This is a genomic window from Arthrobacter sp. GW460-12-1-14-TSB2 (assembly GCF_059423525.1).
The window spans coordinates 117,869-174,971 of record NZ_JBWKYC010000006.1 but is presented as its reverse complement, the minus strand read 5'-3'; the positions used below and the strand labels follow the sequence as shown (position 1 = coordinate 174,971).

At 65.8% G+C, this 57,103-nt stretch carries 54 protein-coding genes (2 of these 54 cut by a window edge); 46 read left to right on the top strand and 8 right to left on the bottom strand.

Going from position 1 to position 57,103, the window contains the following annotated elements:
* From argS to AC07YR_RS10460, 10 genes are all read left to right on the top strand, one after another.
* Nucleotides 1-960 carry the 3' portion of an arginine--tRNA ligase gene (argS, locus tag AC07YR_RS10505; protein WP_055796266.1) on the top strand. Its footprint begins 705 nt before the window's first position, so 960 of the gene's 1,665 nt are visible here — the last part of the coding sequence; its start codon lies off the left edge, out of view; the stop codon is at nt 958-960.
* Between the two features lie 4 nt (nt 961-964).
* Entirely contained in the window at nt 965-2,440 is a 1,476-nt protein-coding gene (gene lysA, locus AC07YR_RS10500) for a diaminopimelate decarboxylase (RefSeq protein ID WP_436058001.1), read from the top strand.
* Complete coding sequence (locus AC07YR_RS10495) at nt 2,441-3,757, top strand: homoserine dehydrogenase (RefSeq protein WP_494733903.1); 1,317 nt, start codon at nt 2,441-2,443, stop codon at nt 3,755-3,757. It begins immediately after the preceding gene.
* Complete coding sequence (gene thrC, locus AC07YR_RS10490) at nt 3,758-4,864, top strand: threonine synthase (protein ID WP_055796255.1); 1,107 nt, start codon at nt 3,758-3,760, stop codon at nt 4,862-4,864.
* A gap of 2 nt (nt 4,865-4,866) precedes the next feature.
* Nucleotides 4,867-5,853: a homoserine kinase gene (gene thrB / locus AC07YR_RS10485; RefSeq protein ID WP_436057999.1), complete on the top strand. Its 987-nt coding sequence runs from the start codon at nt 4,867-4,869 to the stop codon at nt 5,851-5,853.
* A gap of 324 nt (nt 5,854-6,177) precedes the next feature.
* The gene (rho, locus tag AC07YR_RS10480) at nt 6,178-8,349 is read left to right on the top strand and encodes a transcription termination factor Rho (RefSeq protein ID WP_436057998.1); all 2,172 of its coding nucleotides are present in this window, start codon (nt 6,178-6,180) and stop codon (nt 8,347-8,349) included.
* Nucleotides 8,350-8,606: 257 nt separating this feature from the next.
* Entirely contained in the window at nt 8,607-9,680 is a 1,074-nt protein-coding gene (gene prfA, locus AC07YR_RS10475) for a peptide chain release factor 1 (RefSeq protein WP_055796247.1), read from the top strand.
* Nucleotides 9,681-9,698: 18 nt separating this feature from the next.
* Nucleotides 9,699-10,583 (top strand): peptide chain release factor N(5)-glutamine methyltransferase, encoded by an 885-nt coding sequence (prmC, locus tag AC07YR_RS10470; RefSeq protein WP_494733902.1) that lies wholly within the window; start codon nt 9,699-9,701, stop codon nt 10,581-10,583.
* Nucleotides 10,584-10,619: 36 nt separating this feature from the next.
* The gene (locus AC07YR_RS10465; RefSeq protein ID WP_494733901.1) at nt 10,620-11,432 is read left to right on the top strand and encodes an L-threonylcarbamoyladenylate synthase; all 813 of its coding nucleotides are present in this window, start codon (nt 10,620-10,622) and stop codon (nt 11,430-11,432) included.
* A complete protein-coding gene (locus tag AC07YR_RS10460) occupies nt 11,429-12,187 on the top strand; it encodes a WecB/TagA/CpsF family glycosyltransferase (protein WP_436057995.1) in 759 nt (252 codons plus the stop codon). The genes AC07YR_RS10465 and AC07YR_RS10460 overlap by 4 nt, the downstream gene beginning before the upstream one ends.
* A gap of 18 nt (nt 12,188-12,205) precedes the next feature.
* Here the strand turns inward: AC07YR_RS10460 and AC07YR_RS10455 are convergent, their stop codons facing one another.
* Nucleotides 12,206-13,102 (bottom strand): glycosyltransferase, encoded by an 897-nt coding sequence (locus tag AC07YR_RS10455; RefSeq protein WP_494733900.1) that lies wholly within the window; start codon nt 13,100-13,102, stop codon nt 12,206-12,208.
* A gap of 296 nt (nt 13,103-13,398) precedes the next feature.
* On the opposite strand from AC07YR_RS10455, the gene AC07YR_RS10450 reads away from it, so the two are divergent.
* From AC07YR_RS10450 to AC07YR_RS10385, 14 genes are all read left to right on the top strand, one after another.
* A complete protein-coding gene (locus tag AC07YR_RS10450; RefSeq protein WP_494733899.1) occupies nt 13,399-14,559 on the top strand; it encodes an MraY family glycosyltransferase in 1,161 nt (386 codons plus the stop codon).
* A gap of 107 nt (nt 14,560-14,666) precedes the next feature.
* Nucleotides 14,667-15,158 carry a hypothetical protein gene (locus AC07YR_RS10445; protein ID WP_436057993.1) on the top strand — a complete coding sequence of 164 codons (492 nt, stop codon included), beginning with the start codon at nt 14,667-14,669 and terminating at the stop codon, nt 15,156-15,158.
* A 16-nt stretch (nt 15,159-15,174) separates the two neighbouring features.
* Nucleotides 15,175-15,474, top strand: coding sequence for a hypothetical protein (locus AC07YR_RS10440; RefSeq protein ID WP_082506659.1), 300 nt, complete (start codon nt 15,175-15,177; stop codon nt 15,472-15,474).
* A 91-nt stretch (nt 15,475-15,565) separates the two neighbouring features.
* Nucleotides 15,566-16,366: a F0F1 ATP synthase subunit A gene (atpB, locus tag AC07YR_RS10435; RefSeq protein WP_028270094.1), complete on the top strand. Its 801-nt coding sequence runs from the start codon at nt 15,566-15,568 to the stop codon at nt 16,364-16,366.
* Between the two features lie 80 nt (nt 16,367-16,446).
* Nucleotides 16,447-16,665 carry an ATP synthase F0 subunit C gene (gene atpE, locus AC07YR_RS10430; protein ID WP_011692451.1) on the top strand — a complete coding sequence of 73 codons (219 nt, stop codon included), beginning with the start codon at nt 16,447-16,449 and terminating at the stop codon, nt 16,663-16,665.
* A gap of 53 nt (nt 16,666-16,718) precedes the next feature.
* The gene (locus AC07YR_RS10425; protein WP_011692450.1) at nt 16,719-17,267 is read left to right on the top strand and encodes a F0F1 ATP synthase subunit B; all 549 of its coding nucleotides are present in this window, start codon (nt 16,719-16,721) and stop codon (nt 17,265-17,267) included.
* Complete coding sequence (locus tag AC07YR_RS10420) at nt 17,267-18,094, top strand: F0F1 ATP synthase subunit delta (RefSeq protein ID WP_055796227.1); 828 nt, start codon at nt 17,267-17,269, stop codon at nt 18,092-18,094. The genes AC07YR_RS10425 and AC07YR_RS10420 overlap by 1 nt, the downstream gene beginning before the upstream one ends.
* Nucleotides 18,095-18,176: 82 nt before the next feature.
* Nucleotides 18,177-19,814, top strand: coding sequence for a F0F1 ATP synthase subunit alpha (gene atpA, locus AC07YR_RS10415; protein WP_055797222.1), 1,638 nt, complete (start codon nt 18,177-18,179; stop codon nt 19,812-19,814).
* A gap of 76 nt (nt 19,815-19,890) precedes the next feature.
* Entirely contained in the window at nt 19,891-20,784 is an 894-nt protein-coding gene (locus AC07YR_RS10410) for a F0F1 ATP synthase subunit gamma (protein ID WP_028270091.1), read from the top strand.
* A gap of 82 nt (nt 20,785-20,866) precedes the next feature.
* Entirely contained in the window at nt 20,867-22,321 is a 1,455-nt protein-coding gene (atpD, locus tag AC07YR_RS10405) for a F0F1 ATP synthase subunit beta (protein ID WP_011692446.1), read from the top strand.
* A gap of 1 nt (nt 22,322) precedes the next feature.
* A complete protein-coding gene (locus AC07YR_RS10400; protein ID WP_011692445.1) occupies nt 22,323-22,607 on the top strand; it encodes a F0F1 ATP synthase subunit epsilon in 285 nt (94 codons plus the stop codon).
* Nucleotides 22,608-22,617: 10 nt separating this feature from the next.
* Nucleotides 22,618-23,049 carry a DUF2550 domain-containing protein gene (locus tag AC07YR_RS10395; RefSeq protein ID WP_028270090.1) on the top strand — a complete coding sequence of 144 codons (432 nt, stop codon included), beginning with the start codon at nt 22,618-22,620 and terminating at the stop codon, nt 23,047-23,049.
* Between the two features lie 5 nt (nt 23,050-23,054).
* Nucleotides 23,055-24,383 carry an alpha/beta hydrolase gene (locus tag AC07YR_RS10390; protein WP_436057991.1) on the top strand — a complete coding sequence of 443 codons (1,329 nt, stop codon included), beginning with the start codon at nt 23,055-23,057 and terminating at the stop codon, nt 24,381-24,383.
* Nucleotides 24,380-27,001, top strand: a complete 2,622-nt coding sequence (locus tag AC07YR_RS10385) for a bifunctional lysylphosphatidylglycerol flippase/synthetase MprF (RefSeq protein ID WP_494733898.1) — start codon at nt 24,380-24,382, stop codon at nt 26,999-27,001. Before AC07YR_RS10390 ends, AC07YR_RS10385 begins: the two co-directional genes overlap by 4 nt.
* Before the next feature lie 178 nt (nt 27,002-27,179).
* Here AC07YR_RS10385 and AC07YR_RS10380 read toward each other — a convergent pair whose 3' ends face one another.
* Together AC07YR_RS10380 and nucS are read right to left on the bottom strand one after the other, a co-directional pair.
* Complete coding sequence (locus AC07YR_RS10380; RefSeq protein ID WP_011692441.1) at nt 27,180-27,383, bottom strand: cold-shock protein; 204 nt, start codon at nt 27,381-27,383, stop codon at nt 27,180-27,182.
* A gap of 309 nt (nt 27,384-27,692) precedes the next feature.
* A complete protein-coding gene (nucS, locus tag AC07YR_RS10375) occupies nt 27,693-28,388 on the bottom strand; it encodes an endonuclease NucS (protein ID WP_028270087.1) in 696 nt (231 codons plus the stop codon).
* 70 nt (nt 28,389-28,458) lie between these two features.
* Between nucS and AC07YR_RS10370 the strand changes: the two genes are divergently transcribed.
* Both AC07YR_RS10370 and AC07YR_RS10365 read left to right on the top strand, forming a co-directional pair.
* Entirely contained in the window at nt 28,459-28,803 is a 345-nt protein-coding gene (locus AC07YR_RS10370; RefSeq protein ID WP_028270086.1) for an Rv1322 family protein, read from the top strand.
* 10 nt (nt 28,804-28,813) lie between these two features.
* Complete coding sequence (locus AC07YR_RS10365; protein ID WP_436057989.1) at nt 28,814-29,614, top strand: alpha/beta hydrolase; 801 nt, start codon at nt 28,814-28,816, stop codon at nt 29,612-29,614.
* A 29-nt stretch (nt 29,615-29,643) separates the two neighbouring features.
* Here the strand turns inward: AC07YR_RS10365 and AC07YR_RS10360 are convergent, their stop codons facing one another.
* On the bottom strand, nt 29,644-30,942 hold the full coding sequence (locus AC07YR_RS10360) for an AI-2E family transporter (protein ID WP_055797219.1): 1,299 nt from the start codon (nt 30,940-30,942) through the stop codon (nt 29,644-29,646).
* Between the two features lie 192 nt (nt 30,943-31,134).
* Here AC07YR_RS10360 and AC07YR_RS10355 point away from each other — a divergent pair, with 192 nt between their 5' ends.
* The 8 genes from AC07YR_RS10355 to AC07YR_RS10320 all read left to right on the top strand — a co-directional run bounded on the left by AC07YR_RS10355 (nt 31,135) and on the right by AC07YR_RS10320 (nt 40,741).
* Complete coding sequence (locus AC07YR_RS10355) at nt 31,135-32,949, top strand: hypothetical protein (protein ID WP_494733897.1); 1,815 nt, start codon at nt 31,135-31,137, stop codon at nt 32,947-32,949.
* Between the two features lie 49 nt (nt 32,950-32,998).
* A complete protein-coding gene (locus AC07YR_RS10350) occupies nt 32,999-34,021 on the top strand; it encodes a tetratricopeptide repeat protein (RefSeq protein ID WP_436057987.1) in 1,023 nt (340 codons plus the stop codon).
* On the top strand, nt 34,021-35,121 hold the full coding sequence (locus AC07YR_RS10345; RefSeq protein ID WP_436057986.1) for an NADH:flavin oxidoreductase/NADH oxidase: 1,101 nt from the start codon (nt 34,021-34,023) through the stop codon (nt 35,119-35,121). The genes AC07YR_RS10350 and AC07YR_RS10345 overlap by 1 nt, the downstream gene beginning before the upstream one ends.
* 55 nt (nt 35,122-35,176) lie before the next feature.
* Nucleotides 35,177-35,983, top strand: a complete 807-nt coding sequence (locus tag AC07YR_RS10340; RefSeq protein WP_494733896.1) for an ABC transporter ATP-binding protein — start codon at nt 35,177-35,179, stop codon at nt 35,981-35,983.
* Complete coding sequence (locus AC07YR_RS10335) at nt 35,965-37,536, top strand: transporter (protein ID WP_494733895.1); 1,572 nt, start codon at nt 35,965-35,967, stop codon at nt 37,534-37,536. The genes AC07YR_RS10340 and AC07YR_RS10335 overlap by 19 nt, the downstream gene beginning before the upstream one ends.
* Before the next feature lie 49 nt (nt 37,537-37,585).
* Nucleotides 37,586-38,368, top strand: a complete 783-nt coding sequence (nagB, locus tag AC07YR_RS10330; RefSeq protein WP_494733894.1) for a glucosamine-6-phosphate deaminase — start codon at nt 37,586-37,588, stop codon at nt 38,366-38,368.
* Nucleotides 38,369-38,406: 38 nt separating this feature from the next.
* Nucleotides 38,407-38,742 carry a DUF3039 domain-containing protein gene (locus AC07YR_RS10325; protein ID WP_055796197.1) on the top strand — a complete coding sequence of 112 codons (336 nt, stop codon included), beginning with the start codon at nt 38,407-38,409 and terminating at the stop codon, nt 38,740-38,742.
* A 214-nt stretch (nt 38,743-38,956) separates the two neighbouring features.
* Nucleotides 38,957-40,741, top strand: coding sequence for a DEAD/DEAH box helicase (locus tag AC07YR_RS10320; protein ID WP_055796194.1), 1,785 nt, complete (start codon nt 38,957-38,959; stop codon nt 40,739-40,741).
* Nucleotides 40,742-40,819: 78 nt separating this feature from the next.
* On the opposite strand, the gene AC07YR_RS10315 is transcribed toward AC07YR_RS10320, so the two are convergent.
* Nucleotides 40,820-41,470, bottom strand: a complete 651-nt coding sequence (locus tag AC07YR_RS10315) for an isochorismatase family protein (protein ID WP_436057983.1) — start codon at nt 41,468-41,470, stop codon at nt 40,820-40,822.
* Entirely contained in the window at nt 41,470-42,798 is a 1,329-nt protein-coding gene (locus AC07YR_RS10310; protein ID WP_436057982.1) for a nicotinate phosphoribosyltransferase, read from the bottom strand. Before AC07YR_RS10310 ends, AC07YR_RS10315 begins: the two co-directional genes overlap by 1 nt.
* A gap of 37 nt (nt 42,799-42,835) precedes the next feature.
* Here AC07YR_RS10310 and clpS point away from each other — a divergent pair, with 37 nt between their 5' ends.
* The 6 genes from clpS (at nt 42,836) to rdgB (ending at nt 47,190) form a co-directional block, all read left to right on the top strand.
* Nucleotides 42,836-43,204 carry an ATP-dependent Clp protease adapter ClpS gene (gene clpS / locus AC07YR_RS10305; RefSeq protein ID WP_028270073.1) on the top strand — a complete coding sequence of 123 codons (369 nt, stop codon included), beginning with the start codon at nt 42,836-42,838 and terminating at the stop codon, nt 43,202-43,204.
* The gene (locus AC07YR_RS10300; RefSeq protein ID WP_436057981.1) at nt 43,197-43,763 is read left to right on the top strand and encodes a DUF2017 domain-containing protein; all 567 of its coding nucleotides are present in this window, start codon (nt 43,197-43,199) and stop codon (nt 43,761-43,763) included. The genes clpS and AC07YR_RS10300 overlap by 8 nt, the downstream gene beginning before the upstream one ends.
* A gap of 78 nt (nt 43,764-43,841) precedes the next feature.
* Entirely contained in the window at nt 43,842-44,897 is a 1,056-nt protein-coding gene (gene murI, locus AC07YR_RS10295; protein ID WP_494733893.1) for a glutamate racemase, read from the top strand.
* Entirely contained in the window at nt 44,894-45,691 is a 798-nt protein-coding gene (locus AC07YR_RS10290) for an MBL fold metallo-hydrolase (RefSeq protein WP_494733892.1), read from the top strand. Before murI ends, AC07YR_RS10290 begins: the two co-directional genes overlap by 4 nt.
* A 78-nt stretch (nt 45,692-45,769) precedes the next feature.
* A complete protein-coding gene (gene rph / locus AC07YR_RS10285; RefSeq protein ID WP_494733891.1) occupies nt 45,770-46,528 on the top strand; it encodes a ribonuclease PH in 759 nt (252 codons plus the stop codon).
* The gene (rdgB, locus tag AC07YR_RS10280) at nt 46,525-47,190 is read left to right on the top strand and encodes an RdgB/HAM1 family non-canonical purine NTP pyrophosphatase (protein WP_436057979.1); all 666 of its coding nucleotides are present in this window, start codon (nt 46,525-46,527) and stop codon (nt 47,188-47,190) included. The genes rph and rdgB overlap by 4 nt, the downstream gene beginning before the upstream one ends.
* 59 nt (nt 47,191-47,249) lie before the next feature.
* Here the strand turns inward: rdgB and AC07YR_RS10275 are convergent, their stop codons facing one another.
* The gene (locus AC07YR_RS10275; RefSeq protein WP_494733890.1) at nt 47,250-48,020 is read right to left on the bottom strand and encodes a VTT domain-containing protein; all 771 of its coding nucleotides are present in this window, start codon (nt 48,018-48,020) and stop codon (nt 47,250-47,252) included.
* Between the two features lie 139 nt (nt 48,021-48,159).
* On the opposite strand from AC07YR_RS10275, the gene AC07YR_RS10270 reads away from it, so the two are divergent.
* On the top strand, nt 48,160-49,176 hold the full coding sequence (locus AC07YR_RS10270; protein ID WP_494733889.1) for a 3'-5' exonuclease: 1,017 nt from the start codon (nt 48,160-48,162) through the stop codon (nt 49,174-49,176).
* 61 nt (nt 49,177-49,237) lie between these two features.
* Nucleotides 49,238-49,798, top strand: coding sequence for a DUF4395 domain-containing protein (locus AC07YR_RS10265; RefSeq protein ID WP_494733888.1), 561 nt, complete (start codon nt 49,238-49,240; stop codon nt 49,796-49,798).
* Between the two features lies 1 nt (nt 49,799).
* On the opposite strand, the gene AC07YR_RS10260 is transcribed toward AC07YR_RS10265, so the two are convergent.
* The gene (locus tag AC07YR_RS10260; RefSeq protein WP_494733887.1) at nt 49,800-50,945 is read right to left on the bottom strand and encodes an ADP-ribosylglycohydrolase family protein; all 1,146 of its coding nucleotides are present in this window, start codon (nt 50,943-50,945) and stop codon (nt 49,800-49,802) included.
* Nucleotides 50,946-51,155: 210 nt separating this feature from the next.
* On the opposite strand from AC07YR_RS10260, the gene AC07YR_RS10255 reads away from it, so the two are divergent.
* The 4 genes from AC07YR_RS10255 to AC07YR_RS10240 all read left to right on the top strand — a co-directional run.
* Nucleotides 51,156-52,094: an MIP/aquaporin family protein gene (locus tag AC07YR_RS10255; RefSeq protein ID WP_494733886.1), complete on the top strand. Its 939-nt coding sequence runs from the start codon at nt 51,156-51,158 to the stop codon at nt 52,092-52,094.
* A 61-nt stretch (nt 52,095-52,155) separates the two neighbouring features.
* A complete protein-coding gene (locus AC07YR_RS10250; RefSeq protein ID WP_494733885.1) occupies nt 52,156-53,328 on the top strand; it encodes an exonuclease SbcCD subunit D in 1,173 nt (390 codons plus the stop codon).
* Nucleotides 53,325-56,411 carry an AAA family ATPase gene (locus AC07YR_RS10245; protein ID WP_494733884.1) on the top strand — a complete coding sequence of 1,029 codons (3,087 nt, stop codon included), beginning with the start codon at nt 53,325-53,327 and terminating at the stop codon, nt 56,409-56,411. The genes AC07YR_RS10250 and AC07YR_RS10245 overlap by 4 nt, the downstream gene beginning before the upstream one ends.
* Nucleotides 56,412-56,548: 137 nt before the next feature.
* On the top strand, nt 56,549-57,103 hold the beginning of the coding sequence (locus AC07YR_RS10240) for an MFS transporter (protein ID WP_494733883.1). It continues 969 nt past the right edge of the window; 555 of the gene's 1,524 nt are visible here — the first part of the coding sequence; the start codon lies at nt 56,549-56,551; its stop codon lies beyond the right edge, outside the window.

Below are 57,103 nucleotides of genomic sequence, written 5' to 3'. Positions count from 1 at the left end.
CAGATGAAGGACATCAAGGACACCCTTGCCGACTTCGGCGTCGCCTTCGACGTCTACTTTTCCGAGCAGGAACTGCACGACGCCGGCGCCATCGAAAGTGCCGTCGCGCGCCTTCGCGAGCAGGGCCACGTGTTCGACGACGGCGGCGCCGTCTGGCTGCGCACCACGGACTTCGGGGACGACAAGGACCGCGTGATGATCCGCGCGAACGGCGAACCGACCTACTTCGCCGCCGACGCCGCCTACTACCTGTCCAAGAAGGACCGTGGCTTCGACCAGAAGATCTACCTGCTGGGAGCGGACCACCACGGCTACATCCACCGGCTCAAGGCCATCGCGGCAGCGGCCGGCGACGACCCCGAGGCCAACATCGAGGTGCTGATCGGCCAGCTCGTGTCGGTGAACGGTGCCAAGCTGTCCAAGCGCGCGGGCAACATCATCGAGCTCAAGGACCTTATTTCCTGGCTGGGCAAGGATGCCGTCCGTTATTCGCTGGCGCGTTTCCCGGCGGACTCCCCGCTCACTCTGGACCCCGATCTCCTGAAGAAGCACAGCAACGAGAATCCGGTCTTCTACGTCCAGTACGCGCACGCACGGTCCCGCGGCACTGCCCGCAACGCCGTGGCAGCCGGAGTGGAGCGCAGTGTTGACGGGAAGGACGTGTTCGACGCCGCCCTCCTGGACCACGCCACCGAGAACGAACTGCTGTCCTACCTGGGCAGCTACCCCTCCATCGTGGCCAAGGCCGCCGAGTTGCGCGAACCGCACCGCGTGGCCCGCCACCTGGAAGTTATCGCCGGCGCCTACCACCGCTGGTATGACGCCTGCCGCGTGGCGCCGCAGGGCGATGAGCCCATCACGGACGTCAACCGCACCCGCCTGTGGCTCAACGACGCCACCAGCCAGGTGTTGGCCAACGGACTGGAACTGCTTGGCGTTTCGGCGCCGGAACGGATGTGACGCAATGACAGGGAATTCTTTGAACCACGCATCCCCCCTGGCACCGGAGTGGCTTGCCGTCCCGGCAGACCTCAATAGGCTCCACGAGCCCCTCTGGGCGGCCGGCGTTGCCCGGAACGACGCCGGTGAACTCGCCATTGACGGCATTCCGGTCAGTGAGCTCCAGCGCCAGTTCGGCACGCCGCTGTTCGTGATGAGCGAAAACGACTTCAGGGCACGTGCCCGGGCCTTCAGCGACGCCTTCAACGACGCTTTCGCCGACATCTGCGGGGGAGTGGATGTCTACTACGCCGGCAAGTCGTTCCTGTGCACCGCCGTGGTCCGGTGGGTGGAGGAAGAAGGGCTGCGCCTGGACACCGCTTCCGGCGGGGAACTTGCCGTCGCGGACCGCGCCGGCATACCGGGCGCCGATGTCGCCCTGCACGGCAACAACAAGTCCGACGCCGAGATCCACCGTGCGCTGGACATGAAGCTGGGCCGGATTGTGGTGGACAGCCTTGTCGAGCTGGAGCGCGTCGCCAAAATCGCGTCCGAACGCGGCGAAACCGCCAAGGTGATGCTGCGGCTGACACCCGGAGTGCATGCGCACACCCACGAGTTCATTGCCACCGCCCATGAGGACCAGAAGTTCGGCCTGTCCATGGCGGAGGACACCACGGACCAGGCAGGCCTGTCCGCGGCCGAGGAAGCCGTGGCCGCCGCCACGAGTTACCACAGCATTGAGCTCCTTGGCCTGCACTGCCACATCGGCTCGCAGATCTTCGAACCGGACGGCTTCGCGCTGGCCGCAGTGAAACTGCTCAATTTCCTTGCGGCCATGCAGGAGAAATACTCCATCGTCCTGCCCGAACTGGACCTCGGCGGCGGATACGGCATCGCCTATACGCCAGTGGACACACCGCGCCCGCCGGCAGAGATCGCGCAGGCGATGGCCGCCGTCGTGCGTTCCACCTGCGCCGAGCTGGGCATCACGTCTCCCCGAATCTCGATTGAGCCGGGACGCGCCATCGTAGGCAGCACCACGTTCACCCTTTACGAGGTGGGAACCCTCAAGACCGTCCGCGTGGACGCTGCCGCCGCTGAAAATGCAGGGAATGCCGGGGAAAACGTTACGTACCCGCGCCGCTATGTGTCGGTGGACGGCGGCATGAGCGACAACGCCCGCCCGGTGCTCTACGACGCGGATTATTCGGCGATCGTGGCGTCGCGGATCTCCGAGGCCGTACCGCAGCTGTCCCGCGTAGTGGGCAAACATTGCGAGAGCGGCGACATAGTTGTTAGAGATGTATATCTGCCCGAGGACGTGGCAGCCGGTGATCTGCTCGCTGTACCGGGGACCGGCGCCTACTGCTGGGCCCTCTCCAGCAACTACAACTATCTGGCCCGGCCGGGCGTTGTCGCTGTGCGCGACGGATCAGCCCGGCTGATTGTCCGCGGGGAAACCGAACAAGATCTGCTGAACCGCGACATGGGAGTCTGAATGACTGAATTGCGAACCCTGAAAGTAGCCCTGTTGGGCTGTGGCAACGTTGGGGCTCAGGTGGCGCGGATTCTGATTGATGACGCCGAAGCACTGGCCGCCCGCGCCGGAGCCCGCCTGGAGCTGACCGGCATCGCCGTGCGCACCATCGATGCGCCGCGTGACGTCGAGCTGCCGCGGGAACTGTTCACCACGGATGCCGACACCCTCGTCAAGGACGCCGACCTCGTCATCGAACTGATGGGCGGCATCGAACCTGCCCGTACCCTGATTCTCGCCGCCATCCAGAACGGCGCCTCTGTGGTCACCGGAAACAAGGCGCTCCTGGCCCAGGATGGCCCCACCCTCTACGAAGCAGCGGACAAGGCCGGCGTCCAGCTGTCCTACGAGGCAGCCGTGGCCGGCGCGATCCCCATCCTGCGCCCCATCCGCGACAGCCTTTCCGGCGACCGCATCACCCGGGTGCTGGGCATCGTGAACGGCACCACCAACTTCATCCTCGACCAGATGGATACCACGGGTGCTCAGTTTGAGGACGCCCTCGCCGAGGCGCAGCGCCTTGGTTACGCAGAGGCTGACCCCACTGCCGACGTCGGAGGCCTTGATGCCGCGGCCAAGGCGACCATCCTCGCCTCGCTGTCCTTCCACACGCGCTTCGACCTGGAGAACGTCCACTGCGAAGGCATCACCGGAGTCAGTGCTGCGGACATCGCCGCAGCGAAGGACGCCGGGTTCGTCATCAAGCTGCTGGCCATCGCCGAGAAACTGACCGCCGCAGACGGCAGCGAGGGCGTGTCCGTCCGCGTACACCCCACTCTGCTGCCCCGCGAGCACCCGCTGGCCGCCGTCCACGGCGCCTTCAACGCCGTGTTCATCGAAGCCGAGAACGCCGGCGAGCTGATGTTCTACGGCCAGGGCGCCGGCGGAACCCCCACGGCCTCGGCCGTCCTGGGCGACCTCGTCTCCGCCGCACGCCGGATCGTCCTGGGTGGCCCCGCGCAGACCGAGACCACCAACGGCCAGGTGCCCGCGCTGCCCATCGACGCCGTCAACACCAGCTACTACATCGGCCTCGACGTTGCCGACCAGCCCGGCGTGCTTGCCAAGATCGCCCAGCTGTTCGCTGAGCACGGCGTGTCCATCGAGATCATGCGCCAGACTATCCACCGTGACGCCGACTCCAACGTGGAATCTGCCGAACTGCGGATCGTCACCCACCGCGCAACCGAAGCTGCACTGGCAGCGACCGTCCGGGCCGTGAAGGGCCTGGACGTCATCAATTCAGTTACATCCGTACTGCGGGTAGAAGGAGTCTAAGTGGCTCACCAATGGCGCGGTGTCATCCGCGAATACGCTGATCGTTTGCCCGTAACGGAAAGCACGAAGGTCATTACCCTCGGTGAGGGCGGTACGCCGCTGGTCCACGCGCAGAAGCTCTCCGAGCTGACCGGGTCCACCGTGTACCTGAAGGTCGAAGGCATGAACCCCACCGGCTCCTTCAAGGACCGGGGCATGACTATGGCCATGACGGCCGCAGTGGCCTCGGGTGCCAAGGCAGTGGTGTGCGCCTCCACCGGCAACACGTCAGCGTCCGCAGCGGCCTACGCCACGGCAGCCGGCCTCCAGTGCGCCGTGCTGGTGCCGGAGGGCAAGATCTCCATGGGCAAGCTGAGCCAGGCGATCGCCCACGGCGCCACCCTCCTGCAGGTGGACGGGAACTTCGACAACTGCCTCGACATCGCCCGGAAGCTGGGGGAGTCCTACCCCGTGTTCCTGGTGAACTCTGTCAACCCGGCCAGGATCCAGGGGCAGAAAACCGGTGCCTTCGAAGTTGTGGATGCGCTCGGCGACGCCCCGGACATCCACGTCCTCCCGGTAGGCAATGCCGGTAACATCACCGCGTACTGGAAGGGCTACAAGGAGTACTCCGCCCCGTTCGAGTCCGAGACCGCCGGCACGCTGCCCGCCGTGTCCACCAGGACCCCGCAGATGTGGGGCTTCCAGGCCGCCGGCGCTGCGCCGTTCGTCGCGGGCCACCCCATCACGGAGCCGGACACCATCGCCACGGCAATCCGGATCGGAAACCCGGCCTCCTGGGACGGTGCCATCGCCGCCCGTGACGAGTCCGGCGGATTCATCGACGCCGTGACGGACGATGAGATCCTCGCGGCGCACCGCTGGCTTTCCGCCAAGGAGGGCGTCTTCGTGGAACCCGGTTCCGCCGCAGGCGTCGCGGGCCTGATCAAGAAGCACGCCGCGGGGCAGGTTCCCACTGGCAAGATTATCGTGATCACCGTTACCGGCCATGGCCTGAAGGACCCGCAGTGGGCGCTGCGCACCGAAGACGGCAGCGAAGTGCAGCCCGTCAAGGTGTCCAACGACGTGGTCACCGTGGCTGCCGAACTTGGCCTGGAAGAAAAATAGCCTTGGAAACCACCCTCACCGTCCCGGCCGAGTCAGCTGCCGGCGCGCCGGCGGTCCCGACCGGGCAGCTGGTGACCGTCCGCGTGCCTGCCACCAGCGCCAACCTCGGCCCCGGCTATGACAGCCTGGGACTCGCACTCTCGCTGCACGACACGCTGACCGTTGAAACCCTGGGCAGCGGCGAGCTCGAGTTCGAACTGAGCGGCGAGGGTGCGGAGACGCTTCCGCGCGACGCGAGCCACCTGGTGGTCAAGGCCATCACCGAGGCCCTGCACCGGCTGGGCTTCCGGCACCAGGGCCTGAAGATCACGGCCGACAACGTCAACCCCCACGGACGCGGCCTGGGTTCTTCGGCCTCGGCCGTGGTGGCCGCGGTTACGGCCGCGAATGCGCTCGTGCCGGAGCCGTCCCGCCGCGGCAAGGACTGGATCCTGCAGCTGACCAGCGAAATGGAAGGCCATCCTGACAACGTGGCACCGGCCATATTCGGCGGTCTGGCGCTGTCATGGCAGGACAGTGACCAGTACAGCAGCACCTGCGCCACGGTGACGGATTCGGTGATTCCAGTCGTCGCCGTACCTGACTATGAGCTGTCCACCGAAGCGGCACGCGCACTCCTGCCGGCATCGGTGGGCCATCATGCTGCCGCCATGAACTCCGGCCGGGCCGCGCTGCTCATCCATGCCCTCACCAGCAAGCCGGAATTCCTGCTCGCCGGCACGGAGGACTACCTCCACCAGAGCTACCGCGCGGAGGCCATGCGCCCCAGCGCGGACCTGATCCGTGCGCTGCGCTATGCAGGACACGCTGCCGTTGTATCCGGCGCCGGGCCAACTGTCCTGGTGCTCGCCAACGGGGAAGAAGAGGCAGCCGCAGTGGTGGGTTTCATCGAGGCCTACACCCGGGCCAACACGCCGGATGTCGGATGGCGTGTGATGAAGCTGGCGGTGGACGTTGAAGGTGCTAAAGTGGGAGTGCACCGGCGGTAATCCCGCAGGCAGTCAAAACGAACCCGATGTTGGCCATGGCGCCTGTCTAATCGTTTGCTGCTCTGAACTTCAACTGCGCAATAGTCTCCGGTGCCGCCTGCTTTGGTCTGTCGCAGGAATCTGCAGAATCGCTCTGCACCCCTGAACCGTCAGTCCGCCATTCCGTTCTCTTCCTGGAATGTTCGAGGCGTATCAGTATCCGGCCCTGCTGGCCGAATTCCATCCGGCAAGGCCGAAATCCGGCTGCAGATCTGAACTGCAGCCCAGATCAAATCATCGCGTCCAGCTCCCAGTCTGGACGCCGTCGAGGGGGAAGGATCCTTCGTGACCGAAACCACTGAGCTGTCTCCAGCTGTGGACATATCTTCTGCTACCGACTTGTCGGCAGCACCCGCCAAGAGCAGCGGCCTTGCCGGCCTTAAGCTCGCCCAGCTGCAGGCTCTCGCCAGCCAGCTCGGTATCTCCGGCGGATCCCGCATGCGCAAGGGCGATCTGGTGACCGCCATTTCCGCCCACCGCGCAGGCACTTCAGCCACCAAGGCTCCGGCCAAGGGCGCTGATAAGACCGGCGAAAACATCTCGGCACGGGCAACCGCGCCGGCAGCTGCCGCCCCTGCTGCTGAAGCTGCAGAGGCTCCCGCCGCGGAAGGCACCCGTGCCCGCCGTGGTCGCAGCCGCCGTGCCGGCAGCGACGGCGTTGTCACCGCTCCCGCCACCGAGGCACCCGCCCCGGAAGCCGCACCCAGCGAAGCGCCCGCGGCTCCTGAAGCCGCTCAGGCCGCCGTGTCCGAAGGTGCTGCACCGGAAGCTGCGGAGCGCCGCCAGCCCCGCACCCGCAACCGCCGCCGCGGTGAAGCAGCCGCCCAGGCGACGGCCCCCGCCGCCGAGGGTGAGGCCCCGGCGCAGGCGCCGGCCGAGCAGCGTGTTTCTGAACAGCGCGTCTCCGAACAGCGTGTTTCCGAGCAGCGCACGGAACAGCGTGGCGGTGAGCAGCGTGAACAGCGCGGCGCAGACCAGGCCGGCGAAGCAGCCGAAGCCGGTCAGCGCAACGAGCGCCAGACAACCCGCACCCGTGGCGGCCGCGACGGCGGCGAAACCGCCGGTACGCGTGAAACAACCCGTCGGGACGACACCCGCGAAAGCGACGATGCGGACGGCGGAAGCCGCCGTAACCGCCGCAACCGCCGTGACCGCAACGACAGGACGGGCGGCCAGGACAACAGCCGGGACAACCGGGATAACTCCCGCAACGACCGCTTCCGCGACCGTAACGATCGCCGTCGTGGACGCGCCCAGGGTCCGGACGTCGACGACGTCGAGGTCACCGAGGACGATGTCCTGCTGCCCGTCGCCGGCATCCTGGACGTGCTGGAGAACTACGCGTTCATCCGCACCTCCGGCTACCTGCCGGGTCCGAACGACGTCTACGTGTCCCTCGCCCAGGTCAAGAAGTACAACCTGCGCAAGGGCGACGCCGTGGTCGGCGCCATCCGCGCACCCCGTGAAGGCGAAGACCGCAGCCAGCAGTCCGCCCGCCAGAAGTTCAACGCCCTGGTCCGCGTCACCTCCGTCAACGGCAAGACCCCCGAGGAACTCAAGGACCGGGTCGAATTCGCGAAGCTCGTCCCGCTGTATCCCTCGGAGCGCCTGCGCCTCGAGACGGACCCCAAGAAGATCGGCCCCCGCGTCATCGACCTGGTTGCCCCGATCGGCAAGGGCCAGCGCGGCCTGATCGTTTCGCCGCCGAAGGCCGGCAAGACGCTTATCCTGCAGTCCATTGCCAACGCCATCACCACCAACAATCCTGAGGTCCACCTCATGATGGTGCTCGTTGACGAACGTCCCGAAGAAGTCACGGACATGCAGCGCACCGTGAAGGGCGAGGTCATTGCCTCCACCTTCGACCGTCCCGCCGACGACCACACCACCGTGGCCGAGCTCTCCATCGAACGCGCCAAGCGCCTCGTGGAAATGGGCATGGACGTTGTGGTGCTCCTCGACTCCATGACCCGCCTGGGCCGTGCCTACAACCTGGCAGCACCGGCTTCCGGCCGTATCCTGTCCGGTGGCGTCGATTCCGCAGCGCTGTACCCGCCGAAGCGCTTCTTCGGTGCAGCACGCAACATCGAAAACGGCGGCTCACTCACCATCCTGGCCACCGCGCTCGTTGAGACCGGTTCCAAGATGGACGAGGTCATCTTCGAAGAGTTCAAGGGCACCGGCAACATGGAACTGCGCCTGTCCCGCCAGCTCGCGGACAAGCGCATCTTCCCGGCAGTGGACGTCAACGCGTCCGGCACCCGCCGCGAAGAAAACCTGCTTTCCCCCGAGGAAGTCAAGATCATGTGGAAGCTGCGCCGTGTCCTTTCCGGACTCGAAACGCAGCAGAGCCTTGAGCTGCTGACCAACAAGATCCGGGAGACCCAGAGCAACGTCGAGTTCCTCATGCAGGTTCAGAAGACGACGCTTGGTGCGAAGTCGGATAACGACAAATAGTTTCACCAGGGGCGGGGCCGACGCATTTTGCCGGCCCCGCCTTTGTCGTTCGGATTTTGCCGCCCCCGCCCCTACGCTGGGCGGCTTCGATCTTCGATCGTTCGCCGCCCAGCTCCGGCAGGCCCGATGCCACTCCCGGGGCGGCAAAATCCGAACGCCATGCAGTTATCTCACCAGATGCGGGCTAGCGCCCGGACGTGCGGTCAGTCTCCGCATGGCAGTCATTAGACTTGTAAGAGTCGAAAGAGGTTTTGAAAATGTTTGAGTCCGTACAGGGCCTGCTTGATGAGCATGATGCCATCCAGGCACAGCTGGGGGATCCCGCTGTTTATGCTGACCAGCGGCTTGCCCGGAAGCTGGGGCGGCGGTCTGCTCAGTTGAATGGCATTGTTGAGGCCTACCACCGCTGGGAGGCCATCCGTGATGACCTCGCGGCTGCCAAGGAAATGGCGGACGAGGACCCCGAGTTTGCCGCGGAGGTGCCCGAGCTGGAGGCTTCGCTGGAGACGGCGGCCGCCAAATTGCGCCGGCTCCTGATCCCGCGGGACCCGGACGATGCCCGCAACGTGATTCTCGAGGTCAAGGGCGGCGAAGGCGGCGACGAGGCCGCGCTGTTCGCTGCGGACCTGCTGCGCATGTACACCCGCTACGCGGAATCACGCGGCTGGAAGACCGAACTCATTTCGGCCACCGAATCGGACCTGGGCGGCTACAAGGACGTCCAGATGGCCGTCAAGGGCAGCTCGAACGATCCCGCCGAGGGCGTTTACGCGCGGCTTAAGTTCGAAGGCGGCGTGCACCGTGTGCAGCGTGTCCCCGTGACGGAATCCCAGGGCCGGATCCACACCTCGGCCGCCGGCGTGCTGGTGCTTCCCGAAGTGGACGAGCCCGAAGAGCTCGAGATCAACCAGAATGACCTCAAGATCGACGTCTACCGGTCCTCAGGGCCGGGCGGCCAGTCGGTCAACACCACCGACTCCGCGGTCCGCATCACCCACCTTCCCACCGGGATCGTGGTGGCCATGCAGAACGAGAAGTCCCAGCTGCAAAACCGTGAAGCCGGCATGCGCGTGCTTCGGGCCCGCATCCTGGCGCACCAGCAGGAGCAGATCGACGCCGAGAACTCGGCCCAGCGCAAGTCCCAGATCCGCACCATGGACCGTTCCGAGCGCATCCGCACCTACAACTACCCGGAAAACCGCATCGCGGACCACCGCACCGGGTACAAGGCCTACAACCTGGACCAGGTAATGAACGGCGACCTGGAGCCCGTGATCCAGTCGGCCATCGAGATGGACGAACAGGCCCGCCTGGACGCCATCGGCGAATAGGCTTCGGCGGCACGCACGATGACACTCGGAACAGGGCTGAGCCTGGCGGAAGCCGTCCGCGAGGCGACCGCCATCCTTCGCGACGCCGGGGTTCCCAGCCCGCGCGTGGATGCGGAGCTGCTGGCGGACCACCTCCTGGGCGTCGGCCTGGGCAGGCTGCGGGCCATGCTCCTGGCGGATTCGTCTCCGGAGCCGGACGGCTATGCCGAACTGGTGGCCGAGCGCGCACAGCGGGTGCCGCTGCAGCACATTACCGGTGTGGCCCATTTCCGCTACCTGCAGCTGGCCGTGGGGCCCGGAGTCTTCATTCCCCGGCCGGAGACCGAGTCCGTGGTCCAGCTGGTCATCGACCGGCTCAAGGATCCGGCCCAAGGCACGCGCCGTGCCAAGGTGGTGGACCTGGGCACGGGCTCGGGAGCCATCGCCGGCTCCATCGCCCTCGAAGTCCCCGGCGCGGACGTCTACGCCGTGGAGTTCAGCGAATTTGCCCATGCCTGGGCTGAACGCAACCTTCGGCCGCTCGGCGTCACCCTGCTCCGCGGAGACCTCCGCGACGCACTGCCGGAACTCAACGGCACGTTCGACGTCGTGGTTTCAAATCCGCCGTACATTCCCGCTGAGGCGATTCCCAACGAACCTGAAGTGGCCTTGCACGATCCGCCCGAAGCGCTGTACGGCGGGGGAGCGGACGGCATGGAACTTCCGACGGCGGCAGCGGCGTCAGCCGCCCGGCTGCTGGTTTCCGGCGGCTACTTCGTTATGGAACACGCCGAAGTCCAGGCAACATGGATCGCAGCCATGTTGAAGACCTCGGGCCTCTGGTCCGACGTGAAGACGCACCTGGACCTCAACGGCAAGGAGCGCGCCACGAGTGCAGTCCTTGCCGCACCGTCGGACCGTTAAACCGATCAGCCCCTGAAGTGATGAAAGAATAGGCCAGTGACCACAACCTACGACTGCACGGCAGCTGACCAGCGGGCTGAAGGGCTGGAGAATGCCCAGCGGGCCATCCGCCAACACAAATGCGTGGTGTTCCCGACCGACACGGTGTACGGGATCGGTGCTGACGCGTTCTCACCCCAGGCTGTCAATATGCTGCTGGCGTCCAAGGGACGCAGCCGGAAGATGCCTCCGCCGGTCCTTATTCCGCGGCTCAACGCCCTGGACGGGCTGGCAACCGACGTCCCGGCAGAGGCACGCAAGCTTGCCGAGGCCTTCTGGCCGGGCGGCCTCACCATGATCTTCCATGCGCAGCCGTCGCTCGACTGGGACCTGGGCGAGACAAAGGGCACCGTCGCGTTGCGGATGCCGGCCGACGACGTCGCCCAGGACCTGTTGACACTGACCGGACCCCTCGCTGTGTCGTCAGCAAACCGCACCGGCCAGCCGGCAGCCCGGACGGCCGCCGAGGCCTTGACCCAGCTCGCCGAATCCGTTGAGGTCTACCTCGAAGGGGGACTGCGTCCGGAGGGCGGCACGGACATGGATGCCCTGCCCTCAACCATTGTCGACGCGACTGCACTGCCCCTCAGGGTGGTGCGCCAGGGTGCCCTCGCCCTCGAAAAACTGCGCGAGGTTGTTCCCGGACTCCTGGACATTGACGGCAATGCCGCCGACGTGCCGGCTGCTGACGCCCAAACTGCCGACGTGCCGGCTGCTGACGCCCGGCCAGCCGAAGTCCCGGCCGCTGACGCCCGGCCGGCCGGGCCGGCAGCCGGCGACGGATCCGTGACGGGACCCGGCGTCGAATGATTCTCACCCGGCAGCACATCCCTGTCCTCGGTGTCGACGCGACGCCACTGACAGTTCAGGGGATGACAGCCACCCTCAACCGCTTTGTCGCCGAAGGCAGCACCCGCACGGTGGTAGGCCACAACCTGCACAGTGTGACGCTCTTCCACTCCGATCCGGAATTCCGGGCCCTTTACGAAAACAGCGATGTTGTGCTGCTCGACGGCGCCCCGGTGCTGTGGCTGTGGGGACGATCGGGGGACGCGGACGGGCCCGTCATGGACTACCGCCTGGGTTCCACCGACTGGATCCCAGCCCTCGGCAATGTGGAAGGCCTTGAGCGAATTGCCGTGCTCGGCGCCGGAGCGGAAGCCAACGCCAAGGCTGTGACGCGGCTGGCCGGGATCGTGCCGGGTGCGAAAGTGGCCGGCATGCCGGGCGAAGGCTGGAACGGCGCCCTTGAAGATGAAGCTGTCGCCTGGCTGCAGGAGCTGCGTCCGCAGCTGGTGCTGCTGGGACTCGGCATGCCACTGCAGGAAATGGTCCTCCGCCGGAGGCTGGACTCCCTTCCCCCTGCCGTGTATTGCGCGGTGGGCGGTGCCATCGAACAGATCGCCGGAATCCAGAAGCTTGCTCCGCGCTGGCTGGGACGGCTGGGCCTGGAATGGGCCTGGCGGCTCATGCTGCATCCGCGCAGGGTGGCCTATCGCGTCTTCGGTGAGCCGTGGGTGCTGCTGGCCCTCCTGGTCCGGAGACGACTCAGGCAGGACGGCTAGGACCCGCCGTCCTCCAGGCTAGAACTTCTGGTCCTTCAGGGGACCGAAGCCCTTGCCGCGGAGACCGGTGGAAAACGCCCGGAACCAATCCGCCAGGCCGCGGAAGTCGCCGCGTCGCAGGAAGTAGCCGAGATAGCCGCCAACGTCCGCCACCAGCGACTTCGCCCGGAAGTGGCGGCGGATCAGGTAGCCGCGGTTCCGGTAGTAGTAGTAGCGCTTGAACGCCGTGTCGGGAACAATCACGTGCCACCTGGCGCCGAAAACGTGCTGTGTCTCGGCAAAAGCGTGCGGATGCGTGATGGCGGTGGTGGTCACCGTGCCAAAGCGGATGCCCGCCTTCCGGAGCCTGATGGTGAAGTCCACCTCGTCGCCGCGGATGAAGAGCCGCATGTCGGGCAGGCCCACTTTGAAGAAGACGTCCGAACGGATCAGCGCTCCGTTAAAGAAGTGGCCGTCGTCGGGCAGGAAACCGAGCTTCTCCACTTCCGCACGGTCGTGCGTTACTTTGCCGTCGAGGCGGAAGAAAAAGGACAGCCGGTCCGGGTGGCCCGGCGCGGCAACCAGCGGGACCACGGCATCCAGGCCGCGTGCTTCGGCTTCCCGGAGCAGCGTGGCGAGGCATTCCGGGTCCCCGGGCTCGGCGTCGTCGTCCATCATCCAGATCCAGTCAGCGCCGCTGGCAACCGCCTTCAGGATGGCCAAGGAGAATCCGCCGGCGCCGCCAAGGTTCGCTTCGGACCGGACGTAGTCCACGTTTGCGTGCTGGTCCGCCACCTCTTTGGCGGGCACGGTGCCGCTGTCCACGAGGCAAATGGAATGGACCGGAGAGCTCTGCCGGTTGATGGCATTCAGCAGGACGGCGAGCTCGCGGGGACGGTCAAACGTCACGGCGGCAACTGCAACCGAGGGGGACATCGCTGGTTCCTTTCAACACGGCCGCCGGTGGATTTCCCGCCGGCAATGGGCCGTGTGACGCGAAGCCAGCCAGCCGTTGGCATTAGTATCTTGACTAGAGTCCACTGTAATACAGCCCTGTCAGGCACCAAGCACTGCCTGCCGCGCGCACGGCGACGGAGAAGTTTCATTTATCGAAAGTCAGTTCCACAGCAATCGAACCCTAGCTATCCCTGCCGCCGGGCACTGACCGGGCAGCAGGGATACACACTGTCGAGGGTTGGTTCCGTCAGCAGTGCGGGGAAGGTGGCTTCCCCATGATCATGTACCTGCTGATGATGCTGACGGCCGCAGGCGTATCCTTCGCCGCCACCTGGGGTGCACGGCTGATCGGCAACAGGCTTGAGCTTTTCTCGCCGATCCGCAGCCGCGACACCCACTCCCACAAAGTCTCCAGGCTGGGAGGCCTGGGTATTTACGCGGGATTCCTGGTGGCCCTGATCGTTGCGAGCCAGTCTTTCTTCGTCAAGGACATCTTCCGCGGCAACGCCTCGCCCTGGGGGGTCCTCGCCGGCGCCACGCTGATCGTCATCGTGGGTCTCGCCGATGACCTCCTGGACCTGCGGTGGTGGGTGAAACTGATCGGCCAGAGCGCTGCAGCCATGGTGGTGGCCATCTGGGGCGTGAGGATGAGCATCCTGCCGCTGATACCCGAGCCGATCCTGCTTGAGAATGAGGTCGTCCGCATCGTCCTCACCGCCGGGCTGATCGTCACCACCATGAACGCCTTCAACTTCATCGACGGGCTGGACGGGCTCGCCGCCGGCGTGGCCATCATCGGCGGCGTGGCGTTCTTCCTGACTGCCTACTGGGTGCACCGGTCGGCAGTCCTGCTCGACTATTCGGATCTCGCGACGCTGCTCACCGCGGTGGTGGTGGGAAGCTGCGCCGGCTTCCTGCCGCACAACTGGTTTCCTTCGAAGATCTTCATGGGGGACTCCGGCGCCATGCTGATCGGACTCCTCCTGGCCTCTGCCGGCATTGTCTCAACGGGCCAGATCACCTCCGGCCTCTACGACCGGGCCAACGGTATACCGACGATCATCCCCATCCTCCTGCCCTTCGCGGTGCTGTTCCTCCCGTTGCTGGACCTCTGCCTGGCGGTCGTGCGGCGCACGGCGCTGGGGCGTTCGCCCTGGTCCGCGGACCGCGGACACCTGCACCACAAGCTGATGGACATTGGCTACTCCCACCGCGCCTCCGTCATCCTGATGTACGCCTGGACCTGCGTGCTGGCCTTCGGGGGCCTGGCCTTCGCCATCTTCCCGTGGCAGCTTGTGCTGGCTGCGGACGTCGCAGCGGCCGCCGTTATGGCCGTGGTCACGGCATGGCCGTACCTTCGCGACAAGGCACCCGGACCGGGGCCACGGTCGGAAGCGGAGTACGAGGCCGAGGCGGAAGCGGCCGGGCAGGATTGAGCCTTGGACACCCTTTTCCGAATAATTTCTATCTCATGTAGAATTTCAGTGCAGCTCTTCGCCGCACCCTCCTTTGCCAGCCCGCAGTACACGACGATTGGGATCTGATGACCTCCAACGCCGAACCCGGACACAGATCCGGTAACGGACCCGTTGGTGTCTCCGGCCCCACAAAGTCACTGTGGCTGGGGCTCCTGAAGCTGAGCGCAGGTGCGGCCCTGGCCGGCCTCGTGCTCGCCGGAATACCGGCCGCGATCCTCAACGGCGGCGGGGGAGCGCTCTCAAGCACTTTCGGCGGCCTCCTTGTTATGGCGTTCTTCGGAATTAGCCTCCTTGTGGGCCATTTTGTCGGACGGAACAATCCCTCCGGCGCCATCGGGGTCTTTGTTGTCACCTACTTCGTCAAAGTTGTGGGATTCGCCGTGGTGCTTTTCGTTATCGGAGCACCTGAATGGCTCCACGCCCGCTGGTTCCTGATCGGCGCCGTCACCGCCGTCGTGTTCTGGCAGGCGGCTGAGATCTACGGATTCAGCAAGGCCCGCCTCCGTATCTATAACGACCCCGAACCCGTGAAGGACGGCAACGATGAACAGCCGTAATTCGAAGCGAAAAAACATGCGGGAAATCCCCAAATCCACCCACGGTTCCGTAGGCGTATCTTCCGACGGCGGGGACGGCGGATACAACGCCGGCATCGCCGTCTTTAGCTACATTATTGGCGGAATCATCGTCTGGAGTTTGATAGGGTGGGGTCTGGATTATCTGTGGGGAACCCGCTGGATTGTGCTCCTAGGCGCTCTGCTTGGAGCTGCGGGAGGGTTCTATCTTTCTCATATGCACGGACTCACCAGTAACAGAACGTCACCTGGTGAAGACAGTGCAGCCAGCGGCCCGTCCAAGGACGAGGAACAGTAATGCCTAACAATTTCACAAGGGGAAGGGCGGACATGAAGATCGCCGGACCCTCACCAACGCCCAATGATGGACACTGCAGAGAGGAAACGCGTTGATCGCGCTTGCGCTCCCGGCCCAAGATTCAGGAGAGTTCAACCCTCCTGGAATTGAAGAAATGCACCTGCCGGCAATCCTGCCGTGGGGTGCGGCAGACGGATTCTCCAAGCAGATGCTGCTGGTTATCCTGTCGGTCGTCATTATCGCTACATTCTTTCTGCTAGCTGCGCGGAAGCAGCAGCTTGTTCCCGGCAAACTGCAGTTTGCAGGTGAAGCTGCCTACGGCTTCGTCCGCAACAGCATCGCCAAGGACATCATTGGCGGCAAGGACTTTATTAAGTACGTCCCGCTGTTGTTCAGCCTCTTCTTCTTCATCCTGGTGAACAATATCTACGGCGCCATCCCGCTGATCCAGCTTCCGAGCTTCTCGCACGTCGGCGGCGCCTATGTGCTGGCAGCCATCGTCTACCTGACCTGGATCGGCATCGGCGTCAAGAAGAACGGTCTCAAGTACTTCAAGCTGGCCACCGTTCCCTCGGGCGTGCCGGTGTACATCCTCCCGATCGTTATCCCGATCGAGATCATTTCCAACTTCCTGGTCCGCCCTGTCACCCACAGCCTCCGTCTGTTTGCCACCATGCTGGCCGGACACTTGATTGTGATGATTGCCGGATCCGGCATCGAGTACCTGGTCATGCAGGAGAACATCCTCCTGAAGGGCACCTCGGTACTGGTTCTCGTCGGCGCCATCGCCATGTACATGCTGGAAGCGCTGATCATGGCGCTGCAGGCTTACGTTTTCACGCTGCTGACTGCCATCTACATTGAAGGCGCTCTGCACGCGGACAGCCACTAGGCACCCACATACTTCCCCTTCGCGGGGATGAAGCAACCCAAACAACCTGCCACACGGGTGGCATCTTGAAAGGAAGAAAAATGGAAGGCTCCATCAACGGCTCCCTCAACCTCATCGGCTACGGCCTCTCCGCTATCGGCGGTGGTATCGGTGTGGGTCTCGTGTTCGCGGCTTACATCAATGGTGTGGCACGTCAGCCGGAAGCCCAGCGCGTCCTGCAGCCGATCGCATTCCTCGGCCTTGCGCTGACTGAAGCACTCGCCATCCTCGGCCTGGTCTTCGCTTTCGTTCTCTCCTAAGCGTTAGAACTTAGCGAACATCCAGAAACCGAGTAGATAAGGACGGGTGAAATATGAATCAGACGATCATCTCAGCCGCCACCGAAGGCACTAATCCGCTCGTTCCCAACCCTTGGGAAATGGGCGTAGTCCTGGCCGGCTTTGCTGTCCTCTTTTACATCGTGGTCAAGTTCGTTGTCCCGATGTTCGAGAAGACGTTCGCGGAGCGTGCCGAGGCTATTGAAGGTGGCATCGCCAAGGCTGAAAAGGCCCAGGCAGAGGCTTCTGCTGCACTCGAAGAGTACAAGCAGCAGCTCACCGACGCCCGTGCAGAAGCCAACCGCATCCGCGAGGAAGCCCGTGCCGAAGGCGCCCAGATCCTCGCGGACCTGAAGGAAAAGGCAGCTGCAGAGTCTGCCCGCATCACCGCGCACGCCCACGCTCAGATCGAATCCGAGCGTCAGGCGGCCGTTGTGTCGCTGCGCGCCGAAGTCGGCACGCTGGCCACCACGCTGGCAAGCCGCATTGTCGGCGAGTCACTGAGCGATGATGCACGTGCAGCCCGCGTGGTTGACCGTTTCCTGGCAGATCTGGAGAACCAGAACGCAGGTGCAGCTAAGTAATGGCAGGTGTATCGAGCGAATCGCTGACCGCGGCGCTGGTGGCATTGGAAGCCAAGCTTCCCTTCGCTTCGCTGCAGTTGGCAAAGGAACTCTTCGGAATCCTGGGAACGGTGGACAGCTCGGCTGGCTTGCGCCGTGCCCTGACTGACCCGTCCCGCAGCGGTGACGAAAAGTCGGCACTGGTCAAGCAGCTCTTCGGTGGAAAAGTCTCCACTGATGCTGCGGAAATCGCGAGCGGACTGGCCAGTTCACGCTGGGCGTCGGCTCGGGATATCGGCGATGCACTCGAGACTCTTGCCGCTTCGGTGGTAATTGCCGTTGCTGAGAACAAGTCGGCCGTCTCTGCCTCAGGGATCAACGGACTGGAAACGCTGGAGAACGATCTGTTCTCCTTCAACCAGGCCGTCGGTTCCAGCCACGAGGTACAGCGTGCTCTGTCCGAGCCGCAGGCGAGCCCGGCTGCCAAGATTGCCCTCGCCGAGAAGCTCGTTCCCCACGCAAGCGAGGAAGCGAAAGTCCTTATCGGACAGGCAGTTTCGCAGCCGCGCGGCCTTAAGGTGACCAACCTTGTGCGCCGTTTCGCAGAGCTTGCAGCCAAGCGCCAGCAGCGTTGGATCGCAACGGTCAGCGTCACCCGTCCGCTGACGGAGACGCAGACCAGCCGGCTTCAGGCAGCGCTGAATGCGCTGTACGGGCGCGAGCTCAAGATCAACATGAACGTTGACCCGGCACTGATTGGTGGTATCCGGATCCAGGTCGGTGATGAAGTGGTAGACGCTTCTGTACTGAACCGCCTGGGCCAGCTCCAGCGTCAGCTTGCCGGCTAACCGGACAAGCACAACTTAACTGATAGAAACCCCGGTCATCGTGACAACGATGATCACGAAAACAGGAGAGCAGGGACTGCAGATGGCCGAATTGACCATCAACGCCGACGACGTCCGTATTGCGTTGAACGAGTTCGCGGCGTCCTACGAACCCGGAAACGCAGAGCGCGTAGAGGTCGGCCGTGTGACCACCGCAGGTGACGGCATCGCCCGTGTTGAGGGCCTTCCCTCGGTCATGGCGAACGAGTTGCTTCGTTTCGAAGACGGCACGCTGGGCCTGGCCCAGAACCTCGACGTCCGCGAAATCGGTGTCATTATCCTCGGTGACTTCACCGGAATCGAAGAAGGCCAGGAAGTCCACCGCACGGGACAGGTTCTGTCCGTGCCGGTTGGCGATGCCTTCCTCGGCCGCGTGGTTGACCCGCTGGGCCAGCCGATCGACGACCTCGGCGAAATCAAGGCTGAAACCACCCGTGCACTGGAACTCCAGGCGCCCGGCGTGACCCAGCGCAAGTCGGTGCACGAGCCGATGCAGACCGGTCTGAAGGCTATCGACGCCATGATCCCGATCGGCCGCGGCCAGCGTCAGCTGATCATTGGTGACCGCCAGACCGGCAAGTCGGCAATCGCCATCGACACGATCATCAACCAGAAGGCCAACTGGGCTTCCGGAGATGTCACCAAGCAGGTGCGCTGCATCTACGTGGCCATCGGCCAGAAGGCGTCCACCATCGCGGCTGTTCGCCAGACGCTCGAGGACAACGGCGCACTGGAATACACCACCATTGTGGCTTCCCCCGCGTCCGACCCCGCAGGCTTCAAGTACCTTGCTCCTTACGCCGGTTCGGCCATCGGCCAGCACTGGATGTACGGCGGCAAGCACGTCCTCATCGTGTTCGATGACCTTTCCAAGCAGGCCGAGGCCTACCGTGCAGTGTCGCTGCTGCTCCGCCGCCCGCCGGGACGCGAAGCCTACCCGGGCGACGTCTTCTACTTGCACTCCCGCCTCCTGGAGCGTTGTGCCAAGCTCTCCGACGAGCTGGGCGCCGGCTCGATGACCGGCCTGCCGCTCATCGAGACCAAGGCAAACGACGTCTCCGCCTACATCCCGACCAACGTGATCTCCATTACCGATGGCCAGATCTTCCTGCAGTCGGACCTCTTCAACGCTAACCAGCGTCCCGCCGTCGACGTGGGTGTCTCCGTTTCCCGCGTGGGTGGCGCAGCGCAGGTCAAGTCCATGAAGAAGGTCTCCGGTACCTTGAAGCTGGAATTGGCCCAGTACCGCGACATGCAGGCATTCGCAATGTTCGCGTCGGACCTCGACGCCGCATCGCGCCAGCAGCTGACCCGTGGCGCACGCCTGATGGAACTGCTCAAGCAGGGCCAGTACTCGCCGTTCCCGGTCGAGAACCAGGTTGTGTCCATCTGGGCCGGTACCAACGGCTACCTGGACGACGTTCCGGTTGAGGACATCAACCGCTTCGAGACTGAGTTCCTGGAGCACCTGAAGCACAAGTCCTCCATCCTGACGACGCTGGCACAGACCAACGTCATGGACGATGACACCGCAGAAGCACTGAAGACCTCGATCGTGGCCTTCAAGAAGGGCTTCTTCGGCGAGGGCGACAGCCTCCTGGTTGGTGCAGGGCACGAGGAGCACGCCCCCATCGACGAGGCGCAGGTCGACCAGGAAAAAATCGTCAAGCAGAAGCGCTAGTTTCGCTGGCAGGGACTGCCGGGACCCCGACGGGTTCCGGCAGTCCCGGCCACCGGGATCTTAGGAAAGGATAAGTATGGGAGCCCAGATTCGGGTCTACCGCCAGAAGATCAGCTCGACGACGTCGATGCGCAAGATCTTCAAGGCGATGGAACTGATCGCTACCTCGCGCATCGGCAAGGCCCGCGCACGCGTAGCGGCTTCACTGCCTTACGCAAACGCGATTACGCGTGCCGTTTCTGCTGTCGCTAGCCAGAGTGAAATCGACCACCCGCTGGTCACCGAGCCCGAGCAGATCCGCCGTGCCGCCGTCCTGGTCATCACCTCGGACCGTGGCCTTGCAGGTTCCTACTCGGCAAGTGTGCTCAAGCAGGCGGAAGGCCTCACGGAGCTGCTTCATGAGGAAGGTAAGGAAGTCAAGACGTACGTTGTCGGCCGCAAGGCCCAGGCGTACTTCGACTTCCGCAACCGTCCTTACGCACGGGTATGGACCGGCAACACGGATTCACCGGAGTTTGCGACCGCGCAGGAAATCGGCGCAGCGCTGCTGGAGGATTTTGCCACCGCGTACGAAGAGGATGGCGTGGACGAGATCCACGTCGTCTACACACGCTTCAAGTCCATGGTGACGCAGGAACCTACGGTCATCCGACTGCTTCCCCTCGAGGTCGTCGAAGAGCAGGCACAGTCCGAATCGGACCTCCTGCCGCTCTATGAGTTCGAGCCGGAAACGGAGCAGGTGCTTGATGCACTGCTGCCGCGCTACATCGAATCACGTATCTTCGCCGCCATGTTGCAGGCAGCAGCTTCCGAGCTTGCAGCCCGTCAGCGGGCGATGAAGTCTGCCGGTGACAACGCCACGGACCTCATCAAGAAGTACACGCGTCTGCGCAACACTGCCCGCCAGGCTGAAATTACGCAGGAGCTTTCCGAAATCGTGGCCGGTGCCGACGCCTTGAGTGCGTCCTAGCCAGCACGGTTCCGGATCCAGCTGTACCTGCACCAAAAGATAAACTTAACCCCCACGCCATCTACTGAGTGAAGTGAGAGAGATGACTGCCACCGCTACCGAACACGTAGCCGCAACGTCCGGTGCTACCGGCCGTATTGCACGTGTTATTGGCCCGGTTGTCGACGTCGAATTCCCGGCTGACGCAATCCCCTCGATTTACAACGCACTCACCACGGAGATTACTCTCAACGGTGAGACCAAGACCATCACGTTCGAGGTTGCCCTCCACCTGGGTGACAACCTCATTCGCGCCATCTCCCTGCAGGCTACTGACGGACTCGTCCGCGGTACCAACGTTGTGGATACCGGCTCGCCCATCACCGTGCCTGTCGGCGACGGCGTCAAGGGTCACATCTTCAACGTCCTCGGCAAGCCGCTTGACGTTGACGAGTCGGAGATCCAGGCTTCGGACCACTGGGCCATCCACCGCAAGGCTCCCGCCTTCGCGACCCTCGAGGGCTCCACCGAGATGCTGGAAACCGGCATCAAGGTCATCGACCTCCTCACCCCGTACATCAAGGGTGGAAAGATCGGCCTCTTCGGTGGTGCCGGTGTCGGCAAGACCGTGCTGATCCAGGAAATGATCACCCGTGTTGCCCGCAACTTCGGTGGCACCTCGGTGTTCGCCGGCGTCGGCGAGCGTACCCGTGAAGGCAACGACCTCTGGGTTGAAATGGAAGAGGCAGGCGTCCTCAAGGACACCGCCCTTGTATTCGGCCAGATGGATGAGCCGCCGGGAACGCGTCTGCGCGTTGCGCTGTCCGCACTGACCATGGCGGAGTACTTCCGCGATGTGCAGAACCAGGACGTGCTGCTCTTCATCGACAACATCTTCCGCTTCACGCAGGCAGGTTCCGAGGTTTCCACCCTTCTCGGCCGCATGCCGTCCGCCGTGGGTTACCAGCCGAACCTTGCTGACGAGATGGGTCTCCTCCAGGAGCGCATCACGTCCACCAAGGGCCACTCCATCACCTCGATGCAGGCCATCTACGTTCCCGCGGATGACTACACCGACCCGGCACCGGCCACCACGTTCGCACACCTCGACGCGACCACGGAACTTTCCCGTGAAATCGCTTCGCGTGGTCTGTACCCGGCCGTGGATCCGCTGACGTCGACTTCCCGTATCCTGGACCCCCAGTACATCGGCAAGGACCACTACAACACGGCTGTCCGTGTGAAGCAGATCCTGCAGAAGAACAAGGAACTCCAGGACATCATCGCCATCCTCGGTGTTGACGAACTGTCGGAAGAGGACAAGATCGTCGTGTCGCGTGCACGCCGCATCCAGCAGTTCCTCTCCCAGAACACCTACACCGCCAAGCAGTTCACCGGCGTCGAAGGCTCCACCGTTTCCATCAAGGACACGGTTGAAGGCTTCACCGCCATCTGCGACGGCGAGCTTGACCACGTTGCAGAGCAGGCGTTCTTCAACGTCGGTGGCCTGGACGACGTTGAGCGCCAGTGGGCCAAGATCCAGGAACAGACCAAGTAATATGGCTGAGCTTGAGGTTGAGATTGTCGCAGCGGATCACTTCGTGTGGTCCGGAGCGGCCAAGATGGTCAAGGCCCGCACCAGCGATGGTGAAATCGGAATCCTGCCCGGCCACTCGCCCCTGCTGGCGATTCTGGCCGAAGGTGAACTGGCCATTGAGCCTGTTTCCGGTGAGCGCATTGCTGTGGTTGTCGACGGCGGATTCTTCTCCGTCGACAACAACAGGGTGGTCATAGTTGCTGATAACGCCCAAATGGGTGAAGCGGCTACCGCGGGGATCCGCTAGCACGACCTTGATGAACGATCCTGGTTTTCCGTTCATCGCGTTGGCAACAGTCTTTGCGTTGCTGATTTTTGCACTGTGCCTGTCCGGGGTACGCCGCTTTAACCTGCGGCGTGCCCTGGGCACAGTGGACGCCTCCATTTGCACGGCTGGAAAAAGCTGGCAGATGGGGGTTTGTCGTTATCAGGACAACGACCTTGAGTGGTTCAAGCTGCTCTCGCTCAGTGTCCGACCCAAATACACTTTCCGGCGCAGCTCGCTGGAACTGGTGGGCCGCCGCCAGCCCACCGAGGCGGAACTCGTGAAGGTTCAGCCCGACTCCGTCATCGTGGAACTCCACTACGAAGGCCAGGAAGTCCTGCTCGCTATGAAGTTCGATGCCTACACAGGACTGTCCTCGTGGCTTGAAGCCGGGCCGGTCATCGGTGTGGGCACCTGGCGTTAACGCCGGTGGACCTTATCGCTGACGTCCGTCTGACCGATGGGCCCCTGCTCTGGGTTGCCTGGACCGCCGGCGCTGTCGGCCTCGGATGGCTGCTGTGGGCCCGCGGACGCCGCTGGGTCCTGAGTGCCGGAGCTGCCCTCCTGCTGGCCACCGGCACAGTCGCCGCGGTGCACTGGCTGCTGTTGTACACGTTTTCTACCCTGCCCGAGAGCCTCCCGCGCGAAGTGCTCGCGTGGTTTGTAGCTATGGTATTTGCCCTTTTCCTGTGGGTGCTCCGGCTGTGGAAACTCCGGCAGCCTTCCCCTTTGAAGAGCCGCGGTGCGTGGCGGGGGAGGGCCGCCGCAACGGCAGCTATGCTCGGCGTCTGCCTGCTCGGCGCTGTCCAGATCAACGCCTACTTCGGCCTCAACCATACGGTCAGTGACCTCATGGGTACCGCCGTGGCGAGGATCCAGCCACTCGAAGCCGGACTGAAGCGCCAGCCTGTGGCCGCTGCCCCCGTTGCCCTCAATGCCTGGCGTCCACCGGAGGGAATGCCGTCGGACGGCGCCGTGAGGAAAGCCGTCATCCCGGGCACCGATTCGGGTTTCAGCAGCCGCGAGGCCTATATCTACCTCCCTCCCGCCTACCAGGCCACACCCCGTCCCGCCTTACCGGTCCTCGTCCTCTTTTCCGGGCAGCCTGGCGGGCCTTCGGACTGGCTCACAGGAGGGGCCCTGCGCAGCCGGATGGACCGCTTCGCAGAGGACCACGACGGCGTGGCCCCGGTTGTCGTGGTGGTGGATCCGAACGGTACCGCGTCGGCCAATACCCTCTGCATGGACAGCCGCATTGCCAACGCCGACACTTTTCTTGCCCGGGATGTTCCCCGCTGGATCGAGCAGACCCTTGATGTTGATCCGGACCACCGGCAGTGGGCCGCCGGGGGCTTTTCCTTCGGGGCCACCTGCGCCCTGCAGATGGGCACCCGCCATCCCGACGTCTACGCCTCGGTCCTCGCCTTTTCCAGCGAACGTGAGCCCGCACTGGCCAAGGAGCGGCAGAAGACTGTTGACGCGGCGTTCGGGGGTGACGTGGCAACCTTCGACCGACTGACTCCCTTGAGCATCATGCAGAATACGCGGTTTGAGGGTCATGCCATATATTTCGGCGCAGGTTCCCGGGATCCGGAATTCCTTGCCTACATGGATGAACTTTCGGCTGCGGCCGGCCGGGCCGGCTTCACCGTGCAGGCGCAACCGGTGGTCAACACGGGCCATTCCTGGGAGGCCGCTTCCAAGGGACTTCCTGCTGCCCTCGACTTCGTGGCGGCCCGCTGGGGAATCCGGCCATGACGAACCAGCGGGAAGCCGTCCCGGAAACAGGCAGGCGCGCTTCCGCGGCGGCCGGCAGCGTCACCTGGACTGACGTCATGCTGGCGGCGCTGCGCCGCGTGCGGCAGCATTTCAAAGCCGTGCCGTTCACCTTGGTAGTCCTGGGTCTTTTCCTTGGGGCGGGTGCGGCCACCAACAGTTTCCTGTCCGGCCCGCCGGAGGCCCTCCTTGACGTGGCCTCCGTGCACGTCGGCGCGCTGAAGGACGGCCGCTGGTGGTCCATGTTCACCTCGCTGTTTTTCGCCACGAACCCTGCGGCCTATCTCACTGCCGGACTCATGATCCTGTTGTTGCTGGGGCTCGCCGAACGCAGGCTGGGCACGCTGCGGACGGCGTGGTTCTTCTTCGGCGGCCAGTTCGCGGCTGTCTCGCTGTTTCTGCTGCTCACGCAGCTCGCCCGCTACGCGGGCGACGGGTGGCTGGGGCTCATGGTGGACGCCCGGCTCATCGGGCCGTACGCCGCTGTCCTCGCCGCAGTCCTTGGGGCCAGCGGGCTCCTGCCTACCCTCTGGCAGCGGCGCCTTCGCACGGGCATTGTTTCAGCCTCCCTGCTCCTCGTCCTCTACGTAGGGCATCCGGAGACCGTGGTCGGATTCCTGGGTGCGCTGGCCGGACTTGCCGCCGGCTGGTGGATCCAGAGCGACCACGGAACCCTCCACCGGCACCGTTCCACCGGCCGCGAGACGCGCAACCTCCTGTCCCTGATCGTCGGTATTTTCGCCGTCGGGCCCATTCTGACGGCCGCCGTCCGCAGCCCCACCGGGCCGCTGGCGCTGCTGCGGGACGTCGTCCTGAACCCGTTGCCCACCCTCAGCCAGCTGGAGCAAAACTGCGGCGGCACGGTGGACGTGAACTGCCTGGAGATCGGGCGGACGGGATTCGCGGGACCGCTGGGCCTTGCCCTGGCAGTGGTGCCCGTGCTGCTCCTGCTGATCTGCGCGGACGGGCTGCGCCGCGGACGCCGGCTTGCCTGGCGGATCACGATCGGAGTCCAGCTGGCCGTCACCGCGTTGTCCGCCGTGTACCTCACCCTGTTTGCCCGCATCCCGCACTACCCGCAGCGGCCGCACACGGCCGTCATGGGCTCAGGGTTCGTCCACGTCCTCCCGCTCGTGGCAGTTCCGCTGCTGCTCGTGGTGCTGCTGTGGATCAACAGGCGGCAGTTCCGGGTGGAAACGTCGGCCGGGGCGCGGCGCAATCTGACCAGGGTGCTGGCAGGGACCTGGGCGGCACTTGCCGGCAGCTACACGGTCGCCTGGCTGGGAGCCGGCGGAATGGCGCGCGACGGCGGACTGTCCGGTCTGGCGGCCGAACTGGCACGCCAGTACCTGCCGGTGCCCATCCCCAGCCTGTACAACCGGATCTTCCAGGACCGGCAATCGGTTGAGGCCTTTCTGTTTGCCTACTCCGGCATTGTGTTCTGGGCCGTCGCACTGGCCGGCGTGTGGGTGGTGCTCCTGGGGCAGCACCACGGTGCCGGTGCCGGCGTTGAGGCGAGGGACGTGGCCCGCCGCCTGGTGCGGCGGGGCGGCGACTCCCTGTCCTGGATGGCGCTCTGGGAACCGAACAAATACTGGTTCACCCCCACCCTGGACGCCGGGGTTGCCTACCAGCAACATGGCAGCGTGGCCTTGACGCTGGGCGGGCCATTCGGTGATGCCGCGTTGCGGGAGGAAGCCGCTGCCGGCTTCATGCGGTACTGCGCCGAGCATGCGATGGTTCCCTGCTTCTATTCCTGCACTGAGGGGCTGTGGCCCCTGCTCCAGTCGCGGGGGTTCAGCCGGGTGGCTGTGGCGCAGGAGACCCGGCTGGCGGTCAGGGAGCTTGAATTCAAAGGCAAGGAGTGGCAGAACGTCCGGACTGCGCTGAACCGTGCACGGAAGACCGGCGTCACGGCGGTCTGGGGACGGTACAGCGACTTTCCTGCGGCCCTGCGGGCCCAGCTGCTGGAAGTATCCGAGGAATGGGCTGCGCAGAAATCCGTTCCCGAGATGGGCTTTACGCTCGGCGGCATGGACGAACTGATGGACGACGACGTGCTGTGCTGCGTCGCCGTCGATGCCGGCGGCCTGGTGCACGGCGTCACCAGTTGGCTCCCGGTATTTGATGAGGGGCGCGTGGTCAGCTGGACGCTCGACTTCATGCGCCGGCGGGAGGATGGATTCCCCGGTGCCATGGAGTTCCTCATTGCCTCCGCCGTGCTGGAGCTGCGGAGCTCGGTTGAGGTCATTTCCCTGTCCGGCTCGCCGCTGGCCAAGGAGCCTGCCGACGGGGCGGCGTCCGGCGCAGCGCAGGATCCGTCGGAGGACCCGGGCAGTGAAGCCGAACGGGAGCCAGCGCGGGAGCCCGACGCCCTCACGTCCATCCTTGACGTGGTGGGACGGGCACTGGAGCCGGTGTACGGATTCCGCTCCCTGGCCACCTTCAAATCACGGTTCAAACCCGATTACCGCACGCTCTACCTCTATTACCAGGACCCCCTGCAGCTGCCTGCCATTGGCCGCGCGCTGAGCCGCGCCTACCTGCCCGGCCTCTCGGTCCGCCAGAGCGCCCGGCTCCTGAGGACCTTGGTCGGCTAATTGCGCACGGCGGCGTAACTATTATCGGCGCCATGTTTTCAGATTCAGAAAACATTTGTGACAAGCAACAATGCGTCGTCGGATGAATGGATAAAAAGCAAAAAAATGATCCCCGGCACTAATGCCGGGGATCATTGATTCGCAGGACGCCGCCTGCAGGCGGCGATCCGAAGCGGGACTAGACCAGAGTTACGCCGGTAGCCTGGGGGCCCTTGGCGCCCTGGCCGATCTCGAACTGAACGCGCTGGTTCTCGTCGAGGGTCTTGAACCCACCGGTCTGGATCTCCGAGTAGTGAACGAAGACATCGCCATCGGAGTCGTCCGGGGTGATGAAGCCGAAGCCCTTTTCAGCGTTGAACCACTTGACGGTTCCCTGTGCCATGTATATCTCCTCATTGTGGAACTTGCTTAAGCCCGGCACACTTCGTGCCGCACTTGGTCACTCCGCGAGAAGAATCCTGGCTTGCCGCCCGGTGGAACCGGACACTAGCTGACGAAGCTTCGCGCTCGCAACATGTCTTGCGAGCATGAAAAACACCTACACAAAGACTTAGATAAGAATTTCATGTGGGGTGCGTCAGGTCAACGGGTAAAAGGGGGAATTCGATAAATTTTGCGTAAAGCCGACGTGAACCGCTTCGTTATGGCCGTGCACCCGGCTATTGACGGACTGCTTATTTGGAAGGGCCCGTCAGAAGAGGCGTGATTCGCTGTCGTCAACGCCGCGCATGGCGTCGTAGTCCAGGGTGACGCAGTCGATTCCGCGGTCGTTGGCCAGGACCTTGGCCTGCGGCTTGATCTGCTGGGCGGCAAAGATGCCCCGGACGGGTGCCAGCAGGGGATCCCGGTTGAGCAGCTCCAGGTAGCGGGTCAGCTGTTCGACGCCGTCGATGTCGCCCCGCCTTTTGAGCTCGATGGCCACCGTGGCGCCGTCGGCATCCCTGGCCAGGATATCCACCGGACCGATGGCGGTGAAGTACTCGCGCCGGATCAGGGAAAAGCCGGTGCCGAGGCGTTCGATCTGATCGGCCAGCAGCCGTTGCAGGTCAGCTTCCACACCGTCCTTGATGAGGCCGGGATCCTGGCCGAGCTCATGGGAAGTGTCGTGCAGCTGCTCGTGGATATTGATGATGAGCCGGTCATCGGTCTTGGCGGACTGGACGGTCCACTGCTCGGTGACACCGAGCTCCAGGTCCACTTCATCCGGCAGGGAAACACGAAGGCTGGCCGGCGGGCTCATCCAGTTCAACGGCTTGTAGGAGCCGCCGTCGGAGTGCACCAGGACGGACCCGTCAGCCTTGACCAGCAGGAGCCTGGTGGCAAGGGGGAGATGGGCCTTGAGACGGCCTACATAATCAACAGAACATCGGGCTATGACTAAACGCACCCGGTAAACACTACCGTCTGGGCCCAAGGCAGGAACAGCGCGGCGCCTGAGCCTGGGGCAGAATGGAGGCATGCCCCGTTCCAACCGCCCCCGCCGTGCCGCCTCCGGAAAACTGGGACAGGCCAGCCGCAAGCACGCCGGCGGTCCCGTGCCGGAACTGGACCTGGAGCGGGCGAGGTCGGGGATCTCACGGCGGGAGAGCGCCCCCGACGGCGAGTGGATGGTGCGCACCATGACGGCCAAGCGCGCCGAAAAGTCCTACATCTGCCCGGGCTGCTCGACGGCGGTCCTGCCCGGTGTCGAACACCTGGTGGTCTGGTCCGAGGACCACCTGTTCGGTGCGGCCGCGGGACTTTCGGAGCGGAGGCACTGGCACTCCAACTGCTGGACGTCACGCACGTACCGCTATCGCTAAGCTGTTAGTCATGACTTTTGACCCGGCGTCGTTCGTTTTCAGCCAGTCTTCCGAAGCCACCGCTATCCGGGCTTCAACAGTCCTGCCGGCGCGCCGGGAGAACGTGGAAATACAAACGGAGGACGGCTGCGTCCTCGTCGGCGAACTCGCCGTGCCGGAATCGGGGGAGATCACCGCCACACTGATCACGCTCCACCCGCTGCCCACCCACGGCGGTTTCATGGATTCGCATGTTTACCGCAAGGCTTCCTTCCGATTGCCCGCACTCGCCGGCGTGGCCGTCCTCAGGTTCAACACCAGGGGGACCACCTCGCCCCGCGGCACCAGCGGCGGCCGTTTCGAAGAGGGCATCGGCGAACGGCTGGACGTCGAGGCCGCCGTCCGCTTCGCGGCGTCCCGGAACCTTCCCAACCGCTGGCTGGTGGGGTGGTCGTTCGGCACGGAGCTGGCGCTCATGTACGGGGCGACGGAGCCGGTCGCCTCCGAAGTGGAGGGCGCCGTCCTCCTGTCACCCCCGCTGCACCGTGCCACGGACGCGCACCTGCTGGAATGGGCAGCCTCGGGAAAGCCGCTGAAGGTGCTGGTTCCCGAACACGACGACTACCTCCGGCCGGAGGCCGCCGCCGAGCGCTTCGGTCTGGTGCCGCAGGCTGACGTTGTGGGCGTCGACGGCGCCAAGCACCTTTGGGTGGGGGAGAAGTACGCCGCCCGGGTGCTCAACGAAATCGTCGATGAGGTCACGGCGCAGGGAGCGGGCCCCGAGGGCCTGCCCCAAGACTGGAACGGACCCGTGGCCTCCGCGGCCCCCTAAGGGCGCTGGCCCGGTAGCAGCCCGGTTCGCTAGTGCTTGTCCTGGCGGACGATGAAGATTTCCTTCACCAGCAGCATGACCGCCGCTGCGGTGGGTATGGCGATGAGCGCTCCGAGGACACCCAGGAGGCTGCCGCCTGCGATAACGGAGATAACGGCCACGGCGCCGGGCACGGCCACGGCCTTCTGCATGATGCGGGGCGAGATGAAGTACGCCTCGAACTGGAGGTAGGCAAAGTAGCAAATGCCGTACACCAGGGCGGTCTGCCAGCCCGCGGTGAGGGCGATCAGCGTCACCAGCACACCCGCGATCATTCCCCCGACCAGGGGGATGAAGGCGAGGAGCGCCACGACGAACGCCAGCAGAACGGCAAAGGGGACTCCGACAATCGACATCACGATGAACGCAAAGGTCGCGTTGAGCAGGGCCACGCAGGCCTGGCCGATGACGTAGTTGCCCACGGAGCCGGTGATCTCCTCCGACAGGGCTTCAACCCGGACACGGCGCGAACGCGGTGCCAGCCGGTAGCCCCACTTTTTCATGGCGGGAAGGGCAGCGAGGAAGTAAAGGCTGAGCACGAGGACTATCAGGGTTCCGAAGAGCCCGTTGGCCACCGTGGACCCGAAGCCGACGACCCCTCCGAAGATGCCGCCCATGGCATCCGGATTGTTGACGAACTTTTCCAGCTCCTGCGTGATGCGTTCCCGGACGCCGAACTGGTCGTCCACGCTGCGGAAGAAGTCCGAATCGATGAAGTCCTGGATCCAGCGGGGTGCTTCCTGCACGACCTGGGTGACCTGCTGGACGATAGTGGGGATCAGCGTGGCGAAGAAGCCGGCAACAGCCGAGACGAGGACCGTGACGGAGACCAGGATGCCGACGGGCCGCGGAAGCTTGCGTCCTTCCAGCCAGCGGACCACCGGGTCCAGGCCCAGCGCGATGAAAAGCGCAGTCACGATCCAGAGCAGGAGCTGCGTGGTGTTGGAACCGATCCAGTAGACGAGCAGGGCAAGGCCGACGCCCACGGTGCCCATAAAGCCCATATATAAGGGATGCTGGGACGACATGCGCGGTCCGGGATGTCCGAAGCGCGTGCTGGTCTCGGTCGCAGGCTCGGCGGAGTCCTCGGCGGATTCGGGGGGCATCTCGAAGCGGAGCCTGGGCTGTGCGCCGGGAAGGGGCGTCCGGAGCCTGCGCACCACCGCCGCGGCCAGGCCCGGCAACAGCGGTTTGTGTTCGTGCCGCGTGCCGGCCGGTACACTTTCCTGGGCACCGGATCCGGTCGAGTCGTTATGTCCTGGGGCGGACGAATCCGTGTGTTCAGTCACTGCGTTTTGGGGCCCTTTACCTTCTGTGGCGCCGCTGCTGCGGACCATGTGATGATCATCGCAAACACTATCAGCAGGCTTGTCAGTGCCCGGTTTTACTCCCGGCGCGGCCGGTTGCCCTAGGCTGTGATCCGGGTCCCGACCTGACTCATTGGTAACAAAATGGTTACTATTGAAAGTAAACCCCCGCTGATGATAGGTATCCCTTTGCGTTTCAAGACTGCAGTTGCACTAGTGCTGCTCGGCCTCCTGACACTGCTGGCCGGCGTAGGACAGAAGACCATCTGGGCCCCGGCCGAGACATTTACGGCCACGGCGCCCGCCGACGGCACCGCCGCACCACTGACCGTTATCGACCAGAAGTTGCGGACCCTTCACGGGGGTACGGTCAAGATCAATGTCAAGGGCGAAGGCGGCTTCATGCTGGCAGCAGGCCGCCCTGATGACGTGGACGCCTGGGTTGGCAAGACGGCCCACAACACGGTCTCCGGAGTTTCCGAAGACAATAAGTCGCTGCAGCTGGCGCACACGGAGGGCGAAGCCGCCGCTCCCTCGCCGGCCGGTTCCGATCTCTGGGTTACCACCGAGAATGCCAGCGGTGAACTGAACTACACGTGGAGCGCCCCGGCGGACGGCGAATGGTCGCTCCTGCTGGCCTCGGACGGCACCAAGCCGGCGCCGTCGTCCATCTCCATGACGTTCCCCAACGACACCTCCACACCGTGGGCCGTGCCGTTCATGGTGCTGGGCGGCCTGCTCATGCTGGCCGGACTGGCCCTGCTGGTGCTCAAGCCCAAGAGCGGCAAGCCCGGAGTCGGCGGGAACGATACCGGCGAGTCCATCACGGACGAATCCATGAAGGACAAGCTGATCCGCCGTGCCCGAGCAGTCCGTCCGGCCGACAAGCCGGCGCCTGCCGCTCCCGCCCCCGTGGAGCCGCCCGTTGAAAAGCGGCCCGGGACCTCCGCCTTCACCGCGACGTTCACAGCAAAGCGGGCGGGCGTGGCCATGGTTGCGCTCGCCGCCACGATCGTGGCCGGAACGGGTGTGGCTGCGCAGGCGGCCACGACGCCCGCTCCGTCGCCGTCAAGCAGTGAAACCGCCGGGGCCGACACCGCCCCCGATTCACCGGTGCTCCTGGACGCCCAGTTCCGCCGGATCCTGGAACAGGTTTCCAGCACGGTGGACGCCGGCGACGCCGCCAAGGATGCCGCGAAGCTCAAGTCCCGGGTGGACCGCACCGAACTTGAGGTCCGAACACAGAACTACAAAATCCGCTCACAGGTGGGCGCCTACGAGGCGCGCATGCCGGTCCGCGCCACCAAACTGCTGACCACGGTTGTCACCAGCAAGCGCGCCTGGCCGCGTTCGGTGATGGCCGTTACCCAGGGCGAAGGCAATGTTGTGCCCCAGCTCCTGACCCTCGTGCAGAAGTCGCCGCGCGAGAACTACAAGCTGGTGCAGACCACGCCGCTGCAGCCGGGCACCACGTTCCCGTCCATCGGACGCACCGGAACGGAAACCCTGGCCGCAGACGACAAGTCAGGCTTGCTCTACAGCGGGGCGGAAGCCCTTGCCGGGCTGGGGGACCGTCTGACGAAAGCCGATTCGACGTTCAAGGACAAGCTCGTGGAGGGCCAGTCGTCGCCGTACATCGCCGACACGCTGGCCTACCAGGCCGATGTGGCCAAGACCGGCGTGAACGGCAACTTCAGCTTCACGCATAAGGTGTCCCCCGAGGACACCGTGGTGTTCCGCACCGCCGACGGCGGCGCACTGGTCATGGGCAAGTTGAACTTCGCCTTCGACGGCACGCCCAAGGCCGAGGGCGACAAGCTGGCCATCGGGGACGACGCAGCCGTGCTGGCCGGCGGCAAGGAAACGAGCACGGGCATGGTGCTCAACTTCGCCGAGTCCATGGCGGTCTACATCCCGCCGACCGGCTCGAAGGATCCGATGAAGCTCGTGGCCGCCACCCGCGGACTCGTGGGAGCCAGCTTCAAGTAGCCCGCTCCGCGTATGACCGGCAGCGGCCTGAGTGGCTAGAGTGGAGGCTATGAGTTCGCCAGCCTCCCGTCCAGTCCCTCCGGCCGCTGCCAGCCAGCTTAACCTGCGCGGCGCCGTCGACCTTTCCAGCCTGAAACAGCGCACGGCGCCACCGGCCGGGCAGTCGTCCGCAGCCCCAACTGCCGGGCCGGCGGGCGCAGCCCCGCCGTCAGCAACGGCCCAAGGGGCCGCCCCGGACACGGGCGGCCAGCCGCTCCGGGTCGAGGTCACCGAGGCCAACTTCCAGCAGCTCGTTGAGCTCTCGGCGCAGGTGCCCGTGGTGTTCGGCCTGTGGGCCAGCTACTCGCCCGCTTCAGGCGAGCTGCTCAACGTCCTCGAAGACATCATCAACAGCTACGGCGGACGCCTGGTCCTGGGCGCCGCGGACATCGACGCCTTCCCGCAGCTTGCGCAGGCGTTCCAGGTACAGGCCGTTCCCACCGCGGTGGCTGTGGTGAAGGGCCAGCCGGTGCCCCTTTTCCAGGGCGGAGCCGACGAACAGCAGGTGCGCAGCCTGCTGGATGAACTGTTGAAGGTCGCCGCAGCCAACGGAGTCACCGGCAGCCTGGGCGGCGCCGGAAACGCCCCCGCAGAGGCCGAGCCGGCCCCGCTGCCGCCGCTGCACCAGGCCGCCTACGACGCCATCGAAGCAGGAGACTTCGCCGCCGCGGCCGCCGCCTACCGGCAGGCCCTGCTGGAGATGCCTGCGGATGCTGAAGCCAAGGCCGGACTCGCCCAAGTGGAGCTGATGGACCGGCTGCAGTCCCTGACCGGTCCCGACGGTGAAGCGCTGCGCCAGCTCGCCGCCGAGCAGCCGGACAACCTTGATGCCCAGCTGGGCGTGGCGGACCTGGACATCGCCGGCGGCCACATTGACGACGCCCTGGGCCGGATCGTCGGCTTCATCGGCCGGAACTTCGGCCCGGAACGAGAGACTGCCCGGGTACGGCTGCTGGAGCTCTTCGAGGTGGTGGGCCCGTCCGATGAACGCGTCGCCAAGGCGCGGCAGGGGCTGGCACGGGTGCTGTTTTAATGTCGTCGGCGCTTTTCTCGCCGCTGGAGCTGCGCTCACTGACGCTCCGCCACCGCGGCTGGGTTTCCCCCATGTGCCAGTACAGCTGCGGCCCGGACACCGGGGAAGGCGTTCCGCACGACTGGCACCTCATGCACCTGGGTTCCTTCGCCACCGGGGGAGCCGCGCTGATCCTCACCGAGGCGGCCGCAGTGAATGCGGCCGGCCGGATCAGCCCGCTCGACGCCGGTCTCTACAACGACGAGCAGGCCGCAGCCTGGGAGCGGATCACGGCGTTTGTGCACCGCTACGGCGCCGCTGACGCCAAGATCGGCACCCAGCTGGCGCACGCCGGCCGGAAGGCTTCGACGTACTGGCCCTTCTCGGGGAAACGCGGGTCAGTGCCGGCGTCCGACGGCGGCTGGCAGACCATGGGTCCCGGCACCGGCGCGTTCGACGGCTATGCGGCACCCGCCGCCATGACCGAGGCGGAGATTGACGGCGTGATTGCCGACTTCGCAGCGGCCGCCATCCGGGCGGTCGACGCAGGGTTCGACACGATCGAAATCCACGGTGCGCACGGCTACCTGCTCCACCAGTTCCAGAGCCCGCTCATTAACGACCGGACGGACGCCTGGGGAGCGGACGAAACCGGACGGAACCGGCTCACCCTGGCCGTGGTGGACGCCGTTCGCAACGTCATTCCCGACTCCATGCCGCTGCTGTTGCGGATCTCCGCCTCGGACTGGGCCGACGGGGGGATCGACGCCGCCGCCTCCGTCCGGCTGGCCAGCGCCGCCGCCGAGCACGGGGTGGACCTGGTGGACGTCTCCAGCGGCGGCGCCGTGGCGCACCAGCAGATTCCGGCCGGTCCCGGCTACCAGACCGGGTTCGCAGCCCGGATCAAGCGCGAGGCGGGCATCCGCACCGGCACAGTGGGACTCCTGACCTCGGCCGGGCAGGCGGAACACGCCGTCGCCACGGGACAGGCTGACGCAGTCTTCATTGCGCGGGCCGCGCTCCGCGACCCGCATTGGTGGCTGCGCGCGGCCTTCGAGCTCGGCCACGAGATGCCATGGGTCCCGCAGTATGAGCGTGCGGTTCCCCGCCATTCGTTCTAGGAAGTAACCCTTACGGACGATCCTCTGCGCGCGGACGGGAGGCTACGCTGGCACCATGACTGAACCGCAACCCGGTCTGCGTCCGTCCGCCGGCCCCCAGGACCACCCTGTTCCGGCGCTGTCCATCCGCGGCCTCGCCAAACGCTTCGGCGGGAAGATCGCTGTGGACGGCCTCAGCCTGGACGTGCCGGCAGGGTCCTTCTACGGGATCGTGGGTCCCAACGGCGCCGGGAAAACCACCACGCTGTCCATGGCCACGGGGCTGCTCCGGCCGGACTTCGGCACGGCCCTGGTGCACGGCACCGACGTCTGGGCACGGCCGCTCGAAGCCAAGAAGCTCATGGGCATCCTCACCGACGGCGTGCGGCTGTTTGACCGTCTGACCGGGGAGCAGCTGGTGAGCTACGCGGGCCTGTTGCGTGGGATTGACAAGGACGTCGTGTCCGCCAGGGTGGCGGAACTCCTGGCGGCGCTTGATCTGAGTGCCGACGCCGGAACCCTCGTTGTGGACTATTCGGCCGGCATGACCAAAAAGATCGCCCTCGCGTCAGCCCTCATCCACGCGCCCAGGCTGCTGGTGCTGGATGAACCCTTCGAATCGGTGGACCCGGTTTCCGCGGCGAATATCAGGGACATCCTGGACCGCTACGTCGGTTCCGGCGGAACGGTGATCGTCTCCAGCCATGTCATGGACCTTGTGCAGCGGATGTGCGACCACGTGGCGGTGGTTGCTGCGGGCAGGCTGCTGGCGGCCGGCACGGTGGAGGAAGTCCGGGCCGGCGCCTCGCTGGAGGACCGCTTTGTCCAGCTAGTGGGGGGCCGGAGCCAGACGGAGGGCCTGGAATGGTTGCGCACCTTCTAAGGCTCAAGCTGACGCTTCTGCGCAACAGCCTCCGGCGCAGCCCGTGGCAGCTCCTGGGACTGATCATCGGCGGGCTGTATGCCCTGGGAATTGCCGGCTTCTTTGGAGTGGCGCTCGTCCTGCTCCGGACGGCCGACCTGGAGCTCGCCCAGACCGTGGTGGTGGTGGGCGGTTCCGCGGCGGTCCTGGGCTGGGGAGTGGTCCCCGTCATTGCGTCCTCGGCCGACATGACCCTGGACCCGGCACGCCTCACCACGGCGGCAGTCCCCATGCCGCAGCTGCTCACCGGCCTGGCCCTCGGCGGATTGATCGGGATCCCCGGCATTGCCACGGCGCTGGTGGCGCTTGCCACGGTGGGCACGTGGAGCAGGGGAGTGCCGGCCGTTGCGGCCGCCATAGCGGGCGCCGTGCTCGGCGTGCTGACGTGCATTGTCCTTTCCAAAGTGGTGACGACGGCGACTGCCGGCCTGGCATCCTCCCGGCGGTTCAAGGATGTCAGCGCGCTCGCCTTCATGGTGCCCCTGATGCTCATGGGACCGATCGTGGCCTTCGTGGCCCAGGGAGCCGCAGGCTCCGCCGGATTCCTGACTGATCTGGCCCGTTTCCTGGCGTGGACGCCTGCCGGTGCCGCATGGTCACTCGGCGGCGACGCGGCGGCGGCCCGGTATGGACCGGCCGGGCTTAAATTGCTGATCGCGCTGGCAACACTGGCCGGCCTCGCCTGGTGCTGGAAGGTGCTGCTGCAGCGTGCCCTGGTCACGCCGCCGTACGCAGCGGGCAGCAGGAAGCGCGGCGGTCGGATGGGCCTCTTCGGTGTGCTGCCGGCCACGCCCGTCGGCGCTATTACGGCCAGGGCCCTCACGTATTGGATCAGGGACCCCCGTTATTCGGGGTCGCTGGTGGTCATCCCGCTCCTGCCCGTCCTGATGTTCTTCCAGGCGAGCCAGACCGGTGATTACGGAGTGCTGGCGATCATCGGTCCGCTGGCGGCTTTCCTGCTGGCATGGTCGATTTCAGCGGACGTGTCCTACGACAACACAGCGTTTGCCCTCCATTTGTCCAGCGGCGTCCGCGGCGTCCACGACAGGCTGGGGCGCGCCCTCGCCTGCCTGGCGTTTGCGCTACCCATCGTGCTGGTTTTCAGCGTCGGCCCGTTCTTCTTCACAGGGAACTGGGAGTGGCTGCCGGCGCTGCTGGGCCTCTCCCTGGGGGTCCTGTTCACCGGGCTCGGCCTGGCATCCGTGATCTCGGCACGGTACACGGTGGCGGTACCCCTCCCCGGCGACAGTCCGTTCAAGAAGCCGCCCGGAAACGTTGCCCAGACCATGGCGGTCCAGTTCGGCGGGATGGGCGTGCTGATGCTGCTGGTGCTGCCGGAGGCGGCCCTGGTCATCACGCAGTCCGTGACAGGCAGCATGGTGCCCGGCTGGATCAACCTGGTGCTCGGCCCGGTGCTGGGCCTCGTCCTCTTTGCGGCAGGGGTCCGCCTTGGCGGGAAATGGCTCGACGCCCGCGGCCCGGAACTTCTGGCACAGCTTTCAGTCAACCGCTAGGCCGGTTGGGCCATGATTAGTAGTACTGGATGCGGAAAGGCGGTACGCCATGGAAGTGGTTATTCTTCCGGGGAGCAAACAGATCGGGTCCCTTGCGGCCGACGCCGTCGAGGCCCTGCTGCGCAGTAAGCCCGACGCGGTGCTCGGCCTGGCAACGGGGGTGTCCCCGTTGCCCGTCTATGACGAACTCGCCCGCCGTCATGACGACGGCGGCCTCGACTTCAGCCGTGCCCGCGCTTTTGCACTGGACGAATACGTGGGCCTGGGGCAGGGGCATCCCCAGTCCTACCGGGAGGTCATCCGCCGGGAGTTCACGGACCGGGTGAACATTGCACCGGAAAACGTACACACTCCCGACGGCCTGGCGGCTGACATCCCGGCGGCCTGCCAGGCCTACGAGGACGCCATCAGGGCAGCCGGCGGGGTGGACCTCCAGCTACTGGGTGTAGGCACCGACGGTCACATCGGATTCAACGAGCCCGGCTCGTCGCTGGCGTCCAGGACGAGGATCAAGAGCCTCATCGAGCAGACACGCCGGGACAACGCCAGGTTCTTCACCAGCATCCATGATGTTCCCCACCATGTGATCACCCAGGGGCTGGGCACCATCATGGAGGCCCGCCATGTGATCTTGATTGCCACCGGTGCCCAAAAAGCGCAGGCTGTCCGGGACTTCGTTGAAGGGCCGGTGGCTGCCATCTGCGCCGCGTCCGTCCTGCAAATGCACCCCCACGTCACCGTCCTGGTGGACGAGGCCGCCGCGTCATCGCTCAGGCTGGCCGATTACTACCGCCACACGTATGACAACAAGCCCGCCTGGCAGGGCCTGTAGTTCGGAGGTCCGGTTTTTTGTCCGGCACAACGGCTAAGATGGATGCCATGACTAGCATGACGGACCCCCTCGAAAACGACCCGATGCGCGAGCTTTCCGGACCAGGAACGTCCACGGCCACTATCGAGCGCGAGGAAGTGCGCGAGGAAGTTGAACCCGGTGACCGGGAACGGTTCTCCCACTACGTGCGCAAAGAGAAGATCATGGAATCGGCCATGACGGGCGAGCCGGTCATCGCACTGTGCGGCAAGGTGTGGACTCCCGGCCGCGATCCGCAGAAGTTCCCGGTCTGCCCGGAGTGCAAAGAGGTCTACGAAGGCCTGCGTCCCGGCAAGGACGGCGGCAAGGGCTCCGACGGCGATTCCGGCAAATAGGGCCGTTCACCGGTCATCTGGCTTAGGCCAGTGACCGGCCCGCCCGGCCGGGGCGGGGCAAGACAACCATGGGGCGCAATCTCTGCTGCGCAAGTCCCGTGACCACGATGATTTTGATGACCGGAGCAGTGCGGCTCCTCCGGAACAGATTGGTGTTTATGTTTATGTGTCTTTCGCTCACGGCTGCCGCAATGCGGGGAATTGAGGGCTCTGCGTGACCGAGACACTCTTTGGCGGGCCGACGCTGCCGCCGGCGTATCCCGAGCGGGCAGCGTGGGGGACCGCGCAGAAGCTCCGTGCGTGGCAGCAGGAAGCGCTCGACCGCTATTTTGCCACCGGTCCCAGGGACTTCCTGGCGGTGGCAACGCCCGGCGCAGGCAAGACCACCTTCGCCCTGCGTGTGGCGTCGATGCTGATCGAGGCGGGCACCGTGAACCGTGTGACCATCGTGGCGCCCACGGACCACCTCAAACGGCAGTGGGCTGACGCAGCGGCCCGCGTGGGCATCGCGATCGACCCCAACTTCAAGAATGCGGACGGGCAGCACGGCCGCGGCTTCATCGGCGTGGCCGTGACCTATGCCCAGGTTGCCAGCAAGCCCATGCTGCACCGCGCGAAGACCGAGGCAGCCCGTACCTTGGTGATCCTGGACGAGATCCACCACGGCGGCGAAGCCCTGTCCTGGGGTGACGGCCTCCGCGAGGCCTTCGATCCGGCCGCACGCCGGCTTTCACTCACGGGCACGCCCTTCCGCTCCGACACTTCCCCCATTCCGTTCGTGGAGTACGCCGAAGACCGGGACGGCATCCGCCGCTCCAAAGCCGACTACACCTACGGCTACGGCAACGCCCTGCGCGACCACGTGGTCCGTCCTGTCATGTTCATGGCCTACTCGGGCCAGATGCGCTGGCGCACCAGCGGCGGCGAGGAGATGGCGGCGTCCCTTGGCGAGTCGGCCGTCACCAAGGACATCATTTCGCAGGCTTGGAGGACAGCGCTCAACCCTGCAGGCGAATGGATCCCGGCCGTGCTGGCTGGAGCGGACAAACGCCTTAGCGAGGTCCGCCGGACCGTACCCGACGCCGGCGGCCTGGTGATTGCCACCGACCACGAGGACGCCCGCGCCTACGCCGGCCAGCTGAAGAAGATCACGGGTGAATCACCCACCGTGATCCTTTCCGATGACGTCAAGGCATCCAGCAAAATCGAGGAATTCACTGCCAGCGATAAGCGCTGGATGGTGGCGGTCCGCATGGTGTCCGAAGGCGTGGACGTTCCCCGGCTGTCGGTGGGCGTCTATGCCACGTCCACGTCCACGCCGCTGTTCTTCGCCCAGGCCGTCGGCCGCTTTGTCCGCGCCCGGAAGCGCGGCGAAACGGCGTCGGTGTTCCTACCGTCGGTTCCGCAACTGACCGCGCTGGCGAACTCGATGGAGGCTGAACGCGACCACGCCCTGGACCGGCCGGAGAAAGAAGACCCGGACGGCCTGTTCAATCCCGAAGATTCGCTCATGGACGAGGCCAACCGGGAGGACAAGGCATCCGACAGCCTCACCAAGGGCAAATTTGAGGCCCTCGACTCGCAGGCATCATTCGACCGCGTGCTGTTCGACGGCGGCGAGTTCGGCACCGGCGGCGACATCGGATCCGACGACGAACTGGACTTCCTGGGCATTCCGGGACTTCTGGACGCCGAACAGGTGGGTACGCTGCTGCGCCAGCGCCAGCATGAACAGCAGAGCCGGAAAAAGCTCCGGTCGGTTGAATCTGCTGCCTCGCAGGCGGCTCCCGCCGTACCCGATCACCGGATGCTTATGGACCTGCGCAACGAACTGGCCAAGAACGTGGCCGCATGGTCCGCGCGGACCGGAACCCCGCACGGGGTGGTGCATACGAAACTCCGAACCGTGTGCGGCGGCCCGCCGGTGGCGCAGGCCAACGAGGAACAGCTGCAGGCCAGGCTGCGGAAGCTTCAGGACTGGTTCATCGGCCGGAAATAGCGCCCGGACCAGCTAAGCCCGGCACCCGCCGGCAACGCGGACGCGGCTCGGGCCACGTCCACGCCTGGGAAGTCCACGTCAGGCCAGGTCCACTCCGCCGAGCTCCATCTCGGCGTAGGCGTCGTCGAGGTCGGCTGCGATTCCTGCCGTGAGGTTGCGGACCACCGTCACGGAATAGCCGGCCTGGACGGCGTCCAGGGCCGTAGCCATAACGCAGTAGTCGGTGGCGATGCCCACGATCACCACATCCTCTACATCGTGGCTCTGCAGCCAGTCGTCCAGGCCGATGGCGTCCTCGTCGGCGAATGAACTGGCGGTGAATGGCTCCGCGTCCTCCGGCAACGGCAGGGCCCCGGGCTTCCGGTCGCCTGTGGGAACCGCGTCCTCGGGGGCAAGAATGCCTTCAAATCCGGAGTAGGCGGCAGTGAACTGGCCTTTGCGGAAAAAGGCCTGGATGTACTCCGTGTCCAGGTCCGGGTGCAGTTCCGCCCCGCGCGTCCCGGCAACGCAGTGCGGCGGCCACGAATCAATGAAGTCGGGGCTCTCTGCGAAGTGGGCGCCGGGCTCGATGTGCCAGTCCTGGGTGGCCACGATGTGGTCGAACTGGCCGTGGTGGGCGTCCACGTATTCGCTGATGGCCCCGGCTACGTCCGCCCCGCCTTTGACGGCCAGGGAGCCGCCTTCGCAGAAATCGTTCTGCACATCAACAATGATCAGGGCGCGTGACATCAGTTCTCCTCGTAGACGGTGGGGATGGCCGGCTCGCCGCGTTGCAGTCGGTTGACGACCGCCGGAAGTTCCGCCATGGAGTCAATGTGCCGCTGGCGGGCGCGGAACACGCCCTCGGTCCCGGTCCAGCCAGGGAGCAGTTCGCCGTTCTTGATGAACTGCTGCAGCAACTGGCGGTCATTGCCGTCGTCCCCGGGCGCGTGGCCCACTCCCACCATCTCGTGGGTGGCTACGCCCCGTTCGTTGAGCCTGCGCAGCGCGTATTTCCGGCCGCCCTTGCTCGTCTTGTTCTTGGCAGCTTTGGCTACTGACACGAATTCCCCGGAGTCGTCGGTTCGGCTGACGAGTTTGTAGACCATGCTTGCGGTGGGGGCGCCGGACCCGGTGACCAGCGAGGTGCCCACGCCGTAGGAGTCAACCGGTGCGGACTGCAGCGCCGCGATGGCGTATTCATCCAGGTCCGAGGTGACCACGATCTTGGTGTTCTCGTTGCCGAGTTCGTCCAGCAACCGGCGGACCCACTGGGCCTGCGCCACGAGGTCTCCGGAGTCGAGCCGGACTGCCCCCAACTTGGGACCCGCGAGGTCCACAGCCGTGCGGACGGCCGCTTCGACGTCGTACGTGTCCACCAGCAGCGACGTTCCGGCGCCGAGCGAGGCGATCTGCGCCTCAAAGGCTTCCCGTTCAGTGTCGTGCAGGAGCGTGAAGGAGTGGGCGGCGGTGCCCACCGTCTTGATGCCGTACCGGCGTCCGGCTTCAAGGTTGGAGGTGCTGTCAAAGCCGGCGATGACGGCTGCGCGGGCGGCCGCGGCCGCGGATTCCTCCTGGGTACGCCGGGATCCCATTTCGATGCAGGGCCGGTTGCCGGCCGCGGTGATCATGCGCGACGCAGCGGAGGCAATGGCGCTGTCGTGGTTGAGTACCGAGAGAACATAGGTCTCGAGGATGCAGGCTTCGGCAAACGTGGATTCCACAATCAGGATGGGGGAGTTGGGGAAATAGGCTTCGCCCTCGGCGTAGCCCCAGATGTCGCCGGTGAAACGGAATCCGGCCAGGTAGTCCAGGGTCTCGGCGTTGACCACGCCGGAGCGGCGGAGGAAATCCAGTTCGGGTCCGCCGAAACGGAAGTCCGCGATGCCCTCCAGCAGCCTGCCCGTTCCCGCCACAATCCCGTAGCGGCGGCCGTCGGGGAGCCTGCGGGCGAACGCCTCAAACACTGACTTCCGGTGTGCGGCACCTGAATGAAGCGCCGCCTGGAGCATGGTCAGCTCGTAGTGGTCGGTGTACAAGGACGTGCGGGGATGATCCCAGCCAGCAGGGGTACTCACGAATTCACTCTAGTGCGCATCGCCCTAGAATGGACAGATGACCTTAAGCGTTGCGCTCGGCCCTGACACCCAGGAGAGCACCCAGACCGGAACAGTGACGTCCACCGACGCCCTGACGGCCCCGGACATTCCCTGGAACCTGGTGATCTGGAACGATCCCGTCAACCTGATGAGCTACGTGAGCTACGTTTTCCAGAGCTATTTCGGCTATTCGGAGCCCAAAGCCAACAAGCTCATGATGGAGGTCCATAAGAAGGGACGTTCCATCGTGGCGCACGGCAGCAAGGAACAGGTGGAGCAGCACGCCGTCGCCATGCACGGCTTCGGCCTGTGGGCAACGGTGGAGAAAGCCACCGGCGGCGGCAAAGACGGCGGATCCGGCAAGGGCAAAGGCAAACGTGGCTAAGGCATTCAAATACGGGCTCAAAGGCATTACCGGATATCTGGAACCGGCGGAACGGGAACTGCTGCGGAGCCTGATCGACGACGTCATCTCGATGCTCGAACCGGCCGAAAGCGCCAGCGAAGATCCGCTGACAGCCCTGATCGGGCTGGACATGAATGTCCAGGAACCGTCGGACCGCGCGCTGCGGCGGCTGTTGCCCAACGTCACCAGGAACGACGACGCCGCCGCCCTGGAGTTCCGCCAGCTCACCGAACGCTCACTGCGGGAAAACAAGATCGGCGCCCTGCGGGCGGCGGCGTTGGGTCTGGACACCAACGAAGTGGTCCTTTCGTCCGCCGACGCCCGGCACTGGTCGCAGGCGCTGAACGATGTCCGGCTTGTCCTGGCCGAACGGCTCGACATCCGGGACGACGCCGACGCCGAACACGTCCACACCATGCAGGACTGGTCCCAGGCCGAAGACGTGGAAAGCTACCTGGCACTGGTGTACAACTTCACCACGTGGCTGCAGGAATCGCTGGTGCAGGCCATGCTCCAGTCCATGGAGCAGCGGGGCTGAACGGACCGGCGTGCGGGCCGGAGCGGCCGGACGCCAAAATATGTGACTTATCCAACATGAGTCGGGCGACACAATGTGATGGCCGCACCAACAGGGAAGCCCTATCCTCGAATAATCATGACTTCAGCATCGAGCATGGATCCGGCAGCGGACGCTGTGGCGGATTCCCCAGCGAGCAGCACCGACGACAGCCCCATGGGCTCACGGCCCATCGGCATCTTCGACTCCGGAGTCGGCGGACTGACCGTGGCGCGGTCCATCATCGACCAGCTGCCCAACGAATCGATCCTCTATGTAGGCGATACCGCGAACGGCCCCTACGGCCCGCTGCCCATCGCCGAGGTCCGCGCCAATGCCCTCGGCGTGATGGATGAGCTGGTGGATTCCGGCGTCAAGCTGCTGACCATCGCATGCAACTCCGCCTCCGCCGCTGTGCTCCGGGATGCCCGTGAAAGGTACACGGCCCGCTACGGGATTCCCGTGATCGAAGTGATCCAGCCTGCAGTGCGTCGGGCCGTGGCTGCCACCCGGAGCGGCCGGGTGGGCGTCATCGGCACCTCCGCCACCGTGGGTTCCCGGGCCTACGAGGACACCTTCGCCGCCGCCCCGGACCTGCACATCACGTCCGTGGCCTGTCCGGCGTTCGTCAGCTACGTGGAGGCCGGCATCACCACGGGTCCGGAACTCCTGGCCGTTGCCCGGGAGTACCTTGGGCCACTGCGCACCGCCGGCGTGGATACTGTTGTGCTCGGCTGCACGCACTACCCGCTGCTCACCGGTGTGATCTCCTACGTCATGGGGGAGGACGTCACCCTTGTCTCCAGTGCTGAGGAAACCGCCAAGGATGTCTATCGGGCGCTCGTCTCACACGATCTTCAGCGGACCGTCGAGGCGCCGCCCCAGCACCACTTCATCGCCACCGGCGAAGCCAGCCAGTTCGAAACCCTGGCCAGGCGCTTCCTGGGGCCCGAGGTGCTCAGCGTGAAGCACGTGGACCACGTCGCCGCGCAGTACCCCACCGGCAGCCTGGCGAAAATAACTCCGGAAATGATCGCGGCAGCCCAGGCCGGCGCCGCCCGGCCACGGATTTCCAACTTCGTCGGCGGATCCGCGGCCGGGGGTTCCCGCCTGTGAAACTGACCATTGTTGGCTGCACCGGTTCCTTCCCGGGTCCGGGCTCACCGGCGTCGTGCTACCTGCTGACCGCCCACGACGGCGAGCGGACCTGGAAGGTCGTGATGGACCTCGGCAGCGGGGCCCTCGGGGCGATCCAGCGGTACACGGACCTTGAGGACATCGACGCGATCTTCCTCACCCACCTGCACCCGGACCATTGCATGGACCTGTGCGGCCTCCATGTGGCCGTGCGCTGGAAGCCGGGCGGCTGGGGCCGTGACCGGATTAAGGTCTGGGGCCCCGCCGCCACAGCGGACCGGATGGCCACGGCTTACGGTCTGGAGCTGGACCCGGGCATGCACGAGGAATTCGACTTCACCAACTGGACCGAACGGCAGTCCGTTACGGTCGGGCCCTATACGGTGACGCCGTTCGCGGTGAACCACCCCGTGGAGGAGGCCTTCGCCCTCCGTGTCGAGGTGACGGAGCCGTCCGCAGGCGGCGCTCCGGTCACGCGCGTCCTCACGTACTCGGGGGACACCGACTCGTGTGCCGGGCTGGAAGAAGCCGCGAAGGACGCCGACCTCTTCCTGTGCGAGGCAGCCTTCGAGGAAGGCCGCGACGACGACATCAAGGACGTGCACCTGACTGGCAAACGTGCAGGTGAGGCCGCAGCCGCTGCAGGGGCACGCCGGCTGCTCCTCACCCACATTCCGGTGTGGACGTCGCAGACAAAAGTCATGGCCGAGGCCAAGCCCGTGTTCAGCGGCGACGTCGCAGTGGCCGTGGCCGGAGTCCACTACACCGTCTGAACTGCCGGCGGTGCGGGCTGACGCCGGTCCTGGCAGCTGCCGGTCCGGGGGGTCCGTGCGGGTCGATAAGCTAAAGGCATGACTTCTGAAGCAATTGCAACCCCCGTCATTCGTGCCGACGGCCGTACCCCTGATCAGCTCCGCCCGATCAGCATCACCCGCGGCTGGTCCAAGCAGGCTGAAGGGTCGGCCCTGATCGAGTTCGGCAACACCCGGGTCCTGTGCACGGCTTCCCTGACCGAAGGCGTGCCGCGTTGGCTCAAGGGGGAGGGCCGCGGCTGGGTCACGGCTGAATACGCCATGCTTCCCCGCGCCACGAACACCCGCTCCGACCGCGAGTCCGTCAAGGGCAAGATCGGCGGCCGCACCCACGAGATTTCCAGGCTGATCGGCCGCTCGCTGAGGTCCATCATCGACACCAAGGCGCTGGGCGAGAACACCATTGTGCTGGACTGCGATGTTTTGCAGGCCGACGGCGGCACCCGCACCGCCGCCATCACCGGCGCCTACGTGGCTCTCGCCGAAGCCATCCGCTTTGCCCGCGAAAACAAGATCATCGCCAAGAACGCACAGCCCCTCATCGACACAATCGCTGCCGTGTCCGTCGGCATCATCGACGGCATCCCCATGCTGGACCTGCCGTACGTCGAAGACGTCCGCGCCGAGACCGACATGAACGTCGTGGTCACCGGGTCAGGCAAATTCGTGGAAGTCCAGGGCACGGCCGAGGGCGCCCCCTTCGACCGCGACGAGTTGAACCAGCTGCTGGACCTTGCCCTGCTGGGTACGGAGCAGCTCGCGGCCATCCAGCGCGAAACGCTGGCGGAGGCCCCGTGACGGACGCCGCCGTCCCCGTGCTGGTCCTCGCGACCCACAACAAGGGCAAGCTCCGCGAACTGCGTGAGCTGCTGCGCGGGCAGGTGCCAGGGCTCGACGTCGACACCCAGGTGGTGGACGCCGGTGCGGTTGGCGCCCCGGACGTCGCAGAAACCGGTGTGACCTTTGCCGAGAACTCGCTGCTGAAGGCGCGCGCCGTGGCCGAGGCCACGGGGCTGGTGGCCATTGCCGATGATTCGGGCCTGTCGGTGGATGTCCTCGGCGGGGCACCGGGGATCTTTTCGGCCCGGTGGAGCGGCCGCCACGGTGACGATGCCGCCAACCTTCGGCTCCTGCTGGACCAGCTGTCCGATGTCCCCGACGAGTACCGAGGCGCCGCTTTCGTCTGCGCGGCTGCGCTCGCAGTGCCGGGCGCGGCAACGGATGGCGGACGCGAGGTGGTGGAGTACGGCCAGCTCGAAGGATCGCTGTTGCGCGAACCGCGGGGCGAAGGCGGCTTTGGCTATGATCCGGTGCTCCAGCCAAGCGGCCTGGACCGCAGCTGCGCCGAATTGAGCCCCGAGGAAAAGAATGCCATCAGCCACCGGGGCCAGGCGTTCAGGGCGTTGCTGCCGGCCATTGTTGAGGCGTTGGCCGAACGCCGCCCGCAGAGCCGGTCCTAGCCGGCTGATTAACGAGTGAAGGCGCCCCGCAGTGCGGGGCGCCTTCATTTTTTGTCGTGCTACATGTTCGTCTTGCGCTCTTCTTCGGGTTCGTGCTCTTCGATGAACTCCTCCACCGCGTCCGTACCGAAATGTGCGGCCTGGCGCTTGGCGGACAGCCCGCGGAGTACTTCGATGCCGATGGGGATCACGGAGACCAGCACGATGATGATGAAGATGATGTCCAGGTTGTCGCGGACCCACGGCACGCGGTCGCCCAGCAGGTAGCCGAGCAGGGTGACGCCGCCGCCCCAGAGCACGGCGCCGATCACGTTGAAGAGGAAGAACTTGCGCTTGCTCATCTGCGCGACGCCCACGATGACCGGCACGAAGGTGCGGATGATCGGAACGAAACGGGCCAGGATCAGCGCCTTGCCGCCGTGCTTTTCGAAGAACGCGTGCGCGCTTTCGACGTTTTCACGCTTGAACAGCTTGGAGTCCGGCTTGTTGAAGATGGCCGGGCCGGCTTTGGAACCGATGAGGTAACCGGTCTGGTTGCCGATGATGGCGGCAACGATGATCAGTGCCGAGAACAGCCAGATGTTGAACTTGATGGCGTCCGTGGCCACCAGCAGTCCGGCAGTGAACAGCATGGAGTCGCCGGGGAGGAAGAAGCCGATCAGCAAGCCCGTCTCGGCGAAGATGATGCCGCAGACCAGCAGCACAACCCAGGGGGCCAGGGCCGGATCGGCCAGGAAGATCTGGGGGTTGAGCCAGTCGGGGAGGAACGAGGCCAGGTGCGGCTGCACCGGTCCCGCACCCCCGAGGGTGGACACGGCAAAGTCACTCATCGCATGTAGGTTCACCCCTCAAGGTTACTGGACCCCCGGCGCCGGGCTTTCCTGCAGGGACGGTGCGTGACCATCGACACCCGCGACAAGCCGGGCTGGCGTGCCGGGGCACGGGCCGGCCGGCGGTAAAGTTTGACCCGTGGGTTTGGACTTTACGGCGATCGACTTCGAGACAGCCAACGGCTTCCGCGGTTCGCCGTGCGCCGTTGGGCTGAGCAAGGTCCGCGGCGGCGTGGTGGTGGAGGAGGCTTCCTGGCTGATGCGCCCGCCCGAAAACCATGACCGGTTCGATTACCACAACGTGCGGATCCACGGCATCAGGGCCGAGGACGTGGCCGGCCTGCCGCGCTTCGGCGAGCTCTTCCCCGAGATTGGTGCCTTCATTGGCGGCGATGTCCTGGCTGCCCACAATGCCGCCTTCGACCTGGGCGTGATCCGGTCCGGGCTGGAAGTGTCCGGACTGCCGGGTCCTGCCTACGACTATGTGTGTACCGTGATGCTTTCCCGCCGGTGCTATTCCCTGGTCTCCAATTCGCTGCCCTATGCGGCGGAGGAAGCCGGCGTTCCGCTGGTCAACCACCACGACGCAGCTGAGGATGCCAGGGCGTGCGCGGGAATCCTGATAGACATTGCCCGGCGCAACGGCGCCGGCAGCATTGCGGAACTCTTCCTGTCCCTGGGACTGGAGCTCCCGCATCAACAGGCATTCGATCCCGCCCGTGACGGCCTGTCCAAGGCCACGCTGACTGCCCTGGGGGCAGCCGACGGAACCGGTACAGCCGCGGCGCGGGCGTTCAAATCCGGCTGGCCCGAGGAAGGGGCCAACCCCGTGCCAAATTCCGACGCCGAACCCGGCCACCCGCTGTTCGGGCAGACGGTCGTGTTCACGGGGGAGCTCGCCATGCCCCGGCCGGAGGCCAAGGTCCTGTCGGCCGAGTACGGCGCGCAGCCCGAAAGCAGGGTGACCGGACGGACCACGGTGCTGGTGGTCGGCGACGGCTTTGTGGCCTCGGACCTCCGCTCCGGCCGCCTGACCGGCAAAGCCCGGCGGGTCTTGGAACTCCACGAGCGTGGGCAGGCCATCGAGGTGCTGTCCGAAGGTGAGTTCCTGCAGATGGTGGGCGGGCAGGTGCCGGCAACCGCCGCCCTGATCTAGCCAGCGGTCATACGGCGCAACAATCCTTCCGGTGCCGGAGGCGGACTCCTAGCCTTGCATCATGGGTAAACTCCAGATCGACTCCCCGGCCGACGCCGTTCCTACTGCTGCCACTGCAGCGGGCAGGCGCACCGGCGTCGACTGGCGCACGGTGTTCGCATTCCCCAACCCGGTCAACGAGTATGCTGCCAGGATCACCGCAGCCCTGGTGGTGGTACTTGCCGTCGCCACGCTGTTGACCGGATGGGGTTGGGGACTTGCCGTAATCGCCGCCGGCTTCTGGCTGCGTGTGCTGTTCGGTCCCAGGATTTCACCCCTGGCCCGGCTTTCCGTCAAGGTTCTGGCCCCGCGTCTGGGCCGGGCCAAGCTGGTTCCGGGGCCGCCCAAGCGCTTCGCGCAGGGCATCGGTGCAGCCATGTCCACCGCCGCGGCGCTACTGCTCGCGGCCGGGCTTGCTCCCGCTGCCTGGACGCTCCTGGCTGTCCTTATTGTGGCAGCCTCGCTGGAAGCATTTGCAGGGTTCTGCGTGGGTTGCGCGATCTTCGGCTTCCTTCAGCGCCGCGGACTCATTCCGGCGGACATCTGCGAAGCCTGCAACAACATTTCCCTGAAGCGGCCGTGACTCAGGCGATGGTCACCGAGATCAGCTGACCGGCCATACCGCGGATGACCTCCGGGGCTTCCAGCGACTCCAGCCACTCCGCCGGCAGGCACTCCTCACCGTAGAAGGCGCCCAGGATGTTCCCGGCGATGGAGCCGGTGGAGTCACTGTCCCCGCTGTGGTTCACGGCCAGCGCGATGGCTTCACGGAAGTGCGCCTCAATGCCTGCACTGGAAACGGCGCCGGTCGTCTCTTCCGGGGTGTTGCCGGCCATCTCCCGTGCCGGGGCTGTGGCCAGCACCGCGTAAAGCGCGACGGCGAGGGCCTCCTCGGCCACCCAGCCTTCCCCGAGCTCATGGACCAGATCTTCGGGGCTGAGGCGGCCGGCCGCCGCCGGCTCCTGCCGGGAAACTGCCGCGAGGTGGACGGACCGTTCCAGCCGGTCAAGGAGTGCCGGCTCGGCGTCGTCCCGTCCACGGGCATGGTCGAGCACGTATTCGGCCGCTTCTGTGAGACTTTGGCCACTCATAAGGGCGTGGATCAGGAGGCTGAAAGTACCTGCACTCTGCCGCGCCGAACGGTGGCCGTGGGTCAACGAAGCCGCGTCAGAGCTCAGCTTGTACACCGCCTCCGCCGGGATGTGCGGAATGAGGCCGAACGGCGCCGAGCGCATCACCGTGCCGCATCCCTTCGACTCGGGATTGACCGGGCGGTAGATGGTCCCCATTTCGCCGGAGGCCAGGCCGCTGAGGCAGGCATTTCCGGGCGCACGGCGATGCTTCAGGGCTGGCTGACCGTCAATCCAGCGCGGCTGCGGGGCTGGAGCCGACGACGGCACCGGCACGCCCTGCGTCGCCAGCCAGCGAAGGTAGGCGAGCCATACACAGGCGTTGGCATCGGCGGCTGTGCCATCATTTGCCCACTCCAGTGCCTCGACGAGGCCGTCAACCGTATACAGCGTCATTTGGGTGTCGTCGGAGAAGTGGCTGCCGCCGTCGAGCGCTGAAAAATCCTGAAGTCCCGCCGGACCGAAGCGGCTCCGGATGGTGGAAATATCATCGAATTCCACGGCGTAGCCGAGGGAATCGCCCAAGGCGCCGCCCAGCAGGCAGCCATGGATCCGGGACTGGGGCGTCGGCGCCGTCAGGCGGGAATGTTCAGTGCTCATATCTGTAAATTTACCCCGCGTACGGCATCTGGATTCCCCGGGCGCAGGTACCGAAGTCGCTGCGGCGGCGCGTCGACCGCTAAGCTCGAATCCAGCAAGCGTCCAGACTCAGTTGGCAGAATACGTCGGACAGTACATTGCCGGGCGCACCGCCGCCCGCACGCTCACCGGGATCACCGGCCGCGCATCGAAACAAAGGATTTCCACACCATGACCGCCCCTGTGCCTGCACGCCCGACCCGAAGTTCCGATTTGCATGCCGCACCGGAGGCTTTCAAACCGGGCCTGGTGGCACGCCTGTCAGCGGAGGCCTTTGGCACCCTGTTCCTGGTCATCGCCGGCCTGGGCGTTCCGCTGTTCACGATTCCGCAGTCAAACCCGTTGTCCGCCTCGCTGGCGGCCGGACTTGCCGTCACCGCGGCCATGCTCGCCTTCGCCTACATTTCCGGTGGCCATTTCAACCCGGCAGTAACCCTGGGCAACGCCATCGCAGGCCGCATCCGGGTGCCGGAAGCCGCGGCGTACCTCGGTGCGCAGCTGGTCGGGGCTGTGGCCGGAGCACTGGCACTGTTCGGAATCCTGCGGACTGTTCCCAAGATCGAAGACACCCGGGCCGCCTTTGACACCGTGACCGCCGGCTTTGGCGAGCATTCCATCATCCAGGCGCCCATGGCCGGCGTCCTGCTCGTGGAGGTCCTGGGCGCCGCCATCCTGGTAGCCGTTTTCCTCGGCACCACGGCTGCACGCAACACCAGCAAGGCCGCCGCGCCCTTCGCTGTGGGCCTCACGCTCGCCGTCCTGCTGCAGCTGGGCCAGGCAGTGGGCAACACGCCGTTCAACCCGGCTCGCGCAACCGCCTCGGCCATCTTCAGCAACTCCTGGTCCCTTGAACAGCTGTGGCTCTTCTGGGTGGCGCCGCTGGTGGGCGCCGCCATCGCAGGTCTGGTGTTCCGCGGGTTCGCCGAGGCCCCGGCTGCTGCGCCGGCCCGCGCGCACGATGCCGAAGACGATGCAGACGACGACGAACTGGTCACCAACGACGACGATCTCGACGACGACGACGATGCCGCCGGCGTTACCTCTGACGACGCTGCTGGCTCCGCTGGCGACGACGCCCGCGACTTCTTTGACGGCAAGCGCGGACGGTAGTTGCCCGGCCAAGCCGTGTCTGTGCCACAAAACTGTCGGTACCCGCGGATAGCTTAAGAACATGCGGTTATTGCACACTTCCGATTGGCACCTGGGCCGGTCCTTCCACGGCGTCGGCATGCTGGACGCCCAGCAGGATTTCATTGACCAGCTGGTCGAATTCGTCAGCGCGGAGAAAGTGGACGTCGTCCTGATTGCCGGGGATGTCTACGATCGCGCCCTGCCCGGCGTCGACGTCGTTCGCCTGCTGGATGATGCCCTGGTCCGCCTGACGGACGCGGGAGCGCAGGTGGTCCTCACCAGCGGGAACCACGATTCGGCCATCCGCCTTGGCTTCGCGTCGCGGCTGCTGGAGCGCGGGGGAGTGCACCTGCGTACCCGGCTCGCCGAACTCGATGTGCCGGTGCTGTTTCCGCTGGACCCGGCGGAGGATGGTCCTGTGCTGGCCATTTACGGCATTCCGTGGCTCGAGCCCCGTCTGGTCGCCGAGCAGCTGGGCGTTGAGCCCGCCAGCCACTTCGAAGTGACGCGCGCAGCCACAGCGAAGATCCGCTCCGATGTGGTCACCCGTACGAGCGGAAGGACCGTGCATTCAGTCGTGCTGGCCCATACGTTCGCGAGCGGCGGGATCAGCTCGGACAGTGAACGGGACCTGAGCATCGGGGGAGTCGGGGCCGTCCCCCTGGATCTCTTCGACGGCTTTGGCTACACCGCACTCGGGCACCTGCACGGCAGGCAGACGCTGTCGCCGACCGTGCGCTATTCCGGTTCGCCCCTTGCCTACTCCTTCTCCGAGGCGAAGCACCGGAAAGGCGGCTGGCTGGTCGAAGCGGATGCCACGGGCATCACCGACGTCAGGGAGGTCCAATGGGACGCGCCGCGTGCGCTCGCAGTGCTGCGGGGCACTCTTGACCACCTCCTCACGGCCGAGGAGCACGCCTGGGCCGAAGCCGCGTATTGCCAGATCACACTGACGGACTCCCAGCGCCCCGCCCAGGCCATGGACAAACTTCGTGCCCGCTTTCCGGACACCCTGGTCCTCGGTTTCGAGCCCGAAGGCGCCACCGCAGCTACCACGACGAGTTACAGCTCCAGGCTCGCCGCGGCGGATGACGACCTGTCCATCTGCTGCGGCTTCCTGGAACACGTTCGGGGCCGCAGCACCGATGACGCCGAAGCCGCGGTCCTCGGGGAAGCGCTCGAAGCCGTGCGTCTGGGGGAGATGTCACGATGAGGATCCACCGGCTTGAAATCTCCGCCTTCGGCCCCTTCGCCGGCACCGAACACATCGACTTTGACCGGCTCAGCTCTCACGGACTCTTCCTGCTGAACGGCGCAACCGGCGCCGGCAAGACCAGCGTGCTGGATGCCATCTGCTTTGCCCTGTACGGATCCGTGCCGGGTGCGCGACAGGAAGGAAAGCGGCTCCGCAGCGACCACGCGGACGCCGCCGCCGAACCGCGCGTCACCTGCGAGTTTTCCGCCAAAGGCCGGCATTTTGAGGTCTCCAGGATCCCTGCGTGGAACCGGCCCAGCGCCAGGGGCAAAAACGGATTTACGGAGCAGAAAGCCAACACGCTGCTGCGGGAACGCGTTGACGGGCAGTGGATGGAAAAGTCCGGCCGGAACGATGAGGCCGGGGCTGAAATCAGTTCAGTGCTCGGCATGGATCGGGAGCAGTTCACCCGGGTGGTCATGCTGCCCCAGGGCGACTTCGCTGCTTTCCTCCGGTCAAAGCCCTCCGACCGGCTGGAGCTGCTTCAAAGCCTCTTCGGCACGCAGCGGTTTGAGGCTGTCGAGCAGGAACTCGCCCGGCAGGCCGCGGAGGCCCGCACCCAGGTCGCCGGCCTCAACAACCAGCTGGACCTGCTGCTGGCGCAGGCCCGGGCTGAAGCGGCGCCGTCCGAAGAGGATCTGCCGGACGCCCCGCTTGTGCCCGACGACGCCGACCAACTTCTTGCCTGGCTGCAGGACACCGCCGCGGCCAGGGCCGGGATATTGCAGGCCGAGGCGGACCAGGCGGCGGCAGCTCGCGCCGGGGCTGCACGGCGCCTCGAGTCCGCGGCCGCGCGTGCCGCCCGCCAGGCAAAACTCGCCGCCGCGGAACTGCGGAAATCGGCCGCCGACGCGGCGGCACCTGAACTCGGTGAAAAGGCCCGGCAGCTTGGCCTCCACCGCAAGGCCGAAGTGCTCGGCGGCCAACTGCAGGCCGTCGACAAAGCAGAGGACGCCGAAGAGCGGGCGGCCGGCGCAATGGCCGCAGCCGCCGCCGAATTGAACGCCGCGGTTCTTCTGGACCCCGAGCTTGCCGCCCTGGCTACCGGCGGGGGCGCCGCCACAAGCCGCCACCCCGCCGGAAGCGAAGGCGAACCCTACTTCGAAGCGGCAGTCCTGCGCAGCGAACTCAGCCGCCTGCGCTCCCTCCGCGCCGTGCTCGAGGAACGGCTGCCGGATGAGGCCAGGCTGTCCGGGATGGCGGTCCGCAGCTCAGAGCTTCGCAGCACCGTGGAGAAGCTGAGGGAGGGGTGGCGCGCCGGCGCCGCGGCCCTTGATGCGCTGCGTGCGGAAATGGCCGGGCTGCTGGCCGGTCTGGCACCCCTTGAGGAGCTCGCTGCCGAAGCCCAGCTGCGGACCAAGGAAGCCGCTGCCGCTGAGGAACTCGTGGCAGTCGTCGGCCGGTATGCCATGGCGGCCCGGTTATGTTCCGGCGTGGACGAACGGCACCGCATTGCCCGGGACGATCAGCAGAACCACCGCCAGCGGTGGCTGGATCTGCGGGAAGAGCGGCTCGCCAACGCCGCTGCGGAGCTCGCTTCCCAGCTCCGGCCGGCGGCGCCCTGCCCGGTGTGCGGCAGCCCGGAGCACCCCTCGCCGGCGCCCGCGGCCACAGCCGCGCTGGCCATCGCTGAAGCGGAACAGGCAGCCCAGGAAGCCTGTGAGGCAGCAGAGGCTGTCCTCGCAACGCTGGACAAGGAACTTGCCGAGGCCCGGCAGCAGGTCGCCGTCCTGGCGGCCCAGGGTGGCGACACCCCGGCGGAGGACGCCCGCGCGGAAGCCGCTTTGGCCAAGGAACGTGCCCGCGAGGCCGTCCGGGCCGCCGCGGAACTCGTCGCCAGCCGTGAGCGGCTGGCGGAACTGGACGAACAGGTTGCAGCCGCCGAATCGACGCAGGCGGCTACTGATTCCAGCATTGCGACGACGGAGTCCACGCACACGGAGGTCCTCGAACAGGCAGCTGCACTGGAGGCTACGCTGCAGAAGCTGCGTGCCGGCTACCCGACCCTCGGCAGCCGGCTCACCTCGCTGAATCAGTCCACGGCCCTCCTGGAACGAACAGACGCCGCCCGGACCAGCCTCGAACAGGCCATGCTGCGGACCACGGAGGCCCGCCAGCTGCTGGACCAGGCGCTTCCGGAGTCCGGATTCGCCTCCGCAGAGGCGGCCCGGGCCGTCCTCCTGCCGGCCCCTGAAGCGGCCACGCTTGAAGCGGCCATCCGGGCCGGCCAGGATGAAGCAGCCCGCGTCGGCGAACTCTTCGCCGGCGAGGAACTCACACAGGCGGCCCGCGAGCTTGCGGCGGACGGCCCGGTCGAGCCCGGCGTGCTCGAAGAGCTCCGGGCGGAGGATTCCGCTGCGGAACAGGCCGCCAGGCAAGCAGTCATCGCGGCCGGGCTCGCGGACAAATCGGTACAGACCATCTGCCGGATCGCGGGGGACTACACCCTGCTGGCAGCTTCAGGCCAAGGTCCGCGGGAACGCGCGGCGCTACTCACCGCGGTGGCCGACGCCGCCCGCGGTGCCGGCGACAACTCCTACCGGATGAGCCTTAACAGCTACGTGCTGGCGGCCAGGCTGGAGCAGGTGGCCATTGCCGCCTCGGAGCGGCTGGTCGGAATGAGCGATGGCCGGTACACCCTGCAGCACACGGACGCCAAGGCTGCCCGGGGAGCCAAGTCCGGTCTCGGCCTCGAGGTCGTGGACCAGTGGACCGGGCAGCGCAGGGATACGTCAACGCTTTCCGGTGGTGAATCGTTCATGGCCTCGCTGGCCCTGGCGCTGGGCCTGGCCGACGTAGTGCAGCAGGAGTCCGGCGGGGTCGACATCGAGACGCTCTTCGTGGATGAGGGCTTCGGCAGCCTGGATGAGCAGGCGCTGGAACAGGTCATGGATGCCCTCGAAGGGTTGCGGGACGGCGGCCGGGTGGTCGGCCTCGTGAGCCACGTGCCGGAGATGAAGCAGCGCATCAGCACCCAGCTCCAGGTGGTCAAGGGGCGGAACGGGTCCACGCTCCACATTTCCGACGACGCTCCGGCCTGATTCCCTGGCCCGGCGCGGCGGTTTGGAGCTCCACCAGCCGGGACCGGCGTGCCGGGGCCTCGGCTACAATTGAAGGGTTACCGGGTCGCGCGCATCGGGAGGAGGGACGATGCGCATCTTTGAGCGAACCCGGAATAATGACCACTTCAATGTTCTCGCAGGCATCCGCCGCAACGTCCCCTGCCACCACCGCAGCCGAAGCCACCGCACCCGAAGCCACCGCAGCCGAAGGCACTGCGCACCCCGCACCGCATCCTGAGCAGGACATCCCCCGCCCGCTTTCGAGCCGGGGTGGCCGCTACGCCCGGCTTCCGCTGCTGGCAGGCAAGGGCTTCATCCCGCTGGGTCTCTTCGCCCGCCTTCCCCTGGCCATGCTGACAGTGGGCGCCCTGACCCTGGTTACGGCCGTCACGGGCTCATACGCGGTCGGCGGAGCAGCAGCCGGGGCCGTGGGAATCGGCTCCGCACTGGGAGCGCCGGTGCTCGGGGCCTGGGCCGACCGGCTCGGCCAGCGGTTGGTGCTGCTGGTCGCTGCGGTCTTCAACACCGCCGCCGTGGTGGCCCTGATCCTCACGGCCTACCTCGTTCCGTCCGGCCAGGACCTTGGTGCGGCTGTGCCGGTCCTCGTCGCGGCTTTCGTGGCAGGGGCCAGCTGCCCCCAGGTGGGCCCGCTGGCCCGCGTCCGCTGGATG

What these genes read in the sequence shown, in the direction of transcription:
- AC07YR_RS10450 (WP_494733899.1), top strand. Translation starts at nt 13,399, where the DNA reads ATGATCATGTACCTGCTGATGATGCTGACGGCCGCAGGCGTATCCTTC.
- AC07YR_RS10345 (WP_436057986.1), top strand. Translation starts at nt 34,021, where the DNA reads ATGTCGTCGGCGCTTTTCTCGCCGCTGGAGCTGCGCTCACTGACGCTC.
- AC07YR_RS10455 (WP_494733900.1), bottom strand. Translation starts at nt 13,102, where the DNA reads ATGTCCCCCTCGGTTGCAGTTGCCGCCGTGACGTTTGACCGTCCCCGC.
- prmC (WP_494733902.1), top strand. Translation starts at nt 9,699, where the DNA reads ATGACACTCGGAACAGGGCTGAGCCTGGCGGAAGCCGTCCGCGAGGCG.
- AC07YR_RS10335 (WP_494733895.1), top strand. Translation starts at nt 35,965, where the DNA reads ATGGTTGCGCACCTTCTAAGGCTCAAGCTGACGCTTCTGCGCAACAGC.
- AC07YR_RS10340 (WP_494733896.1), top strand. Translation starts at nt 35,177, where the DNA reads ATGACTGAACCGCAACCCGGTCTGCGTCCGTCCGCCGGCCCCCAGGAC.
- AC07YR_RS10250 (WP_494733885.1), top strand. Translation starts at nt 52,156, where the DNA reads ATGCGGTTATTGCACACTTCCGATTGGCACCTGGGCCGGTCCTTCCAC.
- AC07YR_RS10495 (WP_494733903.1), top strand. Translation starts at nt 2,441, where the DNA reads ATGACTGAATTGCGAACCCTGAAAGTAGCCCTGTTGGGCTGTGGCAAC.
- lysA (WP_436058001.1), top strand. Translation starts at nt 965, where the DNA reads ATGACAGGGAATTCTTTGAACCACGCATCCCCCCTGGCACCGGAGTGG.
- AC07YR_RS10380 (WP_011692441.1), bottom strand. Translation starts at nt 27,383, where the DNA reads ATGGCACAGGGAACCGTCAAGTGGTTCAACGCTGAAAAGGGCTTCGGC.
- AC07YR_RS10245 (WP_494733884.1), top strand. Translation starts at nt 53,325, where the DNA reads ATGAGGATCCACCGGCTTGAAATCTCCGCCTTCGGCCCCTTCGCCGGC.
- AC07YR_RS10460 (WP_436057995.1), top strand. Translation starts at nt 11,429, where the DNA reads ATGATTCTCACCCGGCAGCACATCCCTGTCCTCGGTGTCGACGCGACG.
- murI (WP_494733893.1), top strand. Translation starts at nt 43,842, where the DNA reads ATGGCCGCACCAACAGGGAAGCCCTATCCTCGAATAATCATGACTTCA.
- AC07YR_RS10410 (WP_028270091.1), top strand. Translation starts at nt 19,891, where the DNA reads ATGGGAGCCCAGATTCGGGTCTACCGCCAGAAGATCAGCTCGACGACG.
- AC07YR_RS10365 (WP_436057989.1), top strand. Translation starts at nt 28,814, where the DNA reads ATGACTTTTGACCCGGCGTCGTTCGTTTTCAGCCAGTCTTCCGAAGCC.
- clpS (WP_028270073.1), top strand. Translation starts at nt 42,836, where the DNA reads ATGACCTTAAGCGTTGCGCTCGGCCCTGACACCCAGGAGAGCACCCAG.
- AC07YR_RS10355 (WP_494733897.1), top strand. Translation starts at nt 31,135, where the DNA reads ATGATAGGTATCCCTTTGCGTTTCAAGACTGCAGTTGCACTAGTGCTG.
- nagB (WP_494733894.1), top strand. Translation starts at nt 37,586, where the DNA reads ATGGAAGTGGTTATTCTTCCGGGGAGCAAACAGATCGGGTCCCTTGCG.
- AC07YR_RS10420 (WP_055796227.1), top strand. Translation starts at nt 17,267, where the DNA reads ATGGCAGGTGTATCGAGCGAATCGCTGACCGCGGCGCTGGTGGCATTG.
- AC07YR_RS10275 (WP_494733890.1), bottom strand. Translation starts at nt 48,020, where the DNA reads ATGAGTGACTTTGCCGTGTCCACCCTCGGGGGTGCGGGACCGGTGCAG.
- prfA (WP_055796247.1), top strand. Translation starts at nt 8,607, where the DNA reads ATGTTTGAGTCCGTACAGGGCCTGCTTGATGAGCATGATGCCATCCAG.
- atpD (WP_011692446.1), top strand. Translation starts at nt 20,867, where the DNA reads ATGACTGCCACCGCTACCGAACACGTAGCCGCAACGTCCGGTGCTACC.
- AC07YR_RS10385 (WP_494733898.1), top strand. Translation starts at nt 24,380, where the DNA reads ATGACGAACCAGCGGGAAGCCGTCCCGGAAACAGGCAGGCGCGCTTCC.
- rph (WP_494733891.1), top strand. Translation starts at nt 45,770, where the DNA reads ATGACTTCTGAAGCAATTGCAACCCCCGTCATTCGTGCCGACGGCCGT.
- AC07YR_RS10445 (WP_436057993.1), top strand. Translation starts at nt 14,667, where the DNA reads ATGACCTCCAACGCCGAACCCGGACACAGATCCGGTAACGGACCCGTT.
- AC07YR_RS10325 (WP_055796197.1), top strand. Translation starts at nt 38,407, where the DNA reads ATGGATGCCATGACTAGCATGACGGACCCCCTCGAAAACGACCCGATG.
- AC07YR_RS10425 (WP_011692450.1), top strand. Translation starts at nt 16,719, where the DNA reads ATGAATCAGACGATCATCTCAGCCGCCACCGAAGGCACTAATCCGCTC.
- atpE (WP_011692451.1), top strand. Translation starts at nt 16,447, where the DNA reads ATGGAAGGCTCCATCAACGGCTCCCTCAACCTCATCGGCTACGGCCTC.
- atpA (WP_055797222.1), top strand. Translation starts at nt 18,177, where the DNA reads ATGGCCGAATTGACCATCAACGCCGACGACGTCCGTATTGCGTTGAAC.
- AC07YR_RS10370 (WP_028270086.1), top strand. Translation starts at nt 28,459, where the DNA reads ATGCCCCGTTCCAACCGCCCCCGCCGTGCCGCCTCCGGAAAACTGGGA.
- AC07YR_RS10400 (WP_011692445.1), top strand. Translation starts at nt 22,323, where the DNA reads ATGGCTGAGCTTGAGGTTGAGATTGTCGCAGCGGATCACTTCGTGTGG.
- AC07YR_RS10350 (WP_436057987.1), top strand. Translation starts at nt 32,999, where the DNA reads ATGAGTTCGCCAGCCTCCCGTCCAGTCCCTCCGGCCGCTGCCAGCCAG.
- AC07YR_RS10395 (WP_028270090.1), top strand. Translation starts at nt 22,618, where the DNA reads ATGAACGATCCTGGTTTTCCGTTCATCGCGTTGGCAACAGTCTTTGCG.
- AC07YR_RS10255 (WP_494733886.1), top strand. Translation starts at nt 51,156, where the DNA reads ATGACCGCCCCTGTGCCTGCACGCCCGACCCGAAGTTCCGATTTGCAT.
- AC07YR_RS10315 (WP_436057983.1), bottom strand. Translation starts at nt 41,470, where the DNA reads ATGTCACGCGCCCTGATCATTGTTGATGTGCAGAACGATTTCTGCGAA.
- AC07YR_RS10265 (WP_494733888.1), top strand. Translation starts at nt 49,238, where the DNA reads ATGGGTAAACTCCAGATCGACTCCCCGGCCGACGCCGTTCCTACTGCT.
- AC07YR_RS10260 (WP_494733887.1), bottom strand. Translation starts at nt 50,945, where the DNA reads ATGAGCACTGAACATTCCCGCCTGACGGCGCCGACGCCCCAGTCCCGG.
- AC07YR_RS10440 (WP_082506659.1), top strand. Translation starts at nt 15,175, where the DNA reads ATGCGGGAAATCCCCAAATCCACCCACGGTTCCGTAGGCGTATCTTCC.